The organism is Hydrogenophaga sp. NFH-34 (assembly GCF_021401345.1).
Taxonomy (GTDB): domain Bacteria; phylum Pseudomonadota; class Gammaproteobacteria; order Burkholderiales; family Burkholderiaceae_C; genus Hydrogenophaga; species Hydrogenophaga electricum.
Map to the genome: position 1 here is coordinate 1 of NZ_JACBGE010000009.1, position 57,671 is coordinate 57,671.

Below are 57,671 nucleotides of genomic sequence, written 5' to 3' on the forward strand. Positions count from 1 at the left end.
GTGCGTTCTGTACTCAGTCACGGGCTCGATCACCCCAGCCGCTACCAAACTGCACGGGCCGGTCTGGCCGCCTCAACGGCGGCCACACTCTACCGCGCCAGTCAGATATGAAGATACAAGCGCGCGGACCGCTCCCGGCGTGCCCACGAAAAAGCCCCGGACAGTTTCCCGTCCGGGGCTTTTCTTTGGGGCTTCCCGAAAGCCGCTTACTTCTTCGACGGCGGCAGATCGGTGCAAGACCCGTGCGCCACCTCCGCCGCCATGCCGATGCTCTCGCCCAGCGTGGGGTGCGGGTGGATGGTCTTGCCGATGTCCACCGCGTCGGCACCCATCTCGATGGCCAGCGCTATCTCGCCGATCATGTCGCCGGCGTGGGTGCCCACGATGCCGCCGCCCAGGATCTTGCCGTGGCCGTGGGCCTCGGGTGAATCGTCGAACAGCAGCTTGGTGAAGCCTTCGTCGCGGCCATTCGCAATCGCGCGGCCCGAAGCCGTCCAGGGGAACAGGCCCTTCTTGACCTTGATGCCCTGGGCCTTGGCCTGGTCCTCGGTCAGGCCCACCCAGGCCACTTCGGGGTCGGTGTAGGCCACGCTGGGGATCACGCGGGCGTTGAAGGCGCTGGAAGCCAGTTCCTTGTTGCCCTGCAGTTCACCGGCGATGACTTCGGCCGCCACGTGCGCCTCGTGCACCGCCTTGTGCGCCAGCATCGGCTGGCCCACGATGTCACCGATGGCGAAGATGTGCGGCACGTTGGTGCGCATCTGGATGTCGACGTTGATGAAGCCGCGGTCGGTCACCGCCACGCCGGCCTTGTCGGCGGCGATCTTCTTGCCGTTGGGCGTGCGGCCCACGGCCTGCAGCACCAGGTCGTAGGTGCCTTCGCTCTTGCTGCCGTCCAGGCCCTCGAACTGCACCTTGATGCCCTCGGGCGTCGCTTCGGCCCCGACCGTTTTGGTCTTCAACATGATGTTGTCGAAGCGGCCCTTGTTCATCTTTTCCCAGACCTTGACCAGGTCGCGGTCGGCGCCCTGCATCAGGCCGTCCATCATCTCCACCACGTCCAGGCGCGCGCCCAACGTGCTGTAGACCGTGCCCATTTCCAGGCCGATGATGCCGCCGCCGACGATGAGCATCTTCTTGGGCACGCCCTGCAGGGCCAGCGCGCCGGTGGAGTCCACCACGCGCGGGTCGTTGGGCATGAAGGGCAGGCGCACCGCCTGCGAACCCGCGGCGATGATGCACTTCTTGAACGCCACGACCTTCTTGGAGCCGGTCTTTTCCTGGCCGGTGCCACCGGTCTCTTCCACCTCGACGTGGTTGGGGCCGACAAAGGCGCCCAGGCCGCGCACGGTGGTGACCTTGCGCATCTTGGCCATGGCCGCCAGGCCGCCGGTCAGCTTGCCGATGACCTTTTCCTTGTGGGCGCGCAGCTTGTCCACGCTGACCGTGGGTTGGCCGAACTCGACGCCCAGGTCGCCCAGGTGCGCCACCTCGTCCATCACCGCCGCCACGTGCAGCAAGGCCTTGGAGGGGATGCAGCCCACGTTCAGGCAGACACCGCCCAGCGTGGCGTAACGCTCGACCAGCACCACCTTCAGCCCCAGGTCGGCGGCCCGGAAAGCGGCCGAGTAGCCGCCGGGACCGGCGCCCAGCACCAGCACGTCGCAGTCGATGTCGGCCGAGCCGCCAAAGCTGGCGGCCGTGGGAGCCACAACCGGTGCGGCCACCGGAGCGTCTGCGGGCGCTGCGACCGGAGCGGGCGCGGGAGCCGCCGCAGCGCCCTCTGCGTCCAGCACCAGCACGACCGAGCCCTGCTTGACCTTGTCGCCCAGAGCGACCTTGAGCTCCTTGACCACGCCGGCGTGCGACGAGGGAATCTCCATCGAGGCCTTGTCAGACTCGACGGTGATCAGGCTCTGCTCGGCCTTGACGGTGTCGCCCGGTTTGACCAGCAGTTCAATGACCGCGACCTCGTCGAAGTCGCCGATGTCGGGAACCTTGATGTCCATGAGTGCCATCTGAGGATCCTTTCAATCAGAGCACGATGCGGCGGTAGTCCGCCAGCAGTTGGCCCAGGTAGGCATTGAAGCGCGCGGCCAGCGCCCCGTCGATCACGCGGTGGTCGTAAGACAGGCTCAGCGGCAGCGTCAGACGCGGCACGAACTGCTTGCCGTCCCACACCGGCTTCATCTGGCCCTTCGACAGGCCCAGGATCGCCACTTCCGGCGCGTTGATGATGGGCGTGAAGTGCGTGCCACCGATGCCGCCGAGCGAGCTGATGGAGAAGCAGCCGCCGGTCATGTCGGCCGGTCCCAGCTTGCCATCACGCGCCTTCTTGGCCAGCTCACCCATTTCCTGGCTGATCTGCAGGATGCCCTTCTTGTCGGCATCGCGCAGCACGGGCACCACCAGACCGTTGGGCGTGTCCGCCGCGAAGCCGATGTGGAAGTACTGCTTGTAGACCAGTTCGTCGCCATCGAGGCTGGTGTTGAACTCGGGGAATTTCTTGAGCGCCGCGACCACGGCCTTGATCACGAAGGCCAGCATGGTCACCTTGACCCCGGACTTTTCGTTTTCCTTGTTGGTCGCCACGCGGAAGGCTTCCAACTCGGTGATGTCCGCTTCGTCGTTGTTGGTGACGTGCGGGATCATCACCCAGTTGCGCGCCAGGTTCGCGCCACTGATCTTCTTGATGCGCGAAAGCGTCTTGCGCTCGACGCTGCCGAACTTGGCGAAATCGACCTTGGGCCACGGCAACAGGTCCAGCCCGCCGCCCGAACCACCGCTGGCAGCAGGGGCCTTGGCCGCCTGCGCCTTGGTCTGCAGGCTGCCTGCCATGACCGACTTGGTGAAGGACTGGATGTCTTCGGCCGTGATACGACCCTTCAGGCCGGAGCCCTTGACCTCATCGAGCGGCACACCCAGTTCGCGAGCGAACTTGCGCACCGACGGCGAAGCGTGCGGCAGGCCCAGCGCCGGGGTGGCGGTGGGGTTGTGGGCCGGAGCGGCCGCTGCCGACGCGGTGACCGCGACTGCTGGTGCGGACGCCGCAGCCGGGGCTGCCACCGGCGCAGAGGCAGCCGGTGCGGGAGCGGCGGCGCTCGCCGTGCCTTCCAGAATCGCCAGCAGGTCGCCGATGTTGACCGTGTCGCCGATCTTGACCTTGAGTTCCTTGAGCACGCCCGCGTGCGAGGACGGGATCTCCATCGACGCCTTGTCGCTCTCGACCGTGATCAGGCTCTGCTCGACCTTGATGGCATCGCCGGGTTTGACGAACACCTCGATCACCGCCACGTCCTTGAAGTCGCCGATGTCGGGCACGCGCACTTCGACCGGGCCGGCAGCAGCCGCCACGGGTGCCGCAGCGGGAGCGGCTGCCCCAGCAGGTGCCGGGGCCGGCGCAGCGGCCGCGGGAGCCGGTGCCGGCGCAGCCGCCTCGCCAGCGGCTTCCACCAGCAGCACGACCGAACCTTCCTTCACCTTGTCGCCCAGCGCGACCTTGAGTTCCTTGACCACACCCGCCGTGCTCGACGGAATTTCCATCGAGGCCTTGTCGCTCTCGACCGTGATCAGCGACTGTTCGGCCTTGACCGTGTCGCCCACCTTGACCAGCAGTTCAATGACCGCCACTTCGTCGAAGTCGCCGATGTCCGGGACCTTCACTTCTACCAGTGCCATGTGCTTGTCTCCGGAGGGTTATGCGTAGAGCGGGTTGACCTTGTCGGTCTTGATGCCGTACTTCTTGATCGCCTCGGCCACCTTGGCCAGCGGCAGCTTGCCCTCATCGGCCAGCGCGCGCAGAGCGGCGACCACGATGTAGTGGCGGTTGATCTCGAAGTGCTCGCGCAGCTTGCTGCGGAAGTCGCTGCGGCCGAAGCCGTCGGTGCCCAGCACCTTGTAGGCGCGTCCCGCCGGGATGTAGGGGCGGATCTGCTCGGCGTAGTTCTTCATGTAGTCGGTCGACGCGACCACCGGACCGGTGTGTGCACCCAGTTGCTGCGCCACGAACGACGTGCGCTGCGCTTCGGTCGGGTGCAGCAGGTTCCAGCGTTCCACGTCCTGGCCGTCGCGCGCCAGCTCGTTGAAGCTCGGGCAGCTCCACACATCGGCCTGCACGCCCCAGTCGGTGGCCAGCAGGGCCTGGGCCGCAATCGATTCGCGCAGGATGGTGCCGGAACCCAGCAGTTGCACGCGCTTGTCGCCTTCGGCGCCGGGCTTGCACAGGTACATGCCCTTGATGATCTGCTGCTCGGTGCCCGGCTGCAGGCCCGGCATGGCGTAGTTCTCGTTGAGCAGCGTGATGTAGTAGAAGACGTTTTCCTGCTGCTCGACCATGCGCTTGAGGCCGTGCTGCATGATCACCGCCACTTCGTGCGCGAAGGTCGGGTCGTAGCTGATGCAGTTGGGGATGGTGCCCGCCAGGATGTGACTGTGGCCGTCTTCGTGCTGCAGGCCTTCGCCGTTGAGCGTGGTACGGCCTGACGTGCCGCCCAGCAGGAACCCGCGCGCCTGCATGTCGCCGGCCGCCCAGGCCAGATCGCCGATGCGCTGGAAGCCGAACATCGAGTAGTACACGTAGAACGGGATCATGATCCGGTTGTTGGTGCTGTAACTCGTGGCCGCCGCGATCCAGCTGGCCATGCCGCCGGCTTCGTTGATGCCTTCCTGCAGGATCTGGCCGGCCTTGTCTTCCTTGTAGTACATCACCTGGTCACGATCGACCGGGGTGTACAGCTGGCCCTTGGGGTTGTAGATACCAATCTGGCGGAACAGGCCTTCCATGCCGAAGGTGCGCGCCTCATCCACCAGGATGGGCACCACACGCGGGCCGATGGCCTGGTCGCGCAGCAGTTGGGTGATGAAGCGCACGTAGGCCTGCGTGGTGGAGATCTCGCGGCCTTCGGCGGTCGGCTCCAGCACGGCCTTGAAAGTGTCCAGCGCGGGGACGGTGAAGTGCTCGTCGGCCTTCACGCGGCGGTGCGGCAGGTAACCACCCAGGGCCTTGCGGCGCTCGTGCAGGTACTGCATTTCCGGCGTGTCGTCGGCCGGCTTGTAGTACGGGATGCTCGGCAGTTCGCTGTCCGGAATCGGGATGTTGAAGCGATCGCGGATGTACTTGATGTCTTCGTCGCTGAGCTTCTTGGTCTGGTGAACGGTGTTCTTGCCTTCACCGGCCTTGCCCATGCCGTAGCCCTTGACCGTCTTGACCAGCAGCACGGTGGGCTGGCCCTGGTGCTCGTTGGCAGCGTGGAAGGCCGCGTAGACCTTGGCGGGTTCATGGCCACCGCGGCGCAGCTCGAAGATCTCCTCGTCGGTCATGTGCTCGACGAGCTTGAGCGTCTCGGGGTATTTGCCAAAGAAATTCTTGCGCACGAAGGCGCCGTCGTTGGCCTTCATGGCCTGGTAGTCGCCGTCCAGCGTTTCCATCATGAGCTGCTTGAGCTTGCCGCTCTTGTCGCGCGCCAGCAGCTCGTCCCAGCCGTAGCCCCACAGCAGCTTGATCACGTTCCAGCCGCTGCCGCGGAATTCGCCCTCGAGCTCCTGCACGATCTTGCCGTTGCCGCGCACCGGGCCGTCCAGGCGCTGCAGGTTGCAGTTGATGACAAAGACCAGGTTGTCCAGGTTCTCGCGTGCGGCCAGGCCGATGGCGCCCAGCGATTCGGGCTCGTCCATCTCGCCGTCGCCGCAGAACACCCAGACCTTGCGGTTTTCGGTGTTGGCGATGCCGCGGGCGTGCAGGTATTTCAGGAAGCGGGCCTGGTAGATGGCCATCAGCGGGCCCAGGCCCATGGACACCGTGGGGAACTGCCAGAACTCCGGCATCAGCTTCGGGTGCGGGTAGCTGGACAGGCCTTTGCCGTCCACTTCCTGGCGGAAGTTGTCGAGCTGGTCGGCCGTCAGACGGCCTTCGAGGAAGGCGCGCGCGTAGATGCCGGGGGCGCTGTGGCCCTGGATGTAGAGCAGATCGCCACCATGGCCCTCACTCTCGGCGTGCCAGAAGTGATTGAAGCCGGCGCCGAACATGCTCGCCACCGAAGCGAAGGAGCCGATGTGGCCACCAAGATCGCCGCCGTCGTCCGGGTTCAGTCGGTTGGCCCGCACCACCATGGCCATGGCGTTCCAGCGCATGTAGGCGCGCAGGCGCTTTTCGATCGCGATGTTGCCGGGGCAACGCGCTTCCTGGGTCGGCTCGATGGTGTTCACATAGCCCGTGTTGGCCGAGAACGGCAGGTCGATGCTGTTCTGGCGGGCTTCTTCCAACAGTTGCTCCAGCAGGAAGTGGGCGCGTTCGGGGCCTTCTTTTTCAATGACGGCAGCCAGTGCCTCCATCCATTCCCGGGTTTCCTGGGCATCGATATCCCCGGCACCGAGGCCGTTCTGAGCGTCTGACGCTGACATGTCTGTCTCCTGAAAAGTGAAATCAAGCTTACGGCGGCCGATCCGCAGTGCCAAGGATTTTTCCATAGCTCCGGCGCAATTTCAATATGTGCTTTTATTTTTTACATTGAGAAATTTTCAGATCAATCGCCAAGCGCAAACAGAGGCGGCGCTCACGTAGACTCCGGGACTCATGATTCCCGTGCCCCCTTCCCAGCAGCCGCCCGTGCGCTCGATCGCCGACACCCCCTGGTGGAAGCGGTGGTGGCGCCGCCTGCCTCCTTCGCGCCAGGATCGTTTCGCCACGCTCGGGCCGCTGCTGGCGGTGCTGCTCTTCCTGTCGGCCATCGTGGTCGCCATCGCCTACCTGCGCTACGAGGAACTCGAACGCGAGCGGGAAGCCGTCACGCGCGACGTGGAGTACGCACAACAGCGCCTGCGCCTGCGCTTGCTGGAACGCCAGGAACAGCTGATGCGGCTGGCGCGAGACATTGGCGACAAGGCCATCGGTCCGACGGAATTCCAGTTTCAGGCCGAGTCGCTGGTCAGCCAGTTCCCGGAGCTGCTCGCCATCTCGTGGGTGGACAACCGGCGCAACGTGATCGCCACCTACGCCTCGCCCAGCGCCCCCACGCGCATGCTGCGCCTGCCAGGCGACACGCTGGCGCCCGACGAAACCGACGGTTCGTTCGACCTCGCGCGCGACCTGCGCCAGCCCATCTATTCGCGCCCACTTGGCGACGATCCGCGTTCGGCCTCCCTCATGCTGCAGGTGCCCCTGACCGAACAGGGGCGTTTTGCGGGCACGGTCATGGGCGAATACGTGGTCGACGGACTGCTGCGCTTCGGCATTCCGCCAGAAGTCATGGCGCGCTATGCGGTGGCCCTGGTCGACGACCGCCAGCGTGTGCTGGCGGGCAACCTGCAGTCCACCGATGCGGTGTTGCCGTTCCTTCCCTGGTCGACCCAGCCGCAGGAACACGAGGTGCCGGTCTCCCCCATCGGCAACAGCCTGGTGCTCAAGGCCCAGGCCTACCGCACCTCGCTGGACACCGTGGGTTCGGGCTTTTTCTGGGTCATCGGAGCGCTCTCGGCCCTCACGGTGTGGATGCTGCTGGGCACCTGGCGCCACACCCGTCGGCGCGTGCAGGCGCAGCAGGCGCTGGTGGCCGAAACCAACTTCCGGCGGGCGATGGAAAACTCCATGCTCACCGGCATGCGGGCGCTCGACATGCAGGGCCGCATCACCTACGTCAACCCCGCGTTCTGTTCGATGACCGGCTGGACCGAAGCCGAACTGGTCGGCCGCACGGCACCCTTCCCGTACTGGCCCGAGCAGGACCAGGATCTGCTGGCCGCGCGTCTGGAAGACGAGCTCACCGGCCGCTCCATGCCCGGCGGGTTCGAGGTGCGCGTGCGCCGGCGCGATGGCAGCATCTTTGATGCGCGCATGTACGTCTCGCCGCTGATCGACCCGCGCGGCCACCAGACCGGGTGGATGACGTCGATGACGGACATCACCGAGCCCAAGCGCATCCGCGAGGAGCTCTCGGCTTCCTACGAGCGCTTCACCACCGTGCTGGAGTCGCTGGACTCGGCGGTCTCGGTGGCCCCGCTGGGCAGCGACGAGATGCTGTTCGCCAACCGCCTGTACCGCCAGTGGTTTGGGCCCCGCGGCCAGGGACACCGCCATCTGGTGGAGCTCTGTGGTTCGCAGCCGGCGCCAGCGCCCGACGATGGCGATGCGGTGGACGCGTTCGCCGGCATGCCGACCGACGCGCTGACCGATGCCGGGCCGGAAAACGCCGAAGTCTTCGTCGAAGAGCTCGACCGCTGGCTCGAAGTGCGCACCCGTTACCTGACCTGGGTCGACGGGCGCCTGGCGCAGATGGCGATCGCCAGCGACATCACGCCGCGCCGCCGGGCCGAGGAACAGGCGGCCCATCAGGCCGAACGCGCCCAGACCGCGAGCCGCCTGATCACCATGGGCGAGATGGCGTCGAGCGTGGCGCACGAGCTCAACCAGCCGCTGACCGCCATCAGCAATTACTGCAACGGCATGATCTCGCGCGTCAAGGACCAGCGCATCAACCAGGACGAACTGCTGGCCGCGCTGGACAAGACCGCCCGCCAGGCCCAGCGCGCAGGACAGGTGATCCAGCGCATCCGCGCCTTCGTCAAGAAGAGCGAACCCAATCCCATGCCCTCGGACGTTGCCCAGATGGTGAGCAACGCGATCGAGCTGGCCGACATCGAACTGCGTCGCCAGCAGGTGCGGCTCACGCCCTACGTGGCCGCACGCCTGCCGCGCCTGGTGGTCGACCCGATCCTGATTGAACAGGTGCTGATCAACCTGCTCAAGAATGCGGGCGAAGCCATACAGCACGCCGCGCGGCCGCCCGGGCAGCGCTTCATCGAATTGCGCGTGGGCCCGCGCCGGTTGGCCGAGCAGGACGTGGTCGAGTTCTCGGTGCGCGATTCCGGCAAAGGCGTGCCCGCCGACATGATCGAGCGCATCTACGAAGCGTTCTACAGCACCAAGAGCGAAGGCATGGGCATCGGGCTCAAGCTGTGCCGCAGCATCGTCGAGTCGCACCACGGCCGGATGCAGGTGGAGAACATCTACAATGGCGAAGAGGTGGCCGGCTGCTGCTTCAGCTTCTGGATTCCCGTCCACGCCAAGCTGCGGATCGAGGGTCCGTCCACCGGGGCCCAGGCCGCGTCCTTGTCGGATACAGAAAGAGCGAGATGAGTTTGATCCCCAAGAAAGGCACCGTCTATGTGGTCGATGACGACGAGGCCGTGCGAGACTCCCTGCAATGGCTGCTGGAAGGCAAGGATTACCGGGTCCGCTGCTTCGAGTCGGCCGAGGCATTCCTGAGCCGCTATGACGCCCGCGAAGTCGCCTGCCTGATTGCCGATATCCGCATGGGCGGCATGACCGGCATGGAACTGCAAGACCGCCTGCTGGAGCGCCAGTCGCCCTTGCCCGTCGTCTTCATCACCGGCCACGGCGATGTGCCCATGGCCGTGGAGACGATGAAGAAAGGCGCGCTCGACTTCATCCAGAAACCGTTCAAGGAAGACCAGCTCGTGGCGCTGGTCGAGCGCATGCTGGAGAAAGCGAAGGACGCCTTCGCCACCCACCAGCAGGCCGCCAGCCGCGACGCGCTGCTGTCCAAGCTCACAGGCCGCGAATCGCAGGTGCTGGAACGCATCGTGGCCGGCCGCCTGAACAAGCAGATTGCCGACGACCTGGGCATCAGCATCAAGACGGTGGAAGCACACCGCGCCAACATCATGGAAAAGCTCGGTGCCAACACCGTGGCCGACCTGCTCAAGATTGCGCTGGGGCAAACGCCGGCCAAGGCCTGAGACCCCCACGCCCCCTGTTCAACGCCCGCCCCTGCGGGCGTTTTCACTTTCCAGAAACCCGACCCACGCCATGACCGCCCAACTCATCGACGGCAACGCCCTTTCCCAACAACTGCGCGCCGAGGTGGCCACGCGCGTGACCGCCCTCAAGGCCCGCGGCATCACCCCCGGGCTGGCCGTGATTCTGGTCGGCGACAACCCGGCCAGCCAAGTCTATGTGCGCAACAAGGTCAAGGCCTGCGAAGCCACGGGCATGCATTCGGTGCTGGAGACCTGGCCCGCCACACTGACGGAGGCCGAGCTGCTGGCCCGCGTCGACGCGATGAATCGCGACCCCAGCATTCACGGCATCCTGGTGCAACTGCCGCTGCCGGCGCACATGAACGCCCAGCGCGTGATCGAAGCCATCTCGCCCGAAAAGGACGTGGACGGTTTCCACATCGCCAGTGCCGGCGCGCTCATGACCGGCCTGCCCGGCTTCTGGCCCTGCACGCCCTATGGCTGCATGAAGATGCTGGAGAGCATCGGCTACGACCTCAAGGGCAAGCACGCGGTCGTGATCGGCCGCAGCAACATCGTGGGCAAGCCCATGGCCATGATGCTGCTGCAGCAAAACGCCACGGTGACCATCTGCCACAGCGGCACCCAGAACCTCAAGGCCATGACACTGCAGGCCGATGTGATCGTCGCCGCCGTGGGCAAGCGCAATGTGCTCACGGCCGACATGGTCAAACCCGGTGCCGTGGTGCTGGACGTGGGCATGAACCGCAACGACGAGGGCAAGCTCTGCGGCGACGTGGACTTTGCAGGGGTCAAGGAAGTGGCGGGCTACATCACGCCCGTGCCGGGCGGCGTCGGCCCCATGACCATCACGATGTTGATGGTCAACACGCTGGAGTCGGCCGAGCGCGGACTCGACGCCCTGCCCCGCTGACCCGGGCTCCCGCCCGTTTCAGGCCCTTCAGGCGGCCTGGGCAGCGGGCCGCGATAGGCGCCAGAGAACGGCCCCGGCACACAGCCACTGACCGAGCACCAGCACCGTGCCCAGGCCGTGCCAGACACGCAGGTTGCCGCCGCTGGCGCGGGCGGTCACGATCTTCGGGGCCACCCCGAACTCCTGCACCATGGCGAGCAGCATGCCCGCCAGCACCAGCCCCATCGTGGCGATGATCGCCTGCAAGGCCTGCACCTGTTTCGGGTCGAGAACATCTCCTGCATCGGACTGCACACGGCCGCGTTCGCGGCGCAGCAGCACCAGCAGCAACACACCGATCACGAGGCCGGCCTGGCACTGCAGCGAAAACAGATGCGCCGCCACCGGGCCCGCCAACGCCGGGCTGCCCAGCTTGGCGAACAGCGTGGGCACCGCCACAAAGCTCAGTGCAGAGATGCCCCCCCACCAGAGCGCGGCCAGCAACACGGGCAGGCGGGCCATGGCCGTGCTCACGCGTAACGCACGGCCACGATCTCGTAGCGGCGCACGCCACCAGGGGCCTGCACCTCGGCCGTGTCGCCCTCTTCCTTGCCGATCAGCGCGCGCGCGATCGGGCTGCTGATATTGATCAGGCCCTGCTTGAGGTCGGCCTCGTCTTCGCCCACGATCTGGTAGGTCACGGTGGTGCCGCTGTCCTCGTCCTCCAGATCGACCGTGGCACCGAACACCACACGCCCGCCGGCATCGACAGCGGTGGGATCGATCACCTGCGCGGCCGACAGCTTGCCTTCAATTTCAGCGATGCGGCCTTCGATGAAACCCTGGCGTTCTTTCGCCGCGTCGTAGTCGGCGTTTTCGCTCAGGTCGCCCTGGGCGCGCGCTTCGGCAATCGCCTGGATCACCGCCGGACGCTCCACGGTCTTGAGCTTGTGCAGCTCGGTCTTGAGCATTTCGGCGCCGCGCCGGGTGATGGGAAAGGTGGCCATGGCTCTGGTCTCCTGATTCTGGGTGCCCGCAGCCGGGCATACGACAAAAAGCAAACCGCCGATCGTTTCCGGTCGGCGGCCATTGAAATGAAATTATGCCCTGAAACGCGGACCGGACTGAGCCCGGCGCGTCAGTCGCGCCCAGCCCGTTCGATGGCGTCGGCCAGGCGCTCCGGGTCGGTGAAACACAGCTCGTGGCTGCCCGCACATTCGACCAACCGGAACAGACCCAGGCGCTCCGACAACCGCGGGTGCCAGGGCAGGCTGTGCGGCAGGGCCGTGTCCTGCTGGCAGTTGATGTAGCTCTTGCCCAGGTTCATGGCGGCCAGGGGTGTCGACAGGCGTGCCTTGTCGACGAAAGTCTTGTTGGGGTGCGGGTTGAGCCAGCCGTAGGTTTTTTCGGCCAACGCAGCGTCGGCATCGTTGATGAAGGCCTCGCGCCAGATCGGGTACGGCAGCATCACTGCGCCGTCATTCGCCGCTGCGATGCCATCGAAAAGGGCCACATAGTGCGGCGGCACCAGGTCGTTGAGGCTCTCACCATCCAGGGGCACAAAGGCGTTCCAGTACACCAGGCGCCGAATGCGGCTCGGCACCTGATCGGCCACATGGCTGATGACCATGCCGCCGTAGCTGTGTCCCATCAGGCGGACGTCTTTCAGGTCCTGGGTTTCCAGGTAATCCACCAGCGAAGCCACCGCATCGGTCAGGCCCGTGGTGCGGCGATTGTCGCCCGGCCGGTTACCAGCCAGCGTGGGACAGTGCACGGTGTGGCCTCGGTCGCGCAGATGCCGGGCCACCGGCTCCATCAGCTCGCCGGTGTGCCAGGCACCGTGAACAAGAACATAGGTATCGGCCATGAGAGTCTCCTCAATGGGGGTTGACAAGACGGCGGCAAAGCGCCGCACGCCCCGTCAATCTAGGCAGTCGCTGCTCCCGTGGGTGGCCGATTCGTGCCGCGTGGATCGCCGGATGCTGCCAACCGGCGGCTCGCACTCAGGGTCGGCGAGCCTGCGCCCAGCGCTTCGGCGTCTCACCATGGACGCGCTGAAACTCGCGCGCGAAATGGGACGCATCGGTGTAGCCGCAGCGCCGGCCGATCTCGGCCATCGTCAGACCGGACAGGCGGGCTTGCAACAGCAAGGCGCCCGCATGCTCCATGCGCACATGGCGCCACCGCGCAGCCACCGTCTCCCCCGCGGCGGCAAAGGCCCGATGCAGGGTGCGTGGCGACACGCCCAATTCGGCAGCGAGATCGGTCACACGCCAGTCCGGCTCGCCCAGCCGCTCGCGCATGCGGGCCAGCGACCGCCGGTGCAGCAGCCCTTGCCCCACCCCGCCACCACCAGCGTGGTCCACGGGGGGCGGCTCCAGCGCGGCTGCCAACAAGGCGCCGAACTGTTCTTCGAGCCAGGACGGCGCCATCTGCAGCGCCAGCTCGGGCGAACGCCCGAGCTGCAGACTCAGCGCCGAGAGCATCGCGCCCCAACCACGTTCCCGGTGGGCCACACGCGCTTCGCGCGTGTCGACGGTTTGCAGCCAGGTGCCGACCCAGGCGCGCGGCATCTGCACCGAAAGGCAAGTGACCGAGTGCGGAAAGTGCAGCTCGTAGGTCTGCGCCGAGTCGACCAGCACCGCATCGCCGGCACGCAACTGCACGATGCGACCGCCTTGCCGCACCTGCCAGGGCTGCTCGGTCTGGGTGATGAGATAGAAGGGCAGCGCCCGGCTGCGCGCGATGCCGACCGGGGTGCGGTAGACATCCTGGGTGGACGCTTCGACGCGATTCAGCGCCAGCTGGGTCAGCGGCAGGTGGGTCAGCCGCCCGTCAAAGCAGTCGGCCAGCCGCGACTGGCAGTCCATCTCCAGGAAGGCCTCGCAGATCGCCCCGACCCAATAATCCAGACGCTCGCGAGGGCGTGCCTGCGCGGTGGTCCATTCGCGCAGGGGAGAGGCGGCAGAAAACACGGCGGGCATGGCCGCAATCTAGCGACCATGCCCGCAGGGAACAAGGGGAGAACCACCACCAACGCACGGCATTCAGCCGATCCGGCGCCGGGCCGCCTCACGCCGGATCAGCCCCCTCGGGGGGCAACGACCCGCGCGTGCAGCGAAGCGTGGGACTCACAGCATCGCGTGCATCTCCTGCACCGAGATCACATCGAGCTGCTCCATGGCCTTCATGCCATCCACCGCCGCCTCGGCACCCGAGATGGTGGTGAAAGTGGTCACCCGGGCCAACAGCGACGAGGTGCGGATGGCACGCGAATCGGCGATGGCATTGCGGCGTTCTTCCACCGTGTTGATCACCAGGGCGATCTCGTTGTTCTTGATCGCGTCGACGATGTTGGGGCGGCCCTCGGTCACCTTGTTGACGGTCTGCACCGGCACACCGGCGGCCTCGATGGCCGCAGCCGTGCCGCGCGTGGCCACGATCTCGAAGCCCAGCGCGTGCAGATCGCGCGCCACCACGACCGCGCGAGGCTTGTCACCGTTCTTGACCGTCAGGAAAACCTTGCCTGAGCGCGGCAACTTGGTGCCGGCGCCGAGCTGGCTCTTGACGAAGGCTTCGCCAAAGGTCTTGCCCACACCCATCACTTCGCCGGTGGACTTCATCTCGGGACCCAGGATGGTGTCCACGCCCGGGAACTTCACGAACGGGAACACGGCTTCCTTCACGCTGAAGTACGGCGGCGTGACCTCGGCGCCGATGCCTTGCTGGTCCAGCGTCTGACCGGCCATGCAGCGCGCGGCCACCTTGGCCAGCTGGATGCCGGTGGCCTTGGAGACAAAGGGCACCGTGCGCGAGGCGCGCGGATTCACTTCGAGCACGAAGATCACGTCGGTCTTGACGCCGTTCTCTTCCTTCTCCTGGATCGCGAACTGCACGTTCATCAGGCCGACCACGTTCAGCCCTTCGGCCATGGCAGCGGTCTGGCGCTTGAGTTCATCGACCGTCGCCTTGCTCAGGTAGTACGGCGGCAGCGAGCAGGCAGAGTCACCCGAGTGCACGCCCGCTTGCTCGATGTGCTCCATCACACCACCGATGAAGACACGGCCCGAGGCGTCGCGCACCGCGTCCACGTCGCATTCGATGGCGTCGTTCAGGAAGCGGTCCAGCAGCACGGGCGAATCGTTGCTGACCTTCACCGCTTCACGCATGTAGCGCTCCAGGTCGCGCTGCTCGTGCACGATTTCCATCGCACGGCCGCCCAGCACGTAGCTGGGACGCACCACGAGGGGGTAACCCAGGGCGGCGGCCTTCTCCAGCGCATCGGCTTCGGTCCGCGCGGTGGCGTTGGGCGGCTGGCGCAGGCCCAGGTCGTGCAGCAGCTTCTGGAAGCGCTCACGGTCTTCGGCCGCGTCGATCATGTCGGGCGAGGTGCCGATGATGGGCACGCCGTTGGCCTCCAGGCCCAGCGCGAGCTTGAGCGGTGTCTGGCCGCCGTACTGCACGATCACGCCAACCGGCTTTTCCTTGTCGACGATTTCCAGGACGTCTTCCAGCGTCAGCGGCTCGAAGTACAGGCGGTCGCTGGTGTCGTAGTCGGTGGACACGGTTTCCGGGTTGCAGTTGACCATGATGGTCTCGTACCCGTCTTCGCGCATGGCCAGCGCGGCGTGCACGCAGCAGTAGTCGAACTCGATGCCCTGGCCGATGCGGTTGGGGCCACCGCCGAGCACCATGATCTTCTTCTTGTCCGTCGGCTCGGCTTCGCACTCGCCGTCACCATGACCTTCGTAGGTGGAATACAGGTAGGCGGTGTCGGTGGCGAACTCGGCGGCGCAGGTGTCCACCCGCTTGTAGACCGGGCGCACGTTCAGCGCCTTGCGGCGCTCGCGCACCGCCGTGTCGGTGGTGGCCAGCAGCTTGGCCAGGCGGCGGTCGGAGAAACCCTTCTTCTTCAGACCGCGCAGCGTGTCGGCGTCGAGGCTGGCCAGCGCGTCCTCGCCCTTCTGGGCGACCAGCTTGTCCATGGCCATTTCAAGTTGGATGATTTCCTCGATCTGGATCAGGAACCACTTGTCGATCTTGGTGAACTGGTGCACCTCATCGACCGACCAGCCGGCCGCGAAGGCATCCCCCACGTACCAGATGCGCTCGGGGCCAGGTTCGCCCAGCTCGCGTTCCAGCGTCTCGCGGTCCTGGGTTTTTTCGTTCATGCCGTCCACGCCGACTTCCAGACCGCGCAAGGCCTTCTGGAACGACTCCTGGAAGGTGCGCCCCATGGCCATGACCTCGCCCACGGACTTCATCTGCGTCGTCAGTCGGCTGTCGGCAGCAGGGAATTTTTCGAAGGCAAAACGCGGGATCTTGGTGACCACGTAGTCGATCGAGGGCTCGAACGACGCGGGCGTGGCACCGCCCGTGATCTCGTTGCGCAGCTCATCCAGCGTGTAGCCCACGGCCAGCTTGGCCGCGACCTTGGCGATCGGAAAGCCCGTGGCCTTGGACGCCAGCGCAGACGAACGCGAGACGCGCGGGTTCATCTCGATGACGACCATGCGGCCGTCCTTCGGGTTGATGGAAAACTGAACGTTGGAGCCACCAGTGTCCACGCCGATCTCGCGCAGCACGGCGAGCGACGCGTTGCGCAGGATCTGGTATTCCTTGTCGGTCAGCGTCTGCGCCGGCGCCACGGTGATCGAGTCACCGGTGTGCACGCCCATCGGGTCCAGGTTCTCGATCGAGCAGACGATGATGCAGTTGTCCGCCTTGTCGCGCACCACCTCCATCTCGTACTCTTTCCAGCCGAGCAGCGATTCTTCGATCAGCAGCTCGTTGGTGGGCGAGGCTTCCAGACCACGCTTGCAGATGGTCTCGAACTCTTCCGGGTTGTAGGCGATGCCGCCGCCCGTGCCGCCGAGCGTGAAGCTGGGGCGGATCACGGTCGGAAAGCCCGTGGTCTTCTGCACCGCCCAGGCTTCTTCCATGCTGTGCGCGATGCCCGACTTGGCCGACCCCAGACCGATCTTGGTCATGGCGTCCTTGAACTTCAGGCGGTCTTCGGCCTTGTCGATGGCTTCGGGCGTGGCACCGATCAGCTCGACCTTGTACTTGTCGAGCACGCCGTTGCGCCACAGATCCAGCGCGCAGTTCAGCGCGGTCTGGCCGCCCATGGTCGGCAGGATGGCGAAACCGCCAGCGGTCTGCGGGCGCTCCTTGGCGATGATCTTCTCGACCGTCTGCCAGGTGATGGGCTCGATGTAGGTGACGTCGGCCGTGGCCGGGTCGGTCATGATGGTGGCGGGGTTGCTGTTGATCAGCACCACGCGGTAGCCCTCTTCGCGCAGGGCCTTGCAGGCCTGCACGCCGGAGTAGTCGAATTCGCAGGCCTGGCCGATGATGATCGGGCCGGCGCCGATGATGAGGACGGTCTGTATGTCGGTGCGCTTGGGCATTATTTGTTCTCCTGGGCCTGGGTCATCAACGCCACGAAGCGATCAAACAGGTAGCCGATGTCGTGCGGGCCCGGCGAGGCTTCCGGGTGGCCCTGGAAGCAGAAAGCGGGCTTGTCGGTGCGGGCCAGGCCCTGCAGCGTGCCGTCGAACAGGCTCACGTGCGTGGCACGCAGGTTCGCAGGCAGCGTCTTCTCGTCCACCGCGAAGCCATGGTTCTGGCTGGTGATGCTCACACGGCCGCTGTCCAGATCCTTGACCGGGTGGTTGGCGCCGTGGTGGCCGAACTTCATTTTGAAAGTCTTGGCGCCCGAAGCCAGGGCCATGATCTGGTGCCCGAGGCAGATACCGAAAGTGGGCACACCCGCTTCGATGATCTCGCGCGAAGCGGCAATGGCGTAGTCGCAAGGTTCCGGATCGCCAGGGCCGTTGGAGAGGAAGACACCGTTCGGCTTGAGCTTGAACACGTCGGCCGCAGGCGTCTGGGCGGGCACCACGGTGATCTTGCAACCACGCTGAGCCAGCATGCGCAGGATGTTTTTCTTGACCCCGAAGTCGTAGGCCACGACATGGAACTTGGGGGCGATCTGCTCGCCGTAACCGAAGCCCAGTTGCCATTCGGTCTGGGTCCAACCATAGGGCTCGGCGGTGCTGACCACCTGGGCCAGGTCTTGCCCGGCCATGTTCGGCGCGGCCTGGGCCGCCGCGATGGCCTGGGCGCGGTGCGCATCGGTCAGCGCCTCGCCAGCCGGCAAGGCCAGGATGCACCCGTTCTGGGCGCCGTGCGTGCGCAGGCGGCGCGTGAGTGCGCGGGTGTCGAGATCGGCGATGGCGACCGTGCCTTCGGCCTGCAGGTATTCGGACAGGGTCTGCTCGCAACGGAAGTTGGAAGCCAGCAGGGGCAGGTCTTTGATGATCAGGCCGGCAGCATGGACGCGATGGGCCTCCACGTCTTCACGGTTGACCCCGGTGTTGCCGATGTGCGGGTACGTGAGCGTGACGATCTGCTGACAATAGCTGGGATCGGTGAGGATTTCCTGGTAGCCGGTCAGCGAGGTGTTGAACACCACTTCGCCAACCGTCTGGCCAGTTGCGCCGATGGAGATGCCTGTAAAGACCGTGCCGTCGGCGAGCGCTAGAAGGGCTTTCGGGTGGACGGGAAGCACGGTTTTCTCCAGAGATTGTGGGGCCCAACCCGACCCGCCATGGGCCTGCCTGAGGAATCCTGCTCGCGCGCAAGCCGCCCGGAAAGGCCGGGGATTCGCGACGGTCAGGGAGTCTTGGCAGGACGCCGGGGCGGGCACAAACAGAAGGGTTGCGCCGATTGCGGGTAAACCCCGGAATTATAGCCTCCGGCTGCCATCCCCCCTTGGGGAAATCCCCTGTCTCACCAGGGCAGGCAAGCTACGGGTCAGAATCCGCGGGCCGCTGCACTCGCGTGCAGGCAGATCGCAGCGGCGGCGGCCACGTTCAGCGATTCCTCACCCCCAGGCTGGATGATGCGCACCGGCTGGCTGGCCTGGGCCTCCAGAGCAGGGGTGACACCCTGCCCTTCGTGCCCGAGCACCCACGCGCAGGGCCAGGGCAGCCGGGCCTGGTGCAGAAAATCCCCGCGGTGCGAACTGGTCACCAGCAGGGGAACGCCCAGCGCAGCCAGGTCATCCACTGCCAGCCCTTCCACGAGGTGCAGCGCAAAATGCCCCCCCATGCCGGCGCGAACGACCTTGGGCGACCACAACGCTGCCGTGCCCTTGAGCGCCAGCACCTGCGCAAAACCGAAAGCCGACGCGCAGCGCAGGATCGCACCGACGTTGCCTGCGTCCTGCAGGCGGTCGAGCACCACGGCCGAACGCCCCGACTGCACCCCGGTGGTCGCGGGCAGATCCCACACGAAGCCCATGCCGGCGGGCGACTCCAGCCCACTGATGCCAGCCATCAGCGCGTCGGGAACAAGGTATTGGCGCGGCGCAATGTCGCGCAAGTCGGACGGCACGGACGACCAGGCCGATTCGGCGAACACCGCCAGGGCGGGCCGGTGCCCACGCGCCAGCAGCGCCCGGCACAGGTGGTCCCCCTCCAGCCAAACCTGGCCCTGCTTGCGGTAGGCCGTGCTGTCCTGCGCCAGCAGCCGCAAGCGCTTGAGCAGCGGGTTGTCGCGCGAGGTGATCGGGGTCGGGGCAGAGCTCATTGGGTGTCACCGGGCGAAACCGCCACCCGGTGGGTGGCCAGTGCCTGCGCCACCGGCGCAAACGAGCGTCGGTGTTCGGGCAGGGGACCATGCGCCTGCAAGGCCGCCAGATGCACGGCCGTGCCATAACCTTTGTGGCGGTCAAACCCGTACTCAGGGTGGCGGCCATGCAGCTCGGCCAGGAGGCGGTCCCGCGTGACCTTGGCCAGAATGGACGCCGCCGAAATGGCCGGCACCAGCGCATCGCCCGAGACGATGGCTTCGGCCAGCACGTCCAGTGCCGGCAGGCGGTTGCCGTCCACCAGCACCTTTGACGGCTTCAGGCGCAAGCCTTGCACGGCACGCTGCATCGCCAGCATGGTGGCATGCAGGATGTTGAGACGGTCGATCTCCTCCACCGATGCCTGCGCCACGCTGCAGCACAAGGCCTTGGCCCGGATCTCATCATACAAGCGCTCGCGCTGGCGGGCGGTCAGTTTCTTGGAATCGGCCAGTCCCTGGATGGGAGCCCGATCGTCCAGGATGACGGCTGCCGCCACCACCGGACCGGCCAGCGGCCCGCGCCCGGCTTCGTCCACACCCGCGACCAGACCGGGACTGTCCCAATGCAGACAGGCCTGCTCAGCCTTCAAGAACTTTTTCGATCGCATCGGCGGCCAGTCGGGCAGTGTCTCGTCGCAAGGTGTGGTGCAGTGCCTCGAAGCGGGCCTGCAAGGCCGCCATTTTCTCCGGTGCGTCGAGCCAGGCCAGGGTTTCGCGCGCCAAGGCCCCCGGTGTGGCGGCCTCCTGCAGGAGCTCGGGCACGACAAAATCGTTGCACAGAATGTTGGGCAGGCCCACCCAGGGTTGCAGGCGCTTGCCGCGCATGATCCACCACGAGAGCAGATTCATGTTGTAGGCAATCACCATGGGCCGCTTGAACAGGGCCGCCTCCAGCGTGGCGGTGCCACTGGCAATCAGGGTCACGTCACACGCTGTCAGCACGGCGTGCGACTGGCCGTCAACAATCCGCAGGGCATCACCCAGGCCGCAGTCACGCGCCATGCCTTCGAGGCGCGCGCGCAGCGCCGGCACCGCCGGCACGAGGAACCGCAGGTGCGGGCGCACCCGGTGCATGAGGGCTGCGGCCTCGAAAAACCGGCGCCCCAGGTACTGCACTTCCGAGGCACGGCTCCCGGGGAGGATGGCGACCACCGTCTCATCCGCGCCCAGACCCAGGTGCTCACGCGCGGCAGCGCGGTCGGGCTGGAGCGGAATCACGTTCGCCAAAGGATGACCGACATAGGTGGCGGCAATGCCCTGCTGGGCCAGCAAATCCGGTTCGAACGGAAAGATGCACAGCACATGATCGGCACTGCGGCGGATTTTTTCGATGCGCTCCGGCCGCCACGCCCAGATCGAGGGACAGACGAAATGGACCGTGCGCACGCCCTCGGCCTTGAGCGCCGCCTCCAGGTCGAGGTTGAAATCGGGGGCATCGACACCGATGAACACATCGGGACGTTGCGCGGCGGTCAGCAAACGGTCGCGCAGATCGCGCCGAATGCCGACGATCTCGCGGTAATGGCGCAGCACCTCGATGTAGCCGCGGACGGCGAGCTTTTCGCTGGGCCACCAGGCGTCGAAACCGCGTTCGACCATGCGCGCACCCCCAATACCCACCGCCGACAGATCGGGCCAGCGCGCACGCAGGCCATCCAGCAGCAAGCCGGCCAGCAAGTCGCCCGAGGTTTCGCCCGCCACCAGGGCCAAGCGTCTGGAAGGATTCATGGTCTCAGCGGACGATGCCGCGCTGCGATGTCGTGGCGGCCAGGAAGTCGAGCATCATCTGCACATCGCCCGCGCCTTCGGGAAAGCGTTGAACCAACCCCGCAATCTGCTCGCGGGCGTCGTCGAGCGTGCGCCCCTCGCGATACAAGGCCTTGTGCATGGCTTTCACGGCGCCGATGCGCTCGGCCGAAAAACCGCGCCGGCGCAAACCTTCGAAATTCATGGAGCGCGCACCTGCCGGATGGCCTTCGCTCATCACGAAAGGAGGCTGGTCCGCCAGCAGCACCGAACCCATGGCCGTCATGCCGTGGGCGCCAATGCGAACGAACTGGTGCACACAGGTATAGGCACCAAGGATCACCCAGTCGCCCACCACCACATGGCCGGCAATCTGGGCGTTGTTGGCGAAGATGGTGTGGTTACCCACCACGCAATCGTGCGCCAGGTGGGTGTAGGCCATCATCCAGTTGTCGTCACCCAGACGGGTGACACCGCCGCCTTGCACGGTCCCGATGTGGTAAGTGCTGAACTCGCGGACGGTGTTGCGGTCGCCGATCACCAACTCACAGGGCTCGCCCTGGTACTTCTTGTCCTGGTTGATCGCGCCCAGCGAAACGAACTGGAAGATGCGGTTGTCGCTACCGATGGTCGTGTGCCCCTCGATCACGCAGTGCGGCCCGACGCTGGTACCGGGCCCGATCTTCACGTCAGGCCCCACAATGCTGTAGGGACCGATGCTGACCGTGCTGTCGAGTTCGGCCGCCGGATCCACCAGCGCGGTGGGATGGATGTTGGCCATGCCTGCCCTGCCCCCGGCGTTCAGGCCACGGTGCGCATGGTGCACATGAGCTCGGCCTCGCAGGCAATCTCGTCGCCAACCCGGGCCACACCCTTGAATTTGAAAATACCGGCCTTCATGCGGTCCAGCGTCACGTCCATCACCAGCTGATCACCCGGCTCCACCGGGCGCTTGAAACGCGCCCCATCAATGCCGGCAAAGTAATAAACCGTCTTGTCGTCGGGTGTGGTGCCCAGCGTGTCGAAAGCCAGCAGGGCTGCCGTCTGCGCCATGGCTTCGAGCATGTAGACCCCCGGGAACACCGGGCGATGCGGAAAATGCCCGTTGAAGATCGGCTCGTTGATGGTCACGTTCTTGAGAGCGCGGATGCTCTTGCCCTTGTCGATGTCGAGCACCCGGTCCACCAGCAGGATCGGGTAGCGATGCGGCAGTTGCTTGAGAATCTGGTGAATGTCCATCATGGCGCGGTCTTGTTCTGGAGGGCTTGTTCAATGGCCTGCTCGGCGGCTTTCAGGCGCTCTCGCAGGCGGTTCAATTGCTTCAGGGAAGCGGCGTTCTTCTCCCAGGACGCATTGTCGTCGATGGGAAACATGCCGGTGTAGTGGCCTCGCGTGCGGATCGAGCGCGTGACCACCGAAGCGGCAGAGATGTGCACGTCATCGGCCAGACTCAGGTGTCCCAGGACCACCGCGCCACCGCCCACCGTGCAACGCTCTCCGATGGTGGCACTGCCCGCCACGCCGACGCACCCGGCCATGGCCGTGTGCGCGCCGACCCGGACGTTGTGTCCGATCTGGATCAGGTTGTCGAGCTTGACACCGTCGCCGATGACCGTATCTTCCAGGGCGCCGCGGTCGATGCAGGTGTTGGCCCCGATTTCGACGTCATTGCCGATGTGCACCGCCCCAAGCTGCTCGATCTTGATCCATTGGCCTTTGTGCGGTGCAAAACCAAAGCCATCGGCCCCGATCACCACGCCGGGGTGCAGGATGCAGCGCTCACCGATGCGGCAGCCATCACCCACCGTCACCCGCGGAGCGATGCGCGTACCCGCGCCCACCACAGTGTCATCGCCCAGCACGCTGTGGGCGCCGATGCGAGCACCCGGACCGACCACGGCACGGGCTCCGATCACGGCGAAGGGGCCGACGGACACATCCACGCCAATATGGGCTTCGGGATGGATGTGGGCTGTGGCATCCACGGCCGGTGCCACCCCTGCTTCGTGTTGCCGGCGCCACCATTGGGTCAAACGGGCGAAGTACAGATAGGGATCATCCGCGACGACACAGGCGCCCAGCGCCTGGCCTTGCGCTTCCAGCGACGAAGGCACGATCACGGCTGAGGCCCGGCAATCGGCCAGCAGACCCGCGTAGCGCGGATGCGACACGAAGGACAGCTCCCCGACCCGCGCCGCAGCCAGCGACGCCAGCCCGGAGATCTCCCTCGACCCGTCACCAACCAGGCGACCGCCCAGTTCGGCGACGATGCGCCCCAGGGTGATGGTCATGCGGGGTTACTTGAGGTTGCTCAAGCCGGCAAGCACCTTGTCGGTGATGTCGTGGCGCGGATGGATGTACACCGCTTCCTGAAGGATCAGGTCGTACTTTTCAGCCTCGGCCACCTGCTTGATGACCCGGTTGGCTTTTTCCAGCACTTGCTGAAGCTCTTCATTGCGCCGCAGCGACACATCTTCCTGGAACTCGCGCTGCTTGCGCTGGAAATCACGGTCCTGATCCACCAATTGACGCTGGCGCGCCACCCGCTGGCTTTCCGGCAGCGTGGGAGCCTCACGCTCGAATTTTTCTGAAGCGGCCTTGAGCTGGCTCGCCAGACCCTGCACTTCCTTCTCGCGTTTGGCGAATTCCTGTTCGAGCTTGGTCTGTGCGGCCTTGGCCTGCGGCGCCTCGCGCAGCAAACGTTCGGTGCTGACAAAACCGACGCGGAATTCCTGGGCGTGCAAGGCACCCGCAGCCACCAGCAGCAACAGTCCGGACAGTGCTGCCCTGATCGCCAGAGAAGAGAAACGAATCTTCAAAATGATGTCCCGATCTGAAACTGGAATTTCTGGATTTGGTCGCCGTCGAACTTGCGCACCGGCCTCGCATAGGCGAAGCGCAGCGGCCCGATGGGGGAAATCCAGCTGAGGCCGACACCGACCGATGCCCGCAGTGTCGATGCATCGACCTTTTCGTTTTCGCCGTAGATGTTGCCAACGTCGAAGAAACCGAACCAGCGCAAGGTGCGGTCGTTGCCAGCTCCCGGGAACGGCGCGATGAACTCGGTGTTCAGCACCACTTTCTTGGCGCCACCGATGCTCACACGCTCGCCCGTGTCCGAACCGATCACGTCGGACTGTGGCCCCAGCGTGCCCTGTTCAAAGCCCCGCACCGAGCCCAGCCCGCCGCCATAGAAATTGCGCAACACCGGGAAGTCGTGGTTGCCCATGCCCTTGCCCCAGCCCAGTTCGGCGTTGAAGGCCAGGGTGTAGCGCGGCGACAGCGACACATATTGCTGGAACTGATAGTTCAGCTTGGTGTACTTGCGGTCACCCCCTACCCCGATTTCGGTGTTGAAGCGCTGCAGACGCCCACGGGTCGGCACGAGGGCGCTGTCTCGGGCATCGCGAGTCCAGCCAATGGTCGCCGGAATGTAGGTGCCGCCCTGGTCGAGATAGGCCACAGGCAGTTCGTTGCCTTCCTTGACCTTCACACGCTCGGCCCCCAGGCCAAAGTAGACGGTATCGACTTCGCTGAACGGCACGCCGAAGCGGATGCCGACACCGGGTGTGGCGATCTCGTAATCGCCCCCTTGGGCATCGTAGGGCCGTGTGCTCTTGTGATAGATGTCGAGCGTGCGGGAGATACCGTCCTGGGTGAAGTACGGATCGGTGGTGCTCAGCACCAGTTGACGGTTGTATTCGCTGGTGTTGACGTCCAGGCCCAGGTAGTTACCGGTACCGAACACGTTTTCCTGCTTGATGCTCGCCAGGAACGACAGCTTGTCGGCCTGCGAGTAACCCGCACCGATGGACAGGTTGCCGGTCGGGCGCTCCACCACGTTGATCACGAGGTCGACCTGATCCGGCGTACCCACCACAGGTTGCGTGTCCACGCTGACCTCGGTGAAGAAGCCCAGACGGTCCACGCGGTCACGGGACAGACGGATCCGGTCCCCGTCATACCATGCCGATTCAAACTGACGGAACTCGCGACGGATCACTTCGTCGCGCGTGCGGTTGTTGCCTTCGACCTGGATGCGACGCACATAGACGCGGCGGGACGGCTGGCCACGCAGCACCAGGCTCACTTCATTGCTGGTGCGGTTGATCTCGGGCACCGCATCCACCTGGGAGAAGGCGTAGCCGAACGCGGCGTAGTAATCGTTGAAGGACCGCACCGTTGCGGCCACGGACTCGGCGTTGTAGGCCTCGCCGGGATTGATCGTGACCAGAGACTTGAACGCGTCTTCCTTGTCCAGGTACTGCCCTTCCAGGCGCACCCCGGAAACCACGAAGCGGTTGCCTTCGGTGATATTGATGATCAGGCTGAGCTGCTCCTTGCCCGGGTCGATTGCCACCTGGGTCGAGTCGATGCGGAAGTCGATGAAGCCGCGGCTCAGGTAGTACGAACGCAGCGATTCCAGGTCGGCATTGAGCTTGGCCCGCGAGTAGCGGTCGGACTTGGTGTACCAGCTCATCCAGCCACCGGTGTTCAGCTCGAACAGGTCGCGCAGGGTGCTGTCAGAAAACGCCTGATTGCCCACGACGCGGATTTCACCGATCTTGGCCACGTCGCCTTCGGTCACGGTGAAGCTGATGTTCACTCGGTTGCGCTCGACCGGCGTGACCGTGGTCACCACCGATGCGGCGTACATGCTGCGGCTGAGGTACTGGCGCTTGAGCTCCTGCTCGGCGCGGTCGACCAGCACCTTGTCGTAGGGACGACCATCGGTCAGGCCCACATCGCGCAGGGCGCGGCGGATCGTCTCTTCGTCGAATTCCTTGATGCCCGAAAAGCTCACGTCCGCCACAGAAGGACGCTCTTCCACAATGACAACGAGTACGCCGCCCTCGACCTGCAAGCGAACGTCCGAGAACAGGCCCAGACCGAACAGCGAACGGATCGCTGCCGTGCCTTTGTCATCGCTGTACTGTTCGCCAACCCGGAAAGGCAGCGACGCAAATACGGTTCCCGGCTCGACCCGCTGCAGGCCCTCGACACGGATGTCTCGCAGCGTGAACGGTTCGACGGCCCATGTCTGGGTGGCCGAGGACAGGTAGAACAAGGTGCCCAGAGCCAGGACACGCAGGCTGCTCTTTCGAATCATGTGTGGAATGGTTTTCAACCCGCGACCAACCGGGTCATATCGTTGAACAGGGCAACGCCCATGAGTGCCAGCAGGATCGCGACACCTCCTCGTTGCAGGCGCTCCATCCAGACGTCAGAAACGCTGCGACCGGTCACACCCTCCCAAAGATAATACATCAGGTGCCCCCCATCGAGGACCGGCAACGGCAGGAGATTGAGCACCCCCAGACTGATGCTGATGAGCGCCAGAAACACCAGATAGGAGGACAGTCCGAGACTGGCCGACTTGCCGGCATAGTCGGCAATGGTCAGCGGACCGGAGAGATTCTTGATCGAGGCCTCGCCGATGAGCATGCGGCCCATCATCTTCAGGGTGAGCCACGACACCTCCCAGGTTCGGTTGACCGCCTGACCCAGGCCCTCCACCAAACCCAGACGTACCAGGGTCATGGCGGGCTCGGCCCCAATGTAGGCCCCGACCCGAGCCGTCCAGACGCCGGACTGTTCGACTGGCACCGGTTGCACCTTGACCTGCAAGGCCCCGCCGCCGCGGCGCACATCCCAGGTCTGCTCGACGCCCTGCCCCGCCGGACCGACCGCCGAGCGGATCAGGGTGCGCAGTTGCTGGGCATCGGCCACCGGGCGGCCATTGACAGCCACCACCTCATCCCCAGGCCGCAGCCCGGCCGCTTCCGCCGCGCCGCCGGCCATGACCTCGCCCATAACCGGCGCCGACCACGGCAGCAGAATGCCGATGCGCTGAAAAAGCTGGGCGTCGGCATCGCGTACGGCCAGGGTGGACAGGGGCAGCACCCGCGGATGCCCGGCTTCAGCCTCTGATCGGCCGACCCAGAGCGTCACGTCCTCACCGGACAGGGCAGCCTGGGTCAACTGCCAGCGCAGATGCTCGAACGACCGCACCGCCTCGGGCGCACCATCGGCCGCCGCCATCTGGGTCACCCACTCGCCGCCACGCAAGCCCGCGCGCTCGGCCAGCGAGCCGACAACCGGGCTCGACAGCACCGCCTTCGGTTCTTGCACCCCACTCCAGTTCACCGCCGCGTACAGCACAACAGCCAGCAGCAGGTTGGCCAATGGCCCAGCGGCCACGATGGCCGCCCGTTTGCGCAGCGGTTGGGTGTTGAAAGCCAGGTGACGCTCTGCCGGGTCTACCGGTGCCTCGCGCTCATCGAGCATGCGCACATAACCCCCCAGCGGCAGCGCCCCGATGACAAATTCTGTCGGACTGCCCTGGCGCCGCCAGCGCAGCAGCGGCTTGCCAAAACCGATCGAGAAGCGCAGCACCTTGACGCCGCATGCCACCGCCACGCGGTAATGGCCGTATTCGTGCACCGCGATGAGCAGGCCCAGTGCCACGATGAAAGCGATCACAGTCGTCATGCCAGAAGCTCCATCCCTTTGATTCCTTCAGAAAGCAGGCCCCGTCAGGCGCACACCGCTCCAGCCCCCCGCAACCCGGGCAGGGGTCAGCAGGCGCAGCGCAGCACCTCGGCCTGCGCCTGCGTCCGCGCCTGCGCATCCAGGGCCAGCAGGTCATCCAGACAATCCGGCTTGGAGAACGTCAGGGCCTGCAAAGTTGCATGGTTGATGCGGTGGATCTGGTCGAAGCGCAGCCGCCTGTCCAGAAAAGCCGCGACGGCCACCTCGTTGGCCGCATTGAGCACCGCCGTCGTTCCGGTCGGCCCCTTCATGGCCTCCCAGGCCAGGCCCAGTCCCGGAAAGCGGGCCGGATCGGGCGGCTGGAAAGTCAGCGCCCCCAGCGTGGCGAAATCCAGCGCCGCAGCACCGGACTCGATGCGCGCGGGCCACGACAGGCCATACGCGATCGGCACCCGCATGTCAGGCGTGCCGAGCTGCGCCACCACCGAGCGATCATGGAACTGCACCATGGAGTGGATCACGCTCTGGGGATGGATCACCACCTCGATGCGCTCCGGCGCCATGCCGAACAGGTAATGCGCCTCGATGATCTCCAGCGCCTTGTTCATCATGGTGGCCGAGTCGACGGAAATCTTGCGGCCCATCACCCAGTTGGGATGGGCACAGGCCTCCTCAGGCGTGACGGCAGCGAGTGTGCCGGGATCACGTTCGCGAAATGGCCCGCCCGACGCGGTCAGCACGATCTTGTCGACGCGCGTCGCCCACGTGGTCGGCTCCTCCGGCAGCGACTGGAACACGGCCGAATGTTCGCTGTCGATCGGCAAAAGCGTGCCACCACCCTCGCGCACGGCCGCCATGAAGAGATCGCCCCCCACAACCAGCGCCTCTTTGTTCGCCAGCAACAGGCGTTTGCCCGCGCGGGCCGCCGCCAGGCTCGGCGCCAGCCCGGCCGCCCCCACAATGGCAGCCATAACCGCATCGACCTCGGGGGCCGCACTGACATCACAGAGCGCTTGCGCGCCAGCCAGCACCTCGGTAGCCGATCCCGCCGCCCGAAGACGATCGCTCAGCGCCCCTGCCCGCGCCGGATCGGCCAGGACCGCAAAACGCGGCTGAAAACGCAGACACTGATCAAACAAGGCATCGACCTGCGATGCCGCCGTCAGGGCAAAAGCACGGTAGCGGTCCGGATGCCGGGCCATCACATCCAGCGTGCTGGTGCCGATCGAGCCCGTGGAGCCGAGAACCGTGACGAGTTGGAAGCGGTCCGTCATGAAAAGGAAACAAAGAGCATGGCCAACGGCAACACAGGCAGCAGCGCGTCCACACGATCCAGAACACCACCGTGCCCCGGCAGCAGCCCGCTCGAATCCTTCATGCCCGCACTGCGCTTGACCAGCGACTCGAACAGATCGCCAACGACGCTCATCGCCGTCAGCACCGCGATGGCCAGCACCGCCAGCAGCGGGCCTTTCGCCCAGAGCTGACCGAACAGGCTGTTGGCCGATCCGACGCCCCTCGCATCCAGCGCGCACCACAGCAAGGCCAGCAGGCACACGCCCGCCACACCGCTGTAGACGCCTTCCCAGGTTTTCCCCGGACTGATGGCGGGCGCCAGCTTGCGCCGCCCCAGGGCGCGGCCCCCGAAGTACGCCGCGATGTCCGCCGCCCAGACCAGGGTCAGCACCGAGAGCAGAAAAGAAATACCCGCCTTGTGCGCCTGCACCAAGGCCAACCAGGCACAACCGATGAGCACGAGCCCACCCACGACGCGCACCCCTGATGGCCACTGTGACCAGGCAGCCACCCCCCGGCGCAGGACCACGATGGCAAGCACCAGCCAGATCCCCCCAGCGGCACCCCACAGACCAGGCCATGCCATGTCCAGCACCCCGAGCGACCAGCCGAGCGCCAGCATGCCCCCCAGGCCAGCGCCACAGAGGAGACTGGCGGTGGTTCCACAGCCGTTGAGCCGCGCCCACTCCCACCCGGCAGCGACGATCAGCACCAGCGACAAGGCCGCAAACGGTTCGAAAGACGGGTAGAACAACGCGGGCAACAGAACCGCCAAGAGTGCCAGCGCCGTAATGACCCGCTGTTTAAGCATGGCGGGGCTCGGCCTGGGCCTGCGGAAGCTGCTCGGACGTCAGGCCGAAACGCCGTTCGCGCCGCGAAAAATCGGCCAGGATGCGGTCCAGTTCCTGCGCATCGAACTCCGGCCAGAGACAGGAAGAGAAATAGAGCTCGGCATAGGCACATTGCCAGAGCAGAAAATTGCTGATGCGCAACTCGCCCCCGGTGCGGATGAGCAGGTCGGGGTCGCCCACATGGGCCAGCGCGGTGCGTTCACCCAGCGAAGCTTCGGTGATCGGCGCCCCCTCGGCAGCCAATTGGCGCGCAGCCTGCACAATGTCCCAGCGGCCTCCGTAGTTGAAACACACGTTGAGCACCAGCCGACTGTTCCCAGCAGTCTGCCGCTCGGCCTGCTCCAGCCCTTGGACCACCTTCGCGGACAGACCACTGCGATCACCTGGGAAATGCAGGCGGACACCGTGACGGTCCAGCGAAGGAACCTCCCGCGACAGAGCGAGGGCCAGCAGGTCCATCAGGCCCGACACTTCGTCCTCCGGGCGCTTCCAGTTTTCGGAGGAAAACGCAAACACCGTCAGCACCGCGATGCCGCGCTCTATACACAGCTCCACCAGACGGCGCAACGCCTCGACGCCCTGTTTGTGCCCGGCAATTCGGGGAAGCAGGCGCTTTTTCGCCCACCGACCGTTGCCATCCATGACAACGGCCACGTGGTGCGGGACGGAGGCAGCGGGGCCGGACAAGCGCGAATCGGGACGTTGCGACAACGACATGAGCGGGCGGATCAGACCGCCATGATGTCCTGGTCCTTGGCGGCCACGAGCTTGTCCACCTCGACGATCATGCGGTCCGTCAGCTTTTGCACGTCATCTTGCGCGCGACGCTCATCGTCTTCGGAAACCAGCTTGTCCTTGAGCAGCTTCTTGACATGCTCGTTGGCATCACGCCGCAGGTTGCGGATCGCCACCTTGGCGTTTTCGCCTTCGTGCTTGACCACCTTGGTCAGCTCGCGACGACGCTCTTCCGTCATCGGCGGAATCGGCACCCGGATCAGATCGCCCTGGCTCTGGGGATTGAGACCCAGATCGGATTCACGAATGGCCTTTTCAATCTTGGCTCCCAGGCCCTTTTCCCACGGCGACACCCCGATGGTGCGTGAATCGAGCAGCGACAGATTGGCCACCTGCGACAGTGGCAGCATGGACCCGTAGTAATCGACATGCACCGTGTCCAGGATCTGCGGATTGGCCCGACCCGTGCGGATCTTGGCCAGGCTGGCCTTCAAGGCCTCCAGCGACTGCTGCATCTTGTGTTCAGCGGTCTTGCGAATCTCGGGAATGCTGCTCATGAAAGCTCCTGAATGGGTTGTTGTTCTGCCGCGCTCAGACGTGCACCAGAGTGCCCTCGTCCCCACCCAGCACCACGTTGCGCAAAGCCCCGGGCTTGAAGATCGAGAACACTTTGATCGGCAGCTTCTGGTCACGGCAAAGCGCGAAGGCCGTCGCGTCCATGACCTGCAGATTTTTGCCCATGGCCTCGTCGAAGGTGATGGAGGCATAACGCGTGGCAGAAGGGTCTTTCTTGGGGTCCGCCGTGTAGACGCCATCCACCTTGGTGGCCTTGAGCACGATCTGCGCACCGATTTCGGCCCCGCGCAGGGCCGCCGCGGTGTCGGTGGTGAAAAACGGATTGCCCGTACCCGCGGCAAAAATGACCACCTTGCCTTCTTCCAGGTACTGCAGCGCCTTGGGGCGCACGTAGGGCTCGACCACCTGCTCGATGGCAATGGCCGACATCACCCGCGCCACCAAGCCGGCTTTTTCCATGGTGTCGGCCAGCGCCAGCGAGTTCATCACCGTGGCCAGCATGCCCATGTAGTCGGCCGTGGCCCGGTCCATGCCCACAGACCCCCCGGCCACGCCACGGAAGATGTTGCCACCACCGATGACGACCGCGACCTGCACCCCCAGACGCGTGACCTCCGCCACCTCCTCGACCATGCGCACGATAGTGCCGTGGTTGATGCCGAAGGCATCGTCGCCCATGAGGGCTTCGCCCGAAAGCTTGAGGAGAATGCGTTGGTAGGCAGGCATGAGCGCGGAATCCCTGGATCGGATGAAGGAGAAAACAACCAGCTAGTGTAGCGATGCACGGACGGCAACCAGCGACCGGAAACCCGCATGCAACGTAAAAAATGGCATCCGCCCCGGATGCTCCGGACGGACGCAGATACGACAACGGGCCTTGCGGCCCGTATCGGAGGCAAAGGCCGGGGCCCAGAGGGGCCACCCGGCCAGCAGGACGTCAGGCGCCCTTGGCGGCAGCCACCTGGGCAGCCACTTCGGCAGCAAAATCGTCCACCTTCTTCTCGATGCCTTCACCCACCACATACAGGGTGAAACCCTTGACGGTGGTGCCCGCCGACTTCAGGTACTGCTCGACGGTCTGCTTGCCGTCAGCAGCCTTCACGAAGACCTGATTCAGCAGCGAGACCTCCTTGAGGTACTTCTGCACCGAACCTTCAACCATCTTGGCGACGATGTCAGCAGGCTTGCCGGATTCAGCAGCCTTCTGCTCGGCCACCGAACGCTCTTTGGCGATCAGATCAGCGGGCACGTCGGCCGACGACAGCGCCACCGGCTTCATGGCTGCAATGTGCATGGCCACGTCCTTCGCAGCCACCGCGTCGCCATCGAACTCGACCATCACGCCAATGCGCGTGCCATGCAGGTAGCTGACCAGCTTGCTGCCAGCAGACCAGCGCTGAAAGCGGCGGAACGACATGTTTTCGCCGATCTTGCCGATCAGACCCTTGCGCACTTCTTCCAGGGTCGGGCCGTAGGTTTCCTGCTCGTAGGGCAAGGCGCCCAGAGCGGCCACGTCTGCGGGATTGTTTTCAGCAGCCAGCTTGGCAGCCGCATTCGCCAGCGCCAGGAAGCTGTCGTTCTTGGTCACGAAGTCGGTTTCGCAGTTGACTTCGATCAACGCACCGGTGCTGCCATCGATGAAGGACGCAACCACGCCTTCAGCGGTCACACGGCTGGCGGCCTTGCCGGCCTTGGTGCCCAGCTTGACGCGCAGGATCTCTTCGGCCTTGACCATGTCGCCATCGGCTTCGGTCAGCGCCTTCTTGCATTCCATCATGGGGGCATCGGTCTTGGCGCGCAGTTCGCCAACCATGCTTGCGGTAATTGCCATGTTCAGTTCTCCTTCAAGCCCGTGACCGAGTGGCCGGCGGACAAATGGTGTTCGGGGATGCTTGCAAAAAAGGGGCTACACGAGCCCCTCCTTGCCGGACGAATCCGGGGAAGAAAGCCCGCCTCAGGCGGCCGCGTCTTCCTGGACTTCGACAAATTCGTCGCTGCCTTCGCCAGCCGCCTTGACGATGTCGGTGACCACGTTCGAGCGGCCTTCGATGATGGCGTCAGCAATGCCACGGGCGTACAGCGCCACGGCGCGCGCCGAGTCGTCGTTGCCAGGAATCACGTAATCGATGCCAGCCGGCGAGTGGTTGGTATCGACCACGCCCACCAGCGGGATACCCAGCTTCTGGGCTTCGAGCACAGCAATCTTGTGGAAGCCCACATCGATCACGAAGATGGCATCGGGCAGAGCGTTCATGTCCTGAATGCCGCCGATGTCTTTTTCCAGCTTTTCCATCTCGCGGTTGAACATGAGCTGCTCCTTCTTGCTCATGCTGTCCAGGCCGGCTTCCTTCTGAGCCTGCATGTCCTTGAGGCGCTTGATGGAGGTCTTGACCGTCTTGAAGTTGGTCAGCATGCCACCCAGCCAACGCTGATCAACGAAGGGCACGCCGGCACGGCGAGCTTCCTGGGCCACGATGTCGCGCGACTGGCGCTTGGTGCCCACCATCAGGATGGTGCCGCGGTTGGCCGACAGCTGACGCACGAACTTCTGGGCTTCCTCGAACAGCGGCAGCGTCTTTTCGAGATTGACGATATGGATCTTGTTGCGAGAACCGAAGATGTACGGAGCCATCTTGGGGTTCCAGAAGCGGGTCTGGTGGCCGAAGTGGACACCGGCTTCCAGCATTTCGCGCATGGAGATAGACATGGGATTTCTTTCCGAAGGTTGGGTCTAAAATCCGGCCCCGATCACCCTGCGCCTGGCGCACGGGCAACACCTGGATGGACCGGCTTGCGATTTCTCCGCCGGGTGCCGACCGCCACAATGGCAGCCTGCACTCAGCAAAGCCTTTCGATTATAGCATCTGCCGACCACCCCATGCGCCGCGTTCCCGGACCGTCCTCCGAGCCCCTCTTTCTCGCTTCCGCCACACGCCTGATCGAGCACGATGCCGCAGCCGCGCTCCCCGCACACACCCTGATGGCCCGCGCCGGCACGGCCGTGGCCGAGCTGGCACTGGCCCTAGCTCCACACGCCCGCCATGTCTGGGTGGCCTGCGGCCCCGGCAACAACGGCGGCGACGGCCTGATGGCGGCAAGCCGTCTGCATCAATGGCACAGGACCCGCCAAACGGGCACACAAGTCACCGTGACCTTTTGCGGCGAGCCGGACCGCCTGCCTGATGATGCCGCCAACGCTTGGCAGCAGCTTCAGGCCGCCGGCCTGGCCGTGTCCGAGCACCCGCCTGAGGAATTCGACCTGGCCATCGATGCCCTGCTCGGCATCGGCGCCCGCCGCCGCCCAGAGGGGCGCCTGGCCGAGCACCTGCAGCAATTGCGGCAGACCTCGGCAACCGTGCTCTGCGTCGACGTGCCCAGCCAGCTGGACGGCGACACCGGTGCCGCCTGGAGCAACGGGGGCCTGCCCCGAACGCCCCCCGGGCCACGGCACACCCTGAGTCTGCTCACACTCAAGCCCGGCCTGTTCACGGCAGATGGCCGCGATGCCGCTGGCACCGTCTGGTTCGACGAGCTCGGCATCCAGCCTCCGACAGCGACGCCGGACGCCCGGCTCTTTGTGCCCGAGTACGCAACACCCACCCGCCCACACGCCACACACAAAGGGCGCCAAGGCGATGTGATCGTCCTGGGCGGCCAACACATCGACCTCAACGGCGCCAGCATGGTGGGCGCCGCCCTGCTCGCCGGTCGTGCGGCCCTGCACGCGGGCGCCGGGCGCGTCTTTGTGGGCTTGCTCGCCGACACCCAGCACCCCATCGCCTGGGACCCTGCCAGTCCTGAACTAATGCTTCGCCAGCCCGACACCCTGCTCGATCCCACCTTGCTGGCACACGCTTGCGTGGTTTGCGGCTGCGGCGGCGGTGAAGCGGTGGAGGCCGTGCTGCCCGGCCTGCTGGAACACGCTCCGCGCCTCGTCCTGGACGCCGACGCGCTCAACCGCATCGCTGAAAGCCCGGCGCTGGGGAGGCAACTGAAGCAACGCCGACAGCGCGACGCTGTGACGGTAATGACACCGCATCCGCTTGAAGCCGCCCGCCTGCTCGGCTCCAGCACCACACAGATCATGGGCAATCGCCTGCAGGCCGCGCGCACGCTGAGCGAGACCTGGGGTGCCGTCTGTGTGCTCAAGGGCTCGGGCACGGTGTCGGCCACCCCCCGGCTGCCGCCCCTGATCAATGCCAGCGGCGATCCGGCGCTGGCCACGGCAGGCACAGGCGATGTGCTGGCCGGCCTGATCGGGGCCGCACTGGCGGCCATCCCTGACAACCTGGACGACGAGACACTGCTCACCACTGTTGCCACGGCGGTACACCGCCACGGACTGCATGCCGAGCAATGGTCGCAGAACCATCCGGGACGGCCCATGGTCGCCGGCTGGCTGGCCGCCCAGGGCTGAGCGTCCGAATCAGTTCAGGACAATCAACCCCACCTGCAGCAGCACCAGCAGAACGAGCACCGACAGATCCAGCCCGCCCACCGTGGGAACGAACCGGCGCACCGGCCGCAGCAGGGGGCCGCACAATCGCTCCAGCACCGACATCGCTGGCGCCTGCGGCTGCACCCAGGACAGCACGGCGTACAGCAACAGCAGCAGCATCAGACCCTGCAACACCACAAACGCCAGCATCTTCAAGGCCAAAATCCCGATGGCCAGCCACAGGGTAGCGGCAGCCAGGACCGTGCTGCCGCCCTGAACGACGATGGCCAGCCAGAGCCCGGCGTAAGCCAGCGCCATCAGCATCGCCGCCAGCAGACTGCCCCAGTCGATACGACTCTGCATGAGCGCCCGCGGCAGCAGGCGCCGCAGGGGCTTGACCAGCCAGTCGGTGGCTGCGATCACGAAACGCCCCGGCTGCACGGACATCTGGATGCGCCACTGGTTCATCCAGGCACGCAGCAAAGCCGCCCCGATCAGAAAGAAAAACAGGGTTTTGAGCAGGAAATCCAGAACTTGCATCGGCGCATTGTCCCCCGAGGCGACGCCAGCTCAGCGCCGGCTGCGCCGCGACTTGGCGGACGGGCGTGCAGCCTTCTTGCCCGCCGCCTTCTGGCCAGGAGCGACCCCAGACACAGTCGCCGAGGGCCCCGCGCCTTTGGGGGCTTTTTTACCCGGCGACCGGCGGGCACCCGCATCGTGGCGCGCCGCCTTGCCTCGCTCGTCCTGGCCTGCACCACCGTGCCCGCTCTTGTCGCGCATCGCCCGCAGCAGCACATCCTCGTCGCCACCCACCAGACGGAAGTCGATGCGCCGGCCATCGAGATCGACCCGGCTGACCTGCACCTGCACCCGTGTGCCGAGTGAATAGCGGATCCCGGTGCGCTCGCCGCGCAGCTCCTGACGCGCCTCGTCGAAACGGAAATATTCCCCGCCAAGCTCGGTGATGTGGATGAGCCCCTCCACATACATGGCGTCGAGCGTGACAAAGAGTCCGAAGCTGGTGACAGCGGTCACCACGCCGCTGAACTCTTCGCCCAGATGCTCGCGCATGTACTTGCACTTGAGCCAGGCTTCCACGTCGCGGCTGGCTTCGTCGGCGCGGCGCTCGTTCGCGCTGCAATGCAGACCGGCTGCCTGCCAGGCCAGCACCTCGCCCGAGGGCTTCTTGACCGGCTGCTGGGTGGGCGCCTTGGCACGGCTGGCCAGCCGCTTGCTGAGCTTGGCGTGCGCCTCGCCCGGCGTCGGCAAGGCCGGGAGCTGGTAGCGCTGCTTGAGCAGAATGGCCTTGATCACCCGATGCACCAGCAGATCGGGGTAGCGCCGGATCGGGCTGGTGAAGTGCGTGTAGGCCTCGAACGCCAGACCGAAATGCCCTTCGTTCATGGGCGTGTAAATGGCCTGCGACATCGAACGCAGCAGCATGGTATGAATCTGCTGAGCGTCGGGCCGGTCCTTCGTGGCACTGGCGATCTGCTGGAATTCGGAGGGATGGGGCCGTTCGCTCACGGTCTGGGACACGCCCATGGACTTGAGGTAGTTGCGCAGCGTCTCGAGCTTTTCCGGCGTGGGCCCTTCGTGCACCCGGAACAGGCCGGCATGCTTGCTCTGGCCAATGAAGTCGGCCGAGCAGACGTTGGCCGCCAGCATCGCCTCTTCGATGAGCTTGTGCGCGTCGTTGCGGGTACGGGGCACGATCTTGTCGATCCGACCCGATTCGTCGCAGACGATCTGCGTCTCCACGGTCTCGAAGTCCACCGCCCCGCGCTTCTGACGGGCCGCCAGCAGCGCACGGTAGACATCGTGAAGATTCAACAGGTGCGGCACCAGCGGTTTGCGATTCTGCGCCTCGGGGCCGCGCGTGTTCTGCAGGATCGCCGCCACTTCGGTGTAGGTGAAGCGTGCGTGGCTGTGCATCACCGCCGGATAGAACTGGTACGCGTGGATCTCGCCCTTGGCGTTGATGAGCATGTCGCAGACCATGCACAGGCGGTCCACGTCTGGATTGAGCGAGCACAGGCCGTTGGAGAGCTTCTCCGGCAGCATGGGAATGACGCGGCGCGGGAAATAGACCGACGTGGCGCGGTCGTAGGCGTCGACGTCGATGGGGGCGCCCGTTTTGACGTAGTGGCTCACGTCGGCAATCGCCACCAACAGGCGCCAGCCCTTGGCCCGGCCCACCCTGGCCGGTTCGCAGTACACGGCATCGTCGAAGTCGCGCGCATCTTCGCCGTCGATGGTCACGAGGGCCACATCACGCAAATCCACGCGCTGCCGCAAATCGGTCGGGCGCACCTTGTCGGGCAGCGCCCGGGCTTCGGCCATGGCCGCTTCGGAAAACTGGTGTGGCACGCCATATTTGCGCACCGCAATTTCAATCTCCATGCCGGGATCGTCGATCTCCCCCAGCACTTCCTTGACCCGCCCCACGGGCTGACCGTAGAGCGCGGGCGGTTCCGTCAGCTCGACCACCACCACCTGGCCCGCCTTGGCGGAACCGGTAGCACCTTTGGGAATGAGCACATCCTGCCCATAGCGCTTGTCTTCCGGCGCCACCAGCCAGACACCGCTTTCCTGCAGCAACCGGCCGATGATGGGCGCATCCGAGCGTTCAATGATTTCGGTGACCCGGCCTTCGGGGCGACCCTTGCGATCCAGCCGCACGATGCGGGCCTTGACGCGATCTTTGTGCAGGACCGCTCGCATTTCGTTGGAAGGAAGATAGATGTCGGGCTGTCCGTCATCGCGGATCACAAAACCGTGTCCATCACGGTGACCGGAGACGATGCCTTCAAATTCGGCCAGCAGGCTGTTTTTTTCGTTCACTATGGCTTTGATGCTGTTTTCAACTGCTAGAATAGCTGTTTCCTGAGATGCCCAGGTGGCGGAATTGGTAGACGCACTAGTTTCAGGTACTAGCGCCGAGAGGCGTGGAGGTTCGAGTCCTCTCTTGGGCACCACCATCATAAGGGCTTGCCAGCTTCGAAGCGGCAAGCCCTTTTTCTTTTTTCACGCAGACCAGACACCTGCTGCCGACATGCAGAAAATCCGGCCAGGACTTCCGAATAACCAAAAAACCGAGCTATAATGCGAGCTTCCTGAGATGCCCAGGTGGCGGAATTGGTAGACGCACTAGTTTCAGGTACTAGCGCCGAGAGGCGTGGAGGTTCGAGTCCTCTCTTGGGCACCAAAAATGCAAAGGCTTGCCGATACCCATCGGCAAGCCTTTTTGTTTTGCCCCTTACTAAGCTGCACCAGCATTACTCTTGGGCAAGCCTGCCAGCCTACGGTCGCGGAAAAACCCTCCAAGTTCTCCCGCAACCAACAGGCCGCGCAAGTCAGACCGGTAGCGCCAGCAGATCGTGTCCCTCAGCAGCCACGATACGCGCCTTGGTGAACTCACCCATCTTGACTGTCTTGCTGATCTTCTGGGGCGGCAACAGCCGCACAACACCATCGATCTCCGGGGCGTCGGCATAGGAGCGCCCCACCCCGCCCTTCTTGCCCATGCCCGGAGCCGAGTCGACCAGCACCTGCATGGTCGCTCCGACGTACCGCTGCAGACGCTGCGCGGAAACCCGCTCGGCCACCGCCATGAACCGGGCACGGCGCTCTTCGCGCAAGGCATCGGGCACGGCGCCAGGAATGTCGTTGGCCGCAGCACCGGCCACCGGCGAATAGGCAAAGCAGCCCGCGCGATCGATCTGCGCCTCCTCCACAAAGTCGAGCAAATGCTGGAACTCCGCCTCGGTCTCGCCCGGAAAGCCCGCAATGAAGGTGCTGCGAATCACCAGATCGGGACACAGCTCGCGCCAGCGCTGCAGGCGTTCGATGTTCTTCTCGCCACTGGCCGGGCGCTTCATGCGCCGCAGCACATCGGGGTGGCTGTGCTGAAAAGGCACGTCCAGATAGGGCAGCACCAGACCTTCAGCCATCAACGGCAACACCTCGTCGACATGCGGATAGGGGTAGACGTAATGCAACCGCACCCAGGCCCCAAAACCCTTGGCCAGCTCGCCCAGTTCGCGCACCAGATCCAGCATGCGGGTCTTCACGGGCTTGCCATCCCAAAAACCGGTGCGGTACCTGACATCCACACCGTAGGCCGAAGTGTCCTGGCTGACCACCAACAGTTCCTTGACACCCGCCTCGAACAGGCGGCGCGCCTCGCCAAGCACGTCACCCACCGGGCGGCTGACGAGATCGCCCCGCATGCTGGGGATGATGCAGAAGGTGCAGCGGTGGTTGCAGCCCTCGCTAATCTTCAGGTAGGCATAGTGGCGCGGAGTAAGTTTGATGCCCTGGGCCGGCACCAGATCGACAAACGGGTCGTGCGGCTTGGGCAGGTGTTTGTGCACGGCCTCCATCACCTCGTGCGTGGCGTGCGGGCCCGTGACGGCCAGCACCGCCGGATGGATGCTCTCCACCAGGTTGTGCCCGCCTTCGGCCTGCCGCGCCCCCAGGCAGCCGGTCACGATGACCTTGCCGTTTTCAGCCAAGGCCTCACCGATGGTGTCCAGGCTTTCTTTGACCGCATCGTCGATGAAGCCGCAGGTGTTGACGATCACCAGATCGGCGCCGTCGAAGGTCTTGCTGGTCTGGTAGCCCTCGGCGCTCAGTTGCGTGAGGATGAGTTCGGAGTCTGTGAGCGCCTTCGGGCACCCAAGCGAAACGAAGCCGACCTTGGGCGCTGCAGCGCCCGATGAAATGTGGGGTTCTGTCATGATGGGACGGGATTGTCTCAGACCCGCCCCGGAAGTGCACTCAGCGCTTGAGTCCGAGCGCTGCCAGCATCTGCTCGCTGTTCTTCTGCATCTGGTCCTGCATCTGCGTGAACGCGTGGCGAGACTGCTCCAAGTACGCCCCCATCATGCCCTGCATCATGGGCGACTGCACGTTCATGAACTGCTGCCAGACCTCGGGATTGAGGCCCTTGGACTGCTCGGACATCTTGGACTGCAGGTCCATGAAGATCTGGACGTTCTTTTCCAGGTAGGCCCCCATGAAGTCCTGCATGGAATGCCCGTAGAAGCGGATGATGTTCGCCAGCACCGGCTCGGTGAAGATGGGCACACCGGCCGTTTCTTCTTCCAGGATGATTTGCAGCAGGATGCTGCGCGTGAGATCTTCGTTGCTCTTGGCGTCGCGCACCACGAAAAGCTCGTTGTCCATCACCAGAGCCTTGACCTCGGTGAGGGTGATGTACGACGAGGTATCGGTGTCGTAGAGACGCCGGTTGGGGTACTTCTTGATCACCCGAATGGATGCGGTCTTCGCACCACTGTCAGGAGCCTTGCTTTTTTGCACTGACGGAACCTTCTCAGATAGGGGAGCCACAGCCCATGCCGAATGGACCAAGCATACGCCACATTCTAGGAAGGCCCCACCGCGGCGCAGCATGGGTTTACCCTGTGGATCACCGTCCCGTCACATCGCTACCGGCAAGCTCTGCAACTGGCGGCGCAACCCCACCTGCTCCCACCGAAGTCGCGAGAGCCACCACCCCAGCAACAACGGCATCCCCAACGACGGCAAGGCCGCTCGACAACAAGCCCAAACGGACACAAAAAAGCCCGGTCTCACAGGAGAACCGGGCTTTGGGCATTTGGTAGGCGCGATTGGATTCGAACCAACGACCCCCACCATGTCAAGGTGGTGCTCTAACCAACTGAGCTACGCGCCTTCGATCGTATCGAAGCTCGCATTATAGCACGGCTTTTTGGGCTTTCGACTGGCCAGCTTCACTTGCGGCGCACCATGCGCACGCCCGAGACATCGCCCACCACGGACATGGCCCGCGCGACCTGGCGTGCGTCGGTGATCTCGATCGTGAACGTCATCCAGGCCACGCCTTTGACCGACTGGGTCTGCACCCCGATCACATTGATCTTCTCGCGCGCGAACACATCGGAAATGTCGCGCAACAGGCCCTGGCGATCCTGGGCTTCCACCGCCACGTCGACCGGATAGACCGGCCCCTTGCCATCGCGCGCGCCCTGCCCGGCATCGCCCCATTGCACCTCGATCACACGGTCCGGATGCTTGCGCTGCAGGTGCCGGAAATCGGTGCAGTCCGAGCGGTGGACACTCACGCCCTTGCCACGGGTGACAAAGCCGCAGATGTCGTCGGGTGGCGCCGGCCTGCAGCAGCGTGCCAGTTGCGTCATGAGTGCCCCGACCCCGACCACCAGCACGCTGCCGGGCACCGCATCGGTGGGGCGCCGGGGCTTGCGCAGCAGCGGCACCTCGGGCGCCTCGACCGGCTCGGCGGGCCGCAGTTGCGCTTCAATGGCCTTGAGCGAGAGCTCGTCCTTGCCCACCTGCTCGAACAGCTCCTGGGCCGAGGACAAGCCCAATGCGGCCGCCAGGTCGTCGTGTCGGACGGCCGTCTTGCCTTCGCGCTGGAGCAGTTTCTCCACGGCTTCACGGCCACGGGCGACGGTGACTTCCAGCGCCTGCGCATTGAACCAGGCGCGCACCTTGCTCTTGGCACGGTGCCCGACCAGATAACCCAGATCGGGGTTGAGCCAGTCACGGGACGGTCCGCCCTCCTTCGCCGCGATGATCTCGACCGTCTGGCCGTTCTGCAGCGGCGTGTTCAGCGTCACCATGGCGTTGTCGACGCGGGCCCCTCGGCAGCGGTGGCCCAGGCTGGTGTGCACGCTGTAGGCGAAGTCCACCGGCGTGGCGCCGCGTGGCAGCTCGACAATCGCCGCATCGGGCGTGAGCACGTAGATGCGGTCGTCGAACAGATCGTGGCGACCGCCGCCGCTGAGGTCGCGCTCCCAGGCCAGCAGTTGCCGCAGCACCGCGATCTTGGCGTCGTACTCCGAACTGGCCGACACGCCTGCGTAGCCTTTCGAGCCCGCCTCCTTGTAGGCCCAGTGGGCGGCCACGCCATGTTCGGCGTGATCGTGCATGGCCTGGGTCCGGATCTGGATCTCGAAAGCGCGCCCCTGGGCATCGCGCACCACGGTGTGCAGAGACTGGTAGCCGTTCGGCTTGGGCTTGGCGATGTAGTCGTCGAACTCCTCGGCGACCGGCGTGAAGCGGGCATGCACCAAGGCCAGCACCGCGTAGCAGTCGTCCACCGCCGGCACCACGACCCGCAAGGCACGGATGTCGAACACCTGGCTGAAATCCAGCGACTTGCCACGCATCTTTTTGACGATGCTGTAGATGTGCTTGGGCCGGCCCTGCACGCTGGCCTGGATGCCTTGCGCCTGCAGCGACGCTTCCAGTTCGCTGCGCACCTGCTCGACATGCTGCTCGCGCTCGATGCGCTTGTCCTCCAGCAGCCGCGCGACCTCCTTGTAGGTCTGCGGCTCCAGGAAACGGAAGGCCAGATCCTCCATCTCCCACTTGATCTGCCAGATGCCCAGGCGGTTGGCCAGCGGCGCGAACACACTGAGCGACTCGCTGGCCAGCGCGGCCCCCGGGTCGCCTTTGGTCGCGGCGAAGTAGCGCAGCGTCTGCAGCCGGGATGCCAGCCGCAGCATGACCACCCGCAGGTCGCGCGAAAACGCCAGCAGCATCTTGCGCACGTTTTCGGTCTGGTTTGCCGCCAGCTCGGACACCGGCATCTTGGCCGACGAGCTCCCGGGCAGTGCCTGTTCCTGGGCCACCTGGCGCTCTTCGGCCTTGCGCGCCTGCACCTCGGCCGCCTTCTCGCGCGCCTGGTGCTGCAACTGCACCAGCTTGGTGGTCTCCATGGCTAGCGCAGCGTAGTTTTCGCCGAAAGCCTTGGTGATCACTTCCTGCGGCCGGTTGAGATAGCGGCAGGCGTAAACCAGATAGGACGCCGCCTGCATCGCCTCGGAACCACCGATGTCCCGCAGAATGCCCGCCACCGCATCGGCATGCGCCAGGATGTTTTCGCCCGTGTCCAGTTGTTCGAACGCCAGCAGCGGTTCGGCGAATGCGCGGGCGCGGGCCAGCGCTTGGCTGTCCGCCGGCAGGCTGGCTGCGGTAGCCTCCACGATGGCCGATGGCCTGGCCGCGGCGGGTGCTGCACTGCCGTCGGCAGCAGGCGCCTCCATGGCGGAAGAAAAGGTTCTTTTCATGTCGTTGTCCGCCGCCATTGTCAGGCCGCGTCAAGAAAGGCGCAGACAGCGGCCACCTGGTCGGCCGGCACCAGCGACGGCGCATGGCCGACACCGGCAAACTCCACGCAGCGGGCCTTCGGTCCACGCCGGGACATGGCGTCCGCCGTTTCGCGGGTCAGCAGATCGGAATCGGCGCCGCGCAGCAACAGCGTCGGAGCCTCAATGCGGTCATACAGTGCCCAGAGCGCCGCCTCCCCGGCCAGAACGGCCTGTCGGGAACTGGTTTCGTCGAGCGCCATCAGGGCCTGGACGGGCACGGCGATGGCGGGGTCGTAATGCAGGCCCCAGATACCCTCGCGAAGCCGCAGCATGGGGGCCGACAGCGCATGCCACTCCGCATCGCTGTGCAGACCGAATCCGGCAGCAATCTGCACCAGATAGCGCACGCCCTCGGCTTCGGAGCCGAACGTCGGCGAACGGCCCAGATAGTCGGCGATGCGCCGCAGGGCCTCCCACTCGATGACCGGGCCGACGTCATTGAGCACCAGCCGCCTGGGCGCCAGCGCCGGCTGCGCCGCCAGTGTCATGCCAATGAGCCCGCCCATGCTGGTGCCCACCCAGTCCACGGGCAACCCGGGAAAACACTGGCGCAGGTGATGCAGCAGTTGGCCGAGATCGGCGGCATAGGTCGGTACCTGGTAGCCCATGGGGTCGGCCAGCCAGTCGCTGTGCCCGCGCCCAGCCACGTCGACCGCCACCACGTGCGCCTGATGGGAGAGCGCATCGGCCAGAACATCAAAGTCCCGCCCCTGGCGCGTCAGGCCATGTACACACACCACGACGGACCTGGCCGGCTCTCGGCTCGGCCAGAACCACCACGCCATGCGCCGCACGTCCCCGGCCTGGGCGGCGGGGCCTGAGACGTCGATGTGCTGCAGTGTGGGTGCCTGTGCGGTGCGGTCCATCCCCTCGGGTCTCCGTCGATAATGCCTGCGATTGCTGTTCAACCTATCGTAATGGAACTGGAGATTACCGATGCTCAAGAACAAGACTGCCCTCGTCACCGGCTCCACCAGCGGGATCGGGCTGGGGATCGCCAAGGCGCTCGCCCGGCAGGGCGCCAACATCGTGCTCAACGGCTTCGGGGACGCCGAAGGCCCACAGGCCGAGATCGCGGCCCTGGGCGTCCAGGTGGCCTACCACGGCGCCGACATGAGCAAGCCGTCCGAGATTGAAGCCATGATGACGTTCGCCGCCGAGCGCTTCGGCAGGGTCGACATCCTGGTCAACAACGCCGGGATCCAGCATGTGGCGAAGGTGGAAGACTTCCCGGTCGAGCGCTGGGACGCCATCATCGCCATCAATCTGTCCAGCGCCTTTCACACCACCCGCCTGGCGCTGCCGGCGATGAAGGCCGCCAACTGGGGACGCATCATCAACGTGGCCTCGGTGCACGGCCTGGTGGGCTCGGCGGAAAAGTCGGCCTATGTGGCCGCCAAACATGGTGTGGTGGGCCTGACCAAAGTGACCGCCCTGGAAAACGCCACCACTGGCGTGACCTGCAATGCCATCTGCCCCGGCTGGGTGCTCACACCCTTGGTGCAAAAGCAGGTGGATGCCAAGGCTGCAGCGCTCGGCCTGTCGAACGAGGAAGCCACCAAGCTGCTGCTGGGTGAAAAAGAGCCGTCCATGCAGTTCACCACACCCGACGAACTGGGCGAACTTGCCGTGTTTCTGTGCTCTCCGGCCGGGGCGAACGTGCGCGGCGTGGCCTGGAACATGGACGGTGGCTGGGCGGCCCAGTAAGGCGGGCTCCGCGCCCCTCCGGGCCCAGTCTGCTGAAAGGGCACCGGCGAGAAAAAAAGCCTCCCATGCGGGAGGCTTTTTTGATGGGGCCGCGGGCGGCCGGTGATAGGCACCGGTGCCCGCGCATCCCGGCGGATCAGCGGATCACAGCCAGTTCGGAACGGGCACCACCCTTGTAGGTGTACAGCGTCAGGGCACCGTTCTTGATGTCGCCCTTTTCGTCGAAGGCGATCTGGCCGGTCACACCCTTGTAGTCGGTGGCCTTCAGCGCCGGCAGGTACTGGGCCGGATCGGACGAGCCGGCCTTGACCATGGCGTCGGCCATGACCTTGACGGCGTCGTACACGTACGGGGCATACACCTGCACTTCGGCACCGAACTTGGCCTTGAAGTCCGCGCGGAACTTCTCCATGCCAGCCTTTTGTTCACCTTCCACACCACCGGCTTCGGCACAGTAGACCTGGTCATCCGACAGGCCATCGCCAGCCAGTTGCGGCAGCGCGCTCGAGCAGATGCCGTCGCCACCCATGAACTTGGCGTTGATGCCCAGTTGCTTCATCTGCTTGAGCATCGGGCCAGCCACGGCGTCCATACCGCCGAAGAACACCACGTCGGGCTTCTTGGCCTTCAGGGAAGTCAGGATGGCGTTGAAGTCGGTGGCTTTGTCGTTGGTGAACTCGCGGCCCACGATGGTGCCGCCAGCGGCCTGGGCGGCCTTTTCGAACTCGTCGGCCACGCCCTGACCATAGGCCGTGCGGTCATCGATCACGGCGATGTTCTTGCTCTTGAGCGTCTCGACCGCGTACTTGCCCAGGGTGCCGCCCAATGCGGTGTCGTCAGCCACGACACGGAAAGCACCGGCGTAGCCCTGGCGGGTGTACTTGGGGTTGGTCGCCGAGGGAGAAATCTGCGGAATACCGGCGTCGTTGTAGATCTGCGAAGCGGGAATGGTCGTGCCCGAGTTCAGGTGACCGATCACGCCGTTGACCTTGGCGTCGACCAGCTTCTGGGCAGCGGCGGTGCCTTGCTTCGGATCGGCAGCATCGTCTTCGGCCAGCAGTTCGAACTTGGCCTTTTGGCTACCGATCATGACGCCCGCAGCGTTCAGTTCCTCGATGGCCATCTTGGCGCCGTTTTCATTGTCCTTGCCGAGGTGGGCAATCGCGCCACTGGTCGGGCCAACGTGACCGATCTTCACAACCAGTTCACTTGCAGGAGCCGCTGCCGGCGCAGCAGCCTCGGGCGCTGCCTCCTCCTTCTTGCCACAGGCGGCCAGGGCGACAGCCGCTGCAATGACGGCCAGTTTGGTGTTCAGTTGCATAAATATCCTCGGAAAGGAATGAGATGTTGATCTGCGGAGGGAACTTTTTTTCTCCACGTCCGTAAAGATACTCCAAAAAAAGCACATCGTTCAAACCCGCACAAAGCCCTTGGGCCGGAACGCATCGGGCGGCGAGTCTTATGAATGCAAGAAATGCCCCATAAGCAAACCCGATGTGAATACCCCTTTCAGGAGGTAGCGGACTCGCTCACACAGAGGCTCAATCAGGTACCGGGTGCGAGGGCGAGGTCGTGCCGAAGGGGTTCAAAACCCTGCTGCCGGTACCGCATCCAGCGCTCGCGCGCACCGGCTCGGTCCTGAGGGTCCTGGGTGACCACTTCAATGACCCGCCCGAACCGCGTGAAGCCATCCGTCCAGCTGCCCGCCAGATTGACCAGCACATCGGCTTCAAACGGGACCCCATCCGGGTCGTCGGTCAACAGAATCGGCGCGTGCCGGCGCACAGGTTCGGGGTCGCGAGCCCGCGCGTGCGCCACGAATTCCCCCTGCGCGAAGGTCCAGAGCGCGGTGTCCAGCGTGGGCAGTTCTGCCTCGTGGATCCAGACCAGAACGCGCGCGCCCTTCAGGTAAGCCTTGCGCAGAAGGCGGCAGGCATAAGCCACACGCTCGGGCGCATTGAAATGGAAGGCCACCTCGCTCATGGCAAAACGCCGATCACCCGGTCTGCGGTCATTCAGGCCTTGGCCGAACGGCGACGGGCCGGTTTTTGCGGTGCCGCTGGCGACGCAGCGATGCGGGCCGCTTCGTCGAGCAGGAACTGCAGCAGCAAGGGCACAGGACGCCCTGTGGCCCCTTTGGCGGCCCCGCTCTTCCAGGCCGTGCCCGCGATGTCCAGATGTGCCCAAGGCTGTTCGGCCACAAACTTCTGGAGAAACTTCGCGGCCGTCACGGCCCCTGCGGCGCGGCCCGCCACGTTGCCCATGTCGGCAAAGTGCGACTTCAGGCCGTCCCCATACTCATCGTCCAGCGGCATGCGCCAGCAAGGATCGAGGGCCTGTTCTCCGGCCTGCTGCAGCGCGGCAGCGAGGTCGTCCCGGGCCGAGAACAGCCCCGAACGCACAGCCCCGAGAGCGATGACGCAAGCCCCGGTGAGGGTGGCAATGTCGATCAGTGCACGCGGCTGGAAACGGGCCGCATAGGTCAGCGCGTCACACAGGATGAGGCGGCCTTCGGCGTCGGTGTTCAGGATTTCGATGGTCTGACCACTCATGCTGGTGACCACATCACCCGGTTTGACCGCGCGGCCATCGGGCATGTTCTCGCAGGTCGGGATCAGACCGACCACGTTCAACGCCGGCCGGGCTTCGGCCAGCGCGGCGAACGTGCCCAGCACGCTGGCAGCGCCCCCCATGTCGAACTTCATTTCGTCCATTTCGGCCGCAGGTTTGAGCGAGATGCCCCCCGTATCGAAGGTGATGCCCTTGCCCACCAGCACCACGGGCGCCGCCCCCCGCGCGCCACCGTTGTAGCGCAACACGATGAAGCGCAGCGGCTCGGCCGAGCCTTGCGCCACGGCCAGGAACGCCCCCATGCCCAGCGCCGCCACCTCCTTCGGCCCCAGCACCTCCACCTGAAGGCCCGGCTTGCGGCCCAGCTTGCGCGCGGCATCGGCGAGCATCGACGGCGTGGCGTGGTTGGCCGGCCGGTTGGCCCATTCTTTGGCCGTCTCCATCCCCACGAACTGGGCGCGCCCCACGTCGAAATCCGCGCGAACAGCGGCCACGCGCGTCACCCCCACGGTCACCTGCTTGAGCGGCCGCGGCTTGGCCGTGGGCTTGGTGGTCGTGAAGACGTAACTCTGCTCGGCCACCGCCGGCACCGCCGCACGGGCAGCAGCCCCCTGCGCCGATTCGGGCAGCCAGGACAGCACCAGCCCCAGCTTGCGCAGCGACGGCTGCCGCAACAGGGTCATGCCCGCGGCCACCGCCTTGCGCACCGCTGCGGCAGAGCCATTGCCGGCGCGCACCAGCACCACGTGCGTGGCCTTGACGCCGGCCGGTCGGTAACAGGCCAAAGTTTTGCCCACACCGGCTTCCAGGTCGCCGCGCTGCACCGCATCGGTGGCCAGCCCGGCCAGCGCCGAACCGGAAGCCGGCACGCCCTCGTCGGGCACCAGAACGAGCAGCGCATCGGCCGCCAGGGAATCGGCCTGAGCGGCCGTCAAGGCTTTGAGTTCGAAGTCCATAATGTCGAAAATTGTCGTTACTCGCTCGATGTTATTCCAATCGTCTCTCCGGAAAGAGCTCGCTCGCAGCTTCGGTGCCACGCTGGTGATTCTGTTCACCATCGTGCTGACCATGGTACTGATCCGCACACTGGGTGCCGCATCCCGTGGCAGCGTCAACCCCGAAGAGATCATGCTCGTGCTGGGTTACACGGTCCTGGGCTACACCCAGACGATTCTGGCGCTGGCACTGTTCATCGCCGTGGTGTCCGTGCTCTCTCGCATGTACCGCGACAGCGAGATGATCATCTGGTTTGCCAGCGGCCGCTCGATCACGGCCTTTCTGGCCCCGGTTCTGCGCTTTGCCTGGCCGATTCTGGCGGTGATCGGCCTGATGGTATTCCTGGTGTGGCCCTGGGCCAACCAGCAGACGGCCAATCTGCGCGAGCGCTTTGAAAGCCGCTCGGACCTGCAGCGCATCGCCCCCGGTCAGTTCCAGGAGTCGTCCAGCGGTCGCCGCGTGTTCTTCATCGACAAGGACACCAGCGACGGCATCGAAGGCCGCAACGTGTTCATCTCCAGCATCGAGGACGATGGTCGCGAAACCGTGACCACGGCCAGCGCCGGGCGCGTCGAGACCATCAACGACCGACCCTACCTGGTGCTGGAACAGGGCCAGCGCATGGAACGCGACGCCCAGACAGGTCAGCTCAAGATCAGCGACTTCATGAGTTATGGCGTGCTGATCGGCGACTCGGCCCAGCAGCTCATGGAAGGCCAGTCGCTCAAGGCCCGCAGCACCTGGTCGCTGATCGACAGCTGGGATGCCGCCAGCCAGGGTGAACTTGCCTGGCGCGTCGGCGTCGTGTTCAGCGCCATCAACCTGATCATCCTGGGACTCGCGGCCACCGTGAGCAACCCGCGCGCGGGCAAGAGCGGCAACCTGTTGTTCACGCTGTTCGCGTTCACGGTGTATTTCAACCTCCTGAACATCACGCAGCGCTCGATCGCGACCGGCCAGACACCGCTGCTGCCCACCCTGGTGGCCTTGCACGGCGGGGTGCTGGTCCTGTGCCTGCTCTGGCTGGCCAAGCGGCACCAGGCCCTGAGCCTGCGCGACCTGTTCATTCCCAAGCGCCTGCCGCAACCATGAAAACCATCCGGCGCCTGATCTACGGCGAAGTCGCCGTCACCACCGGCTTTGTCCTGCTGTCGTTCCTTTCGCTGTTCTTCTTCTTCGACTTCCTCGAAGAGTTGACCTCGCTGGGCCGCCCGTCCCGCATCGACCCGAACGCCACCTACGAACTGCGCCACGCGTTTCTGTATGTGGCCCTGCTGCTGCCCAGCCGCATCTACGAGCTGCTGCCCATCTGCGTGCTGATCGGCACGGTGGCGGTCATGGCGCGACTGGCGCAGAGCTCGGAATACACCATCCTGCGAACCAGCGGCCTGGGACCGTGGCGCGCCCTGCACACCCTGCTCGGCGTTGGGCTGACCTTTGCGGTGCTCACATTCGCGGTCGGCGACTACCTGGCGCCCGTGACCGACAAGACCGCCCAGTTGCTCAAGGCCAGCTTTCACGGCCGCATCAGCGTCGGCCAGACCGGCGCCTGGCTCAAGGAGCGACAGGGCAGCAGCAATTTCTCCGTCAATGTGGGCTCGCTGTCCCCGGAAGGCGGTCTGTCGGACGTCCGCATTTTCGAGTTCGATGAAAAAGGCCGCATCCGTTCGTCGCTCGAAGCGGTGTCCGGCCATATCGGTGCCGACGAAACCTGGCTGCTCAACCAGGTGCAGGTTCGCAAGTTCGAGGGTGCCGACACCCAGTCGCGCCGCGTGATCCGGACAGACACCGAAAGCTACCGCTGGCCCAGCAGCATCACCACGGAGATGGTGTCGGTGGCGCTGCTCAAGCCCGAGCGCATGCGCACCACCGACCTGTTCGCCTACATCCGCCATCTGGAGGCCAACGACCAGACTGCCTTGCGCTACGAGATCGAGTTCTGGCGCAAGGTGTTCTACCCGCTCAGTTGCCTGGTGATGGTGGTGCTCGCCCTGCCCTTTGCCTACCTGCACTTCCGCACCAGCGGCATCACGGGCTATGTGTTCGGCGGCGTGATGATCGGCATCAGCTTCTTCCTGCTGAACAACGTGTTCGGCTACGTCGGCAACCTCAATCAGTGGGAGCCCTGGGTGGCCGCGGCCGCTCCCGCAATGATCTATTCGGTGGTCTCGCTGGCGGCCTTTGGCTGGCTGGTGCTCAGGAGGTAGCGCATGCTGGGCGTCATTGTCCTGGCCCACGGGTCGCGCGATCCGCTGTGGCGCCAGCCGGTGGAGGCCGTGGCCAGCCGCATTGCCCAAGCCAGCCCGGCGTCTCGGGTGGTCTGCGCGTACCTGGAACTGTCCGAACCCGACCTCCCCACCGCCACCCACGCGCTGGTGGCTGAGGGCGCGACCCGGGTGCGCGTGCTGCCCCTGTTTTTCGGCATGGGCAAACACGCCCGCGAAGACCTGCCCCGGCTGGTGCAGGCCCTGGTGCAGGCGCACCCTGGCGTGCCGGTCGAATGCCTGCCCGCGGCTGGCGAACACCCGCGCCTGACCGAACTCCTGGCCCGCATTGCCCTGGAAGAGAACCCATGAACCTGCACCAGTTCCGCTTTGTGCAAGAAGCGGTGCGCCGCAACCTCAACCTGACCGAAGCAGCGAAAGCCCTGCACACGTCGCAGCCGGGCGTCTCCAAAGCCATCATCGAGCTGGAGGACGAACTCGGCGTGGAAATCTTCGCCCGCCACGGCAAGCGCATCAAGCGCGTGACCGAGCCCGGGCAGCAGGTGCTCAAGAGCATCGACATCATCCTGCGCGAGGTCAACAACCTCAAGCGCATCGGCGAGCAGTATTCGGCCCAGGACAGCGGCACGCTGTCGATTGCCACCACCCACACCCAGGCGCGGTATGTGCTGCCCGGGCCTGTCGCCAAGCTGCGCCAGACCTACCCCAAGGTCGCGGTGAGCCTGCACCAGGGTTCGCCCGACCAGGTGGCGCGCATGCTGATGGACGAGGTGGCCGAGATCGGCATGGCCACCGAGTCGCTGGCCAACTACCCCGACCTCGTCACCCTGCCGGCCTACGAGTGGCAACACGTGCTGGTGTTGCCGTTCGACCACCCGCTGGTCCAGCGTGAGCGCATCGGCCTGGAAGACCTGGCCCAGGTGCCGCTGATCACCTACCACCCCAGCTTCACCGGCCGCACCCGGATCGACCAGGCTTTCGCGCTGCGCCATCTGCAGCCCAACATCGTGCTCGAAGCCATCGACTCCGACGTGATCAAGACCTACGTCAAGCTCGGCATGGGCGTGGGCATCGTGGCCGAAATGGCCGTCCAGGGCGACAACCAGTCACCCGATCTGGTCGCCCGGCCCGCGGGCGCCCTGTTCGGACACAACCTCGCGCGCGTGGCGTTCAAGCGCGGCACCTACCTGCGGCACTTCGTGCTGCGTTTTGCCGAGCTGCTGAGCGACCGGCTTTCCCGCGACCTGATCCTGCGGGCCATGTCCGGCTCGCACGACGAATACGAAATCTGACACCGCCATGACCGCTGCCGCCCCGCACACCCCGTTGCTCGACTCGCGCCTGCCCGCAGTCGGCACCACCATCTTCACCGTGATGTCGGCCCTGGCGACCGAAACCGGTGCTGTCAATCTGGGCCAGGGCTTCCCCGACTTCGACTGCGACCCGGCCCTGGTCGACGCCGTCACCGCCGCCATGAAGGCCGGCCACAACCAGTACCCACCCATGCCCGGGGTTCCGGCATTGCGCCAGGCCATGGCCGCCAAGATGCAGGCGCTCTATGGCCTGCGCTGCGACCCGGCCACCGAAATCACCGTCACCGCCGGCGCGACCCAGGCCATCCTGACCGCCATCCTGGCGATCGTGCACCCGGGCGACGAAGTCATCGTGCTGGAACCCTGCTACGACAGCTACGTGCCCAACATCGAGCTGGCTGGCGGCAAGGTCGTGCGCGTGCCGCTGGTACCGGGTACGTTCCGCCCCGATTTCGACGCCATCGCCGCCGCCATCACGCCGCGCACCCGCGCGCTCATGATCAACAGTCCGCACAACCCCAGCGGTCAGGTCTGGAGCGCCGAGGACATGCGCAAACTGCAAGCGCTGCTCGCCCCGACCAATGTGCTGCTGATCAGCGACGAGGTCTACGAACACATGGTGTTCGACGACCAGGAGCACCAGAGCGCCGCGCGCTTTCCAGGCCTGGCCGCACGCGCCTTCATCGTCAGCAGCTTCGGCAAAACCTACCACGTGACCGGCTGGAAGGTCGGCACCGTGGTGGCGCCCGCGCCACTGACCGCCGAATTCCGCAAGGTGCACCAGTTCAATGTGTTCACCGTCAACACGCCCATGCAGCACGCGCTGGCCGCCCACATGGCCGACCCCGCGCCCTATCGGCAACTGAGCGGCTTCTACCAGCGCAAGCGCGACCTGTTCCGCGAAGGCCTGGCACAAACCCGTTTCCGGCTGCTGCCCGGCCAGGGCACGTATTTCCAGTGCGTGGGGATCGAGAGCCTGGCGGTGGCTGAGCGCGACCTGCCCGAGGCCGAGTTCTGCCAATGGCTCACACGCGAAATCGGGGTGGCCGCCATCCCTTTGTCGGCCTTTTACGGCAACGGCTTTGACCAGAAGGTGGTGCGTTTCTGCTTCGCCAAAAAGGACGAGACCCTGCGCGAGGCGCTGAGCCGACTGGCGCGGCTCTGACCGCCGCCGCAACCTGAAGCCACCGGATTCCCCTGCCCGGAGCCAGCCACCGCCTCTGAGGCACCCGGCTGCAGTGCTTTTCGCTTCAGAAAAACCCCGCAGGACCGATCTTGCATCCAAAACGGAAACCGCTGCGTACCAGTCTGGAGCGGCGCGGTTTGCCGCCGCTCCCTGTCTGATTTCGCCCCCCAAAAACCACGGAGATCCCGGATGTCGTTGCCCCCCACCCGTTTCCCTGTCCTGACCGTCCCTCGGCGCCGCGCCTGGTTGCGACTGACGCTCTCGGGCGTCGCGCTCGCTGCCTGCGCGATCGGCATCGGTCCGCGTCTGGCGCATGCCCAGGCCGCCCCCACCCTGGTGGAGGCCGTCCAGTTGCCCGCCTGGGTGGAACGCCATGGCGACCGCCGTGCGGCCCAGCCCGGCATCAGCCTGCGCGATGGCGACAAGGCCCAGACCGCCCGGCAGGCGCGCATGCTGCTGCGCCTGCCCGACCGCAGCCAGGTCAAGCTCGGTGAGGCCACCGAACTGGTCATCGAAGCGATGAGCGTGAAACGCCACGGGGTGGCGCAACCGCAGGAAATCCAGAGCGCGCTGCGGCTGGTCACCGGCGTGTTCCGCTACGCCACCGACATCTCCAGCAAACTGGCCGGACATCAGCGCCAGCTCAATCTGAAGCTCGCCACCGCCACGGTGGGGATCCGCGGCACGGACTTCTGGAGCATGACCGATGCCGACCACGACGCGGTCTGCGTCTTCGAGGGCAAGGTCGCCGTGCAGCGGGACAGCGGCCCGGACATCGCCCTGGAAAAGCCGGGCGCCTTCTGGGTGGTGTTCACGGGCCAGCCGGAGACCCCCGCCGGTCAGGCCACACCGGACCAACTGGCCAAGTTCATCGCGCAGGCCGAACTCGCGCCAGGCAGCGGGGTGCTGGTGCAAGGCGGGCGCTGGCGTGCGGTGCTCGGCCTGCTGCCCACGGCAGGCCAGGCCGGGGCCCTGCGCGACCGCCTGGTCGAAGCCGGTTATCCCGCCGAGGTCATGGGCAAGGACGGCCGCTTCGAAGTTCGTATCAACCAGTTCGCCACCGAGCAGGATGCCCGCAGCGTGGTCGACCGGCTGAGCCAGCAGACGGAACTGGGCGTCCAGGATGCCCGTGTGGCCCTGGCGGCGGGCTGAAAGCGCTCAGTTGGTGAGCTGACCCCACGCCTTTTCCAGGCGTTTGATGCTCACCGGCTGCGGCGTGCGCAGTTCTTGCGCAAAGAAGCTCACGCGCAACTCTTCCAGCAGCCAGCGCACTTCCTGAAGACGCGCGTCCTGCACACCCTTGCGCTCGGCCACCAGGCGCCAGAAGCGCTGGTCCTGCGGGCGCAGTTCGGCGAATTTGGCGGCATCCCGGGCGGGGTCACCGCGAAGCTTGTCCAGCCGCAATTGCACCGCCTTGAGGTAGCGCGGGAAGTGCTGCAACTGCGCGTAGGGCGTGGCGCTCAGGAAGGTCTTGGGCACCAGGCGCTGCAACTGCTGCTGCACGTCAGCCGCCACATCGGCCGGCGGCTTGCTGTCCTTGAGCTTGCGCTGGGCGGCGGCGAACTCGGCCAGGATGGTGCCTGTCTGGCGTGCAATCTCGTTGGCGATCAGGGTCAGGCGCCCTCTTCCTTCGTCGATACGCGCCTTGAACGCGGCAGCATCGGCCGGCAGCGGATCGGTCAGGAACGCGCGGTCCAGGGCGAGGTCGAGAATCTGGTGCTTCAGCTCGTCCAGCGTGCCCCCGTCGCCACCTTTTGCGCCGCCACTGTCGGTCTTGCCGACGTTCATGTAGGCCACGCCCATGGCCTGCAATCCCGGCAGGTTCTTTTCCAGGTATTTGAGCGCATCCTTGATCTGCAGCGCGAACAGACGGCGCAGGCCGGCACGGTGCCGCGCCTGGGCCACCTCGGGTTCGTCGAAGACCTCGATGCGCACCGCGTCGCCGTCGTCGATCAGGGCCGGAAAGCCGATCAGCGTCTGGCCGCCCTTGCGGATTTCCATCAGCTCGGGCAGCTCACCGAAATCCCAGGCGGTGTGGCGTTGCTCGGCCACCGTGGCCGGGCCGGACGGTGAAGCTGAGACCGGTGCCTTGTTGCCGCCCTTGGTCGCGTCGCTCGCCGGCACCCGGCGGCGGCCTTCGGCCTGGGCCGGTGGCGGCTCGGGTGAAACCGGTGCGGCGGCGGTCGCGGCCATGTCCTGCAGCTTGAGTTGTGCCAGCGCCTGGAAGGCCCCGCGCGCCTGGGAACCCAGCTCGGCCTTGAGCGCGCCCAGGTTGCGGCCCTGACCCAGTTGTCGACCGTGTTCGTCCACCACGCGCAGGTGCATGAAATGGTGGGCCGGCAGCATGTCGACCTTGATGTCGTTGCGCTGCACCGGCAGTTGCGTGGCCTCGCGCACCAGCTTGAGCAGCGCGTCCATCAGGCTGCCGTTACCGAACACCTCGGGCTGACACAGCGCCTCGGTCATCTTCTCGGCCGTGGCCGGCAACGGCACCAGGCGCGAGCGCGGGCGTTGGTGCAGGGTCTTGAGCAGGGCCTGCACCTTGTCCTTGAGCATGCCGGGCACCAGCCAGTCGCAGCGGTCTTCACTGACCTGGTTCAGTGCAAAGATCGGCACCGTGACGCTGACGCCGTCGCGCGGGTCGCCCGGCTGGTGCAGGTAGGCCGCCGCGCAGTCCACCCCGCCCAGGCGGAGGGTCCTGGGATAAGCCTGGGTGGTGATGCCTGCGGCCTCGTGGCGCATCAGCTCTTCGCGGGTCAGGAACAACAGCTTGGGGTTCTCTCGGCTGTGGTCCCGCCACCAACGCTCGAAAGCCGCGCCGTTGGCAATGTCAGCCGGCACCTGCGCCTCGTAGAAGGCGTAGATCAGCTCGTCGTCGACCAGCACATCCTGCCGCCGCGCCTTGTGTTCCAGCTCCTGCACCTCGCGCACCGTGCGGCGGTTGGCCGCCAGAAACGGCAGCTTGCTGTCCCAGGTGTCGTCGTGCAGGTGACCGACCAGGGCCTCGCGGATGAACAGCTCGCGCGCACCCGCCGGGTCCACCTTGCTGTAGTCGACGCGCCGCTGCTGGTAAACCACCAGCCCGTACAGCGTGGCGCGCTCGTAGGCACTGACGCGGCCGGCCTTTTTCTCCCAGTGCGGGTCCAGCACCTGCTTCTTGAGCAGGTGGCCGCCCACCTGTTCCAGCCACTGCGGCTCGATGTTCGCAATACCGCGGCCAAACAGCCGCGCGGTTTCCACCAGTTCGGCGCAGACGATCCAGAGGCCGGGCTTCTTGCTCAGGTTGGCGCCGGGGTGACGGTGGAACTTGATGCCGCGCGCACCCAGGTACCAGTCCTCGGTGTCGTTCTTGCAGCCGATGTTGCCGAGCAGACCGGCGAGCATGGACAGGTGCAGTTGCTCGTAGCTGGCGGGTGTCTGCCCCCACGCTCCGCCGCTGCGCGGGTCGCTGCCCCCCGAGGGGGCGTCGCCCGGCTTGGGGCGGCCCGGCGCCGGGCGAGCCGGTGGCGTGTGGAGCTTCCACCCCTGCTCGGCCACCACGGTGTGCAGCTGCGAATGGATGTCGCGCCATTCGCGCACCCGCCGCACGTTGAGGTAGTTCTCGCGCAGCAGGTTTTCGTACTGGCGGTGGCTGAGCTTGTGCTCATGGCCGTCGCCACCCTTGCTGTCCGCCAGCCATTTCCAGAGCTTGAGCGTGCCGGTGAACTCGCTTTTCTCGTCGTCGAACTTCTTGTGTGCCTGGTCGGCCTGGGTCTGCTTGTCCAGCGGACGGTCGCGCACGTCCTGCAGGCTCAGCGCCGAGGCGATCACCAGCACCTCGTCCAGCGCACCGCGCTCGCGCGCTTCAAGCAGGATGCGGCCCACGCGTGGGTCCAGCGGCAGCTTCGACAGCGTGCGCCCCACCGGCGTGAGTTCGTTGCCTTCATCGACAGCACCCAGCTCGGCGAGCAACTGGTAACCGTCGGTGATGGCACGGCGCTGCGGCGCCTCCAGAAAGGCGAAGTCCTCGACGGCCCCCAGATGCAGCGCCTTCATGCGCAGGATCACCCCAGCCAGCGAACTGCGCAGGATTTC

The 57,671-nt window shown here is 65.5% G+C and carries 46 protein-coding genes and 3 tRNA genes (1 of these 49 running past the window's edge); 13 read left to right on the forward strand and 36 right to left on the reverse strand.

Annotation, left to right across the window (positions count from 1 at the left end; all coding sequences use genetic code 11):
• Window positions 1-206: 206 nt before the first annotated feature.
• Genes lpdA through aceE form a run of 3 tightly spaced genes read right to left on the reverse strand, consistent with a single transcriptional unit; the run spans window position 207 to window position 6,399 of the window.
• Window positions 207-2,018: a dihydrolipoyl dehydrogenase gene (gene lpdA / locus L0977_RS09960; protein ID WP_267966404.1), complete on the reverse strand. Its 1,812-nt coding sequence runs from the start codon at window positions 2,016-2,018 to the stop codon at window positions 207-209.
• 16 nt (window positions 2,019-2,034) lie between these two features.
• Entirely contained in the window at window positions 2,035-3,678 is a 1,644-nt protein-coding gene (gene aceF, locus L0977_RS09975; protein WP_234264714.1) for a dihydrolipoyllysine-residue acetyltransferase, read from the reverse strand.
• Between the two features lie 18 nt (window positions 3,679-3,696).
• Window positions 3,697-6,399: a pyruvate dehydrogenase (acetyl-transferring), homodimeric type gene (gene aceE / locus L0977_RS09980; RefSeq protein ID WP_234264715.1), complete on the reverse strand. Its 2,703-nt coding sequence runs from the start codon at window positions 6,397-6,399 to the stop codon at window positions 3,697-3,699.
• 172 nt (window positions 6,400-6,571) lie between these two features.
• Here aceE and L0977_RS09985 point away from each other — a divergent pair, with 172 nt between their 5' ends.
• From L0977_RS09985 to folD, 3 genes are all read left to right on the forward strand, one after another.
• Complete coding sequence (locus L0977_RS09985; RefSeq protein WP_370465194.1) at window positions 6,572-9,130, forward strand: PAS domain-containing sensor histidine kinase; 2,559 nt, start codon at window positions 6,572-6,574, stop codon at window positions 9,128-9,130.
• Window positions 9,127-9,753, forward strand: coding sequence for a response regulator transcription factor (locus L0977_RS09990; RefSeq protein WP_234264717.1), 627 nt, complete (start codon window positions 9,127-9,129; stop codon window positions 9,751-9,753). Before L0977_RS09985 ends, L0977_RS09990 begins: the two co-directional genes overlap by 4 nt.
• Window positions 9,754-9,823: 70 nt before the next feature.
• Complete coding sequence (folD, locus tag L0977_RS09995) at window positions 9,824-10,687, forward strand: bifunctional methylenetetrahydrofolate dehydrogenase/methenyltetrahydrofolate cyclohydrolase FolD (RefSeq protein WP_234264718.1); 864 nt, start codon at window positions 9,824-9,826, stop codon at window positions 10,685-10,687.
• A gap of 27 nt (window positions 10,688-10,714) precedes the next feature.
• Here folD and L0977_RS10000 read toward each other — a convergent pair whose 3' ends face one another.
• The 22 genes from L0977_RS10000 to rpsB all read right to left on the reverse strand — a co-directional run bounded on the left by L0977_RS10000 (window position 10,715) and on the right by rpsB (window position 33,706).
• Window positions 10,715-11,188 (reverse strand): DUF4149 domain-containing protein, encoded by a 474-nt coding sequence (locus L0977_RS10000; protein ID WP_234264719.1) that lies wholly within the window; start codon window positions 11,186-11,188, stop codon window positions 10,715-10,717.
• Window positions 11,189-11,196: 8 nt separating this feature from the next.
• Window positions 11,197-11,673, reverse strand: coding sequence for a transcription elongation factor GreA (gene greA / locus L0977_RS10005; protein WP_234264720.1), 477 nt, complete (start codon window positions 11,671-11,673; stop codon window positions 11,197-11,199).
• A 131-nt stretch (window positions 11,674-11,804) separates the two neighbouring features.
• The gene (locus tag L0977_RS10010; protein WP_234264721.1) at window positions 11,805-12,533 is read right to left on the reverse strand and encodes an alpha/beta fold hydrolase; all 729 of its coding nucleotides are present in this window, start codon (window positions 12,531-12,533) and stop codon (window positions 11,805-11,807) included.
• Window positions 12,534-12,669: 136 nt separating this feature from the next.
• Window positions 12,670-13,650, reverse strand: coding sequence for a helix-turn-helix domain-containing protein (locus L0977_RS10015; RefSeq protein WP_234264722.1), 981 nt, complete (start codon window positions 13,648-13,650; stop codon window positions 12,670-12,672).
• Window positions 13,651-13,797: 147 nt separating this feature from the next.
• Window positions 13,798-17,076: a carbamoyl-phosphate synthase large subunit gene (gene carB, locus L0977_RS10020; protein ID WP_234264723.1), complete on the reverse strand. Its 3,279-nt coding sequence runs from the start codon at window positions 17,074-17,076 to the stop codon at window positions 13,798-13,800.
• A complete protein-coding gene (gene carA / locus L0977_RS10025; RefSeq protein ID WP_234264724.1) occupies window positions 17,076-18,239 on the reverse strand; it encodes a glutamine-hydrolyzing carbamoyl-phosphate synthase small subunit in 1,164 nt (387 codons plus the stop codon). The genes carB and carA overlap by 1 nt, the downstream gene beginning before the upstream one ends.
• 245 nt (window positions 18,240-18,484) lie before the next feature.
• Complete coding sequence (locus L0977_RS10030) at window positions 18,485-19,261, reverse strand: TrmH family RNA methyltransferase (RefSeq protein WP_234264725.1); 777 nt, start codon at window positions 19,259-19,261, stop codon at window positions 18,485-18,487.
• Window positions 19,258-19,911, reverse strand: a complete 654-nt coding sequence (rnhB, locus tag L0977_RS10035; RefSeq protein WP_234264726.1) for a ribonuclease HII — start codon at window positions 19,909-19,911, stop codon at window positions 19,258-19,260. Before rnhB ends, L0977_RS10030 begins: the two co-directional genes overlap by 4 nt.
• Window positions 19,883-21,031 (reverse strand): lipid-A-disaccharide synthase, encoded by a 1,149-nt coding sequence (gene lpxB, locus L0977_RS10040; RefSeq protein ID WP_234264727.1) that lies wholly within the window; start codon window positions 21,029-21,031, stop codon window positions 19,883-19,885. Before lpxB ends, rnhB begins: the two co-directional genes overlap by 29 nt.
• A 4-nt stretch (window positions 21,032-21,035) precedes the next feature.
• Complete coding sequence (gene lpxA, locus L0977_RS10045) at window positions 21,036-21,830, reverse strand: acyl-ACP--UDP-N-acetylglucosamine O-acyltransferase (protein WP_234264728.1); 795 nt, start codon at window positions 21,828-21,830, stop codon at window positions 21,036-21,038.
• 20 nt (window positions 21,831-21,850) lie between these two features.
• Window positions 21,851-22,291, reverse strand: coding sequence for a 3-hydroxyacyl-ACP dehydratase FabZ (gene fabZ / locus L0977_RS10050; protein ID WP_234264729.1), 441 nt, complete (start codon window positions 22,289-22,291; stop codon window positions 21,851-21,853).
• Window positions 22,288-23,340: a UDP-3-O-(3-hydroxymyristoyl)glucosamine N-acyltransferase gene (lpxD, locus tag L0977_RS10055; RefSeq protein WP_234264730.1), complete on the reverse strand. Its 1,053-nt coding sequence runs from the start codon at window positions 23,338-23,340 to the stop codon at window positions 22,288-22,290. The genes fabZ and lpxD overlap by 4 nt, the downstream gene beginning before the upstream one ends.
• A 6-nt stretch (window positions 23,341-23,346) precedes the next feature.
• On the reverse strand, window positions 23,347-23,847 hold the full coding sequence (locus L0977_RS10060) for an OmpH family outer membrane protein (protein WP_234264871.1): 501 nt from the start codon (window positions 23,845-23,847) through the stop codon (window positions 23,347-23,349).
• A 17-nt stretch (window positions 23,848-23,864) separates the two neighbouring features.
• Window positions 23,865-26,159: an outer membrane protein assembly factor BamA gene (bamA, locus tag L0977_RS10065; protein ID WP_234264731.1), complete on the reverse strand. Its 2,295-nt coding sequence runs from the start codon at window positions 26,157-26,159 to the stop codon at window positions 23,865-23,867.
• Window positions 26,160-26,173: 14 nt separating this feature from the next.
• The gene (rseP, locus tag L0977_RS10070; RefSeq protein ID WP_234264732.1) at window positions 26,174-27,541 is read right to left on the reverse strand and encodes an RIP metalloprotease RseP; all 1,368 of its coding nucleotides are present in this window, start codon (window positions 27,539-27,541) and stop codon (window positions 26,174-26,176) included.
• Window positions 27,542-27,627: 86 nt separating this feature from the next.
• Window positions 27,628-28,815 carry a 1-deoxy-D-xylulose-5-phosphate reductoisomerase gene (ispC, locus tag L0977_RS10075; protein ID WP_234264733.1) on the reverse strand — a complete coding sequence of 396 codons (1,188 nt, stop codon included), beginning with the start codon at window positions 28,813-28,815 and terminating at the stop codon, window positions 27,628-27,630.
• Window positions 28,812-29,648, reverse strand: a complete 837-nt coding sequence (locus L0977_RS10080; RefSeq protein ID WP_234264734.1) for a phosphatidate cytidylyltransferase — start codon at window positions 29,646-29,648, stop codon at window positions 28,812-28,814. Before L0977_RS10080 ends, ispC begins: the two co-directional genes overlap by 4 nt.
• The gene (gene uppS / locus L0977_RS10085) at window positions 29,641-30,405 is read right to left on the reverse strand and encodes a polyprenyl diphosphate synthase (protein WP_234264735.1); all 765 of its coding nucleotides are present in this window, start codon (window positions 30,403-30,405) and stop codon (window positions 29,641-29,643) included. The genes L0977_RS10080 and uppS overlap by 8 nt, the downstream gene beginning before the upstream one ends.
• Before the next feature lie 11 nt (window positions 30,406-30,416).
• Window positions 30,417-30,980, reverse strand: a complete 564-nt coding sequence (frr, locus tag L0977_RS10090) for a ribosome recycling factor (protein ID WP_234264736.1) — start codon at window positions 30,978-30,980, stop codon at window positions 30,417-30,419.
• 34 nt (window positions 30,981-31,014) lie between these two features.
• Window positions 31,015-31,725, reverse strand: coding sequence for a UMP kinase (gene pyrH / locus L0977_RS10095; protein WP_234264737.1), 711 nt, complete (start codon window positions 31,723-31,725; stop codon window positions 31,015-31,017).
• 211 nt (window positions 31,726-31,936) lie between these two features.
• On the reverse strand, window positions 31,937-32,830 hold the full coding sequence (gene tsf / locus L0977_RS10100; RefSeq protein WP_234264738.1) for a translation elongation factor Ts: 894 nt from the start codon (window positions 32,828-32,830) through the stop codon (window positions 31,937-31,939).
• 123 nt (window positions 32,831-32,953) lie between these two features.
• Window positions 32,954-33,706 (reverse strand): 30S ribosomal protein S2, encoded by a 753-nt coding sequence (gene rpsB, locus L0977_RS10105; RefSeq protein ID WP_234264739.1) that lies wholly within the window; start codon window positions 33,704-33,706, stop codon window positions 32,954-32,956.
• Between the two features lie 171 nt (window positions 33,707-33,877).
• Between rpsB and L0977_RS10110 the strand changes: the two genes are divergently transcribed.
• Entirely contained in the window at window positions 33,878-35,416 is a 1,539-nt protein-coding gene (locus tag L0977_RS10110; protein WP_234264740.1) for an NAD(P)H-hydrate dehydratase, read from the forward strand.
• Between the two features lie 9 nt (window positions 35,417-35,425).
• Here L0977_RS10110 and L0977_RS10115 read toward each other — a convergent pair whose 3' ends face one another.
• Together L0977_RS10115 and rnr are read right to left on the reverse strand one after the other, a co-directional pair.
• Window positions 35,426-35,977 carry a YggT family protein gene (locus L0977_RS10115; RefSeq protein ID WP_234264741.1) on the reverse strand — a complete coding sequence of 184 codons (552 nt, stop codon included), beginning with the start codon at window positions 35,975-35,977 and terminating at the stop codon, window positions 35,426-35,428.
• A 30-nt stretch (window positions 35,978-36,007) separates the two neighbouring features.
• Window positions 36,008-38,281, reverse strand: coding sequence for a ribonuclease R (rnr, locus tag L0977_RS10120; protein ID WP_234264742.1), 2,274 nt, complete (start codon window positions 38,279-38,281; stop codon window positions 36,008-36,010).
• Window positions 38,282-38,330: 49 nt separating this feature from the next.
• On the opposite strand from rnr, the gene L0977_RS10125 reads away from it, so the two are divergent.
• Window positions 38,331-38,415: transfer RNA gene (locus L0977_RS10125), tRNA-Leu, on the forward strand.
• A gap of 145 nt (window positions 38,416-38,560) precedes the next feature.
• Window positions 38,561-38,645, forward strand: a tRNA-Leu gene (locus L0977_RS10130).
• A 148-nt stretch (window positions 38,646-38,793) separates the two neighbouring features.
• Here the strand turns inward: L0977_RS10130 and rimO are convergent.
• From rimO to L0977_RS10155, 5 genes are all read right to left on the reverse strand, one after another.
• Entirely contained in the window at window positions 38,794-40,179 is a 1,386-nt protein-coding gene (rimO, locus tag L0977_RS10135; protein ID WP_234264743.1) for a 30S ribosomal protein S12 methylthiotransferase RimO, read from the reverse strand.
• Between the two features lie 40 nt (window positions 40,180-40,219).
• A complete protein-coding gene (gene phaR, locus L0977_RS10140; protein WP_234264744.1) occupies window positions 40,220-40,762 on the reverse strand; it encodes a polyhydroxyalkanoate synthesis repressor PhaR in 543 nt (180 codons plus the stop codon).
• 299 nt (window positions 40,763-41,061) lie between these two features.
• Window positions 41,062-41,138: transfer RNA gene (locus L0977_RS10145), tRNA-Val, on the reverse strand.
• Between the two features lie 58 nt (window positions 41,139-41,196).
• Window positions 41,197-43,518: a RelA/SpoT family protein gene (locus L0977_RS10150; protein ID WP_234264745.1), complete on the reverse strand. Its 2,322-nt coding sequence runs from the start codon at window positions 43,516-43,518 to the stop codon at window positions 41,197-41,199.
• Window positions 43,519-43,538: 20 nt separating this feature from the next.
• The gene (locus tag L0977_RS10155) at window positions 43,539-44,465 is read right to left on the reverse strand and encodes an alpha/beta fold hydrolase (RefSeq protein ID WP_234264746.1); all 927 of its coding nucleotides are present in this window, start codon (window positions 44,463-44,465) and stop codon (window positions 43,539-43,541) included.
• Between the two features lie 70 nt (window positions 44,466-44,535).
• On the opposite strand from L0977_RS10155, the gene L0977_RS10160 reads away from it, so the two are divergent.
• Window positions 44,536-45,306 (forward strand): 3-hydroxybutyrate dehydrogenase, encoded by a 771-nt coding sequence (locus tag L0977_RS10160; protein WP_234264747.1) that lies wholly within the window; start codon window positions 44,536-44,538, stop codon window positions 45,304-45,306.
• A gap of 136 nt (window positions 45,307-45,442) precedes the next feature.
• Here L0977_RS10160 and L0977_RS10165 read toward each other — a convergent pair whose 3' ends face one another.
• From L0977_RS10165 to L0977_RS10175, 3 genes are all read right to left on the reverse strand, one after another.
• Window positions 45,443-46,627, reverse strand: coding sequence for a branched-chain amino acid ABC transporter substrate-binding protein (locus L0977_RS10165; protein WP_234264748.1), 1,185 nt, complete (start codon window positions 46,625-46,627; stop codon window positions 45,443-45,445).
• A 224-nt stretch (window positions 46,628-46,851) separates the two neighbouring features.
• Window positions 46,852-47,289 (reverse strand): DNA polymerase III subunit chi, encoded by a 438-nt coding sequence (locus L0977_RS10170; protein WP_234264749.1) that lies wholly within the window; start codon window positions 47,287-47,289, stop codon window positions 46,852-46,854.
• A 32-nt stretch (window positions 47,290-47,321) separates the two neighbouring features.
• Window positions 47,322-48,833, reverse strand: a complete 1,512-nt coding sequence (locus tag L0977_RS10175) for a leucyl aminopeptidase (protein WP_234264750.1) — start codon at window positions 48,831-48,833, stop codon at window positions 47,322-47,324.
• A 28-nt stretch (window positions 48,834-48,861) separates the two neighbouring features.
• Between L0977_RS10175 and lptF the strand changes: the two genes are divergently transcribed.
• The 6 genes from lptF (at window position 48,862) to L0977_RS10205 (ending at window position 54,749) form a co-directional block, all read left to right on the forward strand.
• Window positions 48,862-49,965 carry an LPS export ABC transporter permease LptF gene (lptF, locus tag L0977_RS10180; protein ID WP_234264751.1) on the forward strand — a complete coding sequence of 368 codons (1,104 nt, stop codon included), beginning with the start codon at window positions 48,862-48,864 and terminating at the stop codon, window positions 49,963-49,965.
• Window positions 49,962-51,080, forward strand: a complete 1,119-nt coding sequence (gene lptG / locus L0977_RS10185) for an LPS export ABC transporter permease LptG (RefSeq protein ID WP_234264752.1) — start codon at window positions 49,962-49,964, stop codon at window positions 51,078-51,080. Before lptF ends, lptG begins: the two co-directional genes overlap by 4 nt.
• Window positions 51,081-51,083: 3 nt before the next feature.
• Complete coding sequence (locus L0977_RS10190; RefSeq protein WP_234264753.1) at window positions 51,084-51,449, forward strand: sirohydrochlorin chelatase; 366 nt, start codon at window positions 51,084-51,086, stop codon at window positions 51,447-51,449.
• The gene (locus L0977_RS10195) at window positions 51,446-52,390 is read left to right on the forward strand and encodes a CysB family HTH-type transcriptional regulator (protein ID WP_234264754.1); all 945 of its coding nucleotides are present in this window, start codon (window positions 51,446-51,448) and stop codon (window positions 52,388-52,390) included. Before L0977_RS10190 ends, L0977_RS10195 begins: the two co-directional genes overlap by 4 nt.
• Before the next feature lie 7 nt (window positions 52,391-52,397).
• A complete protein-coding gene (locus tag L0977_RS10200; RefSeq protein ID WP_234264755.1) occupies window positions 52,398-53,576 on the forward strand; it encodes a pyridoxal phosphate-dependent aminotransferase in 1,179 nt (392 codons plus the stop codon).
• Window positions 53,577-53,786: 210 nt separating this feature from the next.
• A complete protein-coding gene (locus L0977_RS10205) occupies window positions 53,787-54,749 on the forward strand; it encodes a FecR family protein (RefSeq protein WP_234264756.1) in 963 nt (320 codons plus the stop codon).
• Between the two features lie 6 nt (window positions 54,750-54,755).
• On the opposite strand, the gene hrpA is transcribed toward L0977_RS10205, so the two are convergent.
• Window positions 54,756-57,671, reverse strand: partial view of an ATP-dependent RNA helicase HrpA gene (gene hrpA / locus L0977_RS10210; protein ID WP_234264757.1) — the 3' portion only. The gene runs 1,140 nt beyond the window's last position; only the last 2,916 of its 4,056 coding nucleotides appear in the window; its start codon lies off the right edge, out of view; its stop codon occupies window positions 54,756-54,758.

Excerpts from the sequence above, each read along its gene's own strand:
- lpdA (WP_267966404.1), bottom strand. The coding sequence starts at position 2,018 with ATGGCACTCATGGACATCAAGGTTCCCGACATCGGCGACTTCGACGAG.
- aceF (WP_234264714.1), bottom strand. The coding sequence starts at position 3,678 with ATGGCACTGGTAGAAGTGAAGGTCCCGGACATCGGCGACTTCGACGAA.
- aceE (WP_234264715.1), bottom strand. The coding sequence starts at position 6,399 with ATGTCAGCGTCAGACGCTCAGAACGGCCTCGGTGCCGGGGATATCGAT.
- L0977_RS09985 (WP_370465194.1), top strand. The coding sequence starts at position 6,572 with ATGATTCCCGTGCCCCCTTCCCAGCAGCCGCCCGTGCGCTCGATCGCC.
- L0977_RS09990 (WP_234264717.1), top strand. The coding sequence starts at position 9,127 with ATGAGTTTGATCCCCAAGAAAGGCACCGTCTATGTGGTCGATGACGAC.
- folD (WP_234264718.1), top strand. The coding sequence starts at position 9,824 with ATGACCGCCCAACTCATCGACGGCAACGCCCTTTCCCAACAACTGCGC.
- L0977_RS10000 (WP_234264719.1), bottom strand. The coding sequence starts at position 11,188 with ATGGCCCGCCTGCCCGTGTTGCTGGCCGCGCTCTGGTGGGGGGGCATC.
- greA (WP_234264720.1), bottom strand. The coding sequence starts at position 11,673 with ATGGCCACCTTTCCCATCACCCGGCGCGGCGCCGAAATGCTCAAGACC.
- L0977_RS10010 (WP_234264721.1), bottom strand. The coding sequence starts at position 12,533 with ATGGCCGATACCTATGTTCTTGTTCACGGTGCCTGGCACACCGGCGAG.
- L0977_RS10015 (WP_234264722.1), bottom strand. The coding sequence starts at position 13,650 with ATGCCCGCCGTGTTTTCTGCCGCCTCTCCCCTGCGCGAATGGACCACC.
- carB (WP_234264723.1), bottom strand. The coding sequence starts at position 17,076 with ATGCCCAAGCGCACCGACATACAGACCGTCCTCATCATCGGCGCCGGC.
- L0977_RS10030 (WP_234264725.1), bottom strand. The coding sequence starts at position 19,261 with ATGAGCTCTGCCCCGACCCCGATCACCTCGCGCGACAACCCGCTGCTC.
- rnhB (WP_234264726.1), bottom strand. The coding sequence starts at position 19,911 with ATGCGATCGAAAAAGTTCTTGAAGGCTGAGCAGGCCTGTCTGCATTGG.
- lpxB (WP_234264727.1), bottom strand. The coding sequence starts at position 21,031 with ATGAATCCTTCCAGACGCTTGGCCCTGGTGGCGGGCGAAACCTCGGGC.
- lpxA (WP_234264728.1), bottom strand. The coding sequence starts at position 21,830 with ATGGCCAACATCCATCCCACCGCGCTGGTGGATCCGGCGGCCGAACTC.
- fabZ (WP_234264729.1), bottom strand. The coding sequence starts at position 22,291 with ATGATGGACATTCACCAGATTCTCAAGCAACTGCCGCATCGCTACCCG.
- lpxD (WP_234264730.1), bottom strand. The coding sequence starts at position 23,340 with ATGACCATCACCCTGGGGCGCATCGTCGCCGAACTGGGCGGTCGCCTG.
- bamA (WP_234264731.1), bottom strand. The coding sequence starts at position 26,159 with ATGATTCGAAAGAGCAGCCTGCGTGTCCTGGCTCTGGGCACCTTGTTC.
- rseP (WP_234264732.1), bottom strand. The coding sequence starts at position 27,541 with ATGACGACTGTGATCGCTTTCATCGTGGCACTGGGCCTGCTCATCGCG.
- ispC (WP_234264733.1), bottom strand. The coding sequence starts at position 28,815 with ATGACGGACCGCTTCCAACTCGTCACGGTTCTCGGCTCCACGGGCTCG.
- L0977_RS10080 (WP_234264734.1), bottom strand. The coding sequence starts at position 29,648 with ATGCTTAAACAGCGGGTCATTACGGCGCTGGCACTCTTGGCGGTTCTG.
- uppS (WP_234264735.1), bottom strand. The coding sequence starts at position 30,405 with ATGTCGTTGTCGCAACGTCCCGATTCGCGCTTGTCCGGCCCCGCTGCC.
- frr (WP_234264736.1), bottom strand. The coding sequence starts at position 30,980 with ATGAGCAGCATTCCCGAGATTCGCAAGACCGCTGAACACAAGATGCAG.
- pyrH (WP_234264737.1), bottom strand. The coding sequence starts at position 31,725 with ATGCCTGCCTACCAACGCATTCTCCTCAAGCTTTCGGGCGAAGCCCTC.
- tsf (WP_234264738.1), bottom strand. The coding sequence starts at position 32,830 with ATGGCAATTACCGCAAGCATGGTTGGCGAACTGCGCGCCAAGACCGAT.
- rpsB (WP_234264739.1), bottom strand. The coding sequence starts at position 33,706 with ATGTCTATCTCCATGCGCGAAATGCTGGAAGCCGGTGTCCACTTCGGC.
- L0977_RS10110 (WP_234264740.1), top strand. The coding sequence starts at position 33,878 with ATGCGCCGCGTTCCCGGACCGTCCTCCGAGCCCCTCTTTCTCGCTTCC.
- L0977_RS10115 (WP_234264741.1), bottom strand. The coding sequence starts at position 35,977 with ATGCAAGTTCTGGATTTCCTGCTCAAAACCCTGTTTTTCTTTCTGATC.
- rimO (WP_234264743.1), bottom strand. The coding sequence starts at position 40,179 with ATGACAGAACCCCACATTTCATCGGGCGCTGCAGCGCCCAAGGTCGGC.
- L0977_RS10150 (WP_234264745.1), bottom strand. The coding sequence starts at position 43,518 with ATGAAAAGAACCTTTTCTTCCGCCATGGAGGCGCCTGCTGCCGACGGC.
- L0977_RS10155 (WP_234264746.1), bottom strand. The coding sequence starts at position 44,465 with ATGGACCGCACCGCACAGGCACCCACACTGCAGCACATCGACGTCTCA.
- L0977_RS10160 (WP_234264747.1), top strand. The coding sequence starts at position 44,536 with ATGCTCAAGAACAAGACTGCCCTCGTCACCGGCTCCACCAGCGGGATC.
- L0977_RS10165 (WP_234264748.1), bottom strand. The coding sequence starts at position 46,627 with ATGCAACTGAACACCAAACTGGCCGTCATTGCAGCGGCTGTCGCCCTG.
- L0977_RS10170 (WP_234264749.1), bottom strand. The coding sequence starts at position 47,289 with ATGAGCGAGGTGGCCTTCCATTTCAATGCGCCCGAGCGTGTGGCTTAT.
- L0977_RS10175 (WP_234264750.1), bottom strand. The coding sequence starts at position 48,833 with ATGGACTTCGAACTCAAAGCCTTGACGGCCGCTCAGGCCGATTCCCTG.
- lptF (WP_234264751.1), top strand. The coding sequence starts at position 48,862 with ATGTTATTCCAATCGTCTCTCCGGAAAGAGCTCGCTCGCAGCTTCGGT.
- lptG (WP_234264752.1), top strand. The coding sequence starts at position 49,962 with ATGAAAACCATCCGGCGCCTGATCTACGGCGAAGTCGCCGTCACCACC.
- L0977_RS10190 (WP_234264753.1), top strand. The coding sequence starts at position 51,084 with ATGCTGGGCGTCATTGTCCTGGCCCACGGGTCGCGCGATCCGCTGTGG.
- L0977_RS10195 (WP_234264754.1), top strand. The coding sequence starts at position 51,446 with ATGAACCTGCACCAGTTCCGCTTTGTGCAAGAAGCGGTGCGCCGCAAC.
- L0977_RS10200 (WP_234264755.1), top strand. The coding sequence starts at position 52,398 with ATGACCGCTGCCGCCCCGCACACCCCGTTGCTCGACTCGCGCCTGCCC.
- L0977_RS10205 (WP_234264756.1), top strand. The coding sequence starts at position 53,787 with ATGTCGTTGCCCCCCACCCGTTTCCCTGTCCTGACCGTCCCTCGGCGC.